We start from the raw sequence: 54,091 nt of genomic DNA, 5'->3' as shown, positions 1-54,091 counted from the left end.
CAGGGGCGAGGCGGTCAGCACCCCGCCGATGGTCGCCGCATCGCCGGTGACGACGCTGAGCGCGCCCTTGGGCACGCCGGCCTGATAGGCCAGCTCGACCAGAGCCAGGGCGGTGAAGGGGGTCTGGGACGCCGGTTTGACCACGGCGGTGCATCCGGCGGCGAAGGCCGGTCCCAGCTTCCGCGTCAGCATGGCGGCGGGGAAGTTCCACGGGGTGATCAGGGCGCACGGCCCCACCGCCTGACGGAAGGTCAGGATGAGATGACCCAGCGGACTGTCCTGGGTTTCCCCGATCAGGCGCTCTGCCTGGCCTGCGAACCAGGTGACGAAGCCGTTGGCGTAGGCGACTTCGCCCTTGGCCTCCGCGAAGGGTTTGCCGTTCTCGATGGCCATCAGGGCGCCGAGCGCTTCCGTATTGTCGTCGATCAGCCGCGCCCAGTCCCGCATGATCCGCGCACGGTCATGCGGGTCGGAGCGGGACCAGTCGGGAAAGGCGTCATGGGCGGCCCGGATGGCGCGCTCGGTCTCGGCGACCCCGAGGCTGGGAACGTGGCCGATGACCTCGCCGGTGGCCGGATCGTCGACGGCGATGGTCTTATCCGCCGTCACCGCCTCGCCCGCGATCAGGGCGTGCTGGCGCAGAAGGTTCAGTCCGGCGGCGCGGGCGTCGGCCATGGGAGGCTCCATCGGGTCAGAGTCAGGCGACCGTAGCGGTCCCGTCGTCAACGCGCACCCGCCGAAACGGCTGCCGCTGCCCATAGGTGGCCCAGCGCCACAGCCATTCCGCCGGCCCGAACCGATAGCGCGCCAGCCACCATCGGCTGAAGACGATCTGCATCGCGAAGAAGACCACCGCCGCGATCAGACAGAAGGTCGGCCCGGCGTAACGCACCCAGCCCAGGCCGAAGCCGTTCAGCACGAGCATGAAGAAAACGCTCTGGATCAGATAGTTGGTCAGGGCCATCTGGCCCACGGCGCCCAGGCCCGACAGACGCCGCCGCCACCCGGGCGTCTGGCACAGCACCACCAGGCCGCACCCGTACCCCAGCGCCAGCACCAGCTGCCCGGCCGGCTTGGCCAGGACGACCAGGATCTCAAGCTCGCTGGGATAGGACAGGCGCATCAGGTCGATCAGCGGATCGACCCCCGCCAGGACCAGCCCGCCGACCAACAGTCCCGGCAGGGCCCGGCGGAACCCGGTGGCGTAACGCGCCGTGTCCTGCATCCAGCCCTGGCGATGGATCCAGGCCCCCAGCAGGAAACGGCCCAGGATGGTGACGGCGAAGACATAGCCCAGCGGCGAGCCATAGAACTCCGGTCCGGCCATGGCCCACAGCTCGCGCACATAGGCCAGATAGTCATGGCCCAGAAAGACGTCCCACCGCCGCGCCCTCCCCGCATCGGTCAGGGCGAAGACCGCCGGCTGCCGGCCCTCGGGCGTAATCAGCGACAGCCACACATCCCCCGCCAGCGCCGTGCCCAGCGACAGGATCAGGCCGACCCCCAAGAGCATGATCCCCGGCCAGCGCCGCGTCAGCATCAGCACCAGACCCATCAGGGCGTAGGCGTGCAGGATGTCCCCGGCCCACAAAAGCAGGAAATGCGCCACCCCCAGCGCCAGCAGGATCAGGATGCGCCGCCGATACAGCCGCCCGGCGTCCAGCCCGCGCGCCTCGATCCGGTCGCTCATCATGGCGAAGCCGAAGCCGAACAGCATGGAGAACAGGGCCTGGGCCTTGCCATAGGCCAGCCATTCGGTGACCCGGCCGATATGGCGGTCCAGCCCCTCGCCCCACAGATGCACGATGCGGTCGGCCGAGACGATGTAGTCGGTATAGCCGTACATGTTCACCCACAGCACGCCGAACAGGGCGAGGCCGCGGATGATGTCCAGTTCGCCGATCCGCGCGTTCGCCGCGATCGGGGCCAGTGGTGCGTCGGCCATGATGTCTTCCCCCGACCGGCACGGTTTCACGAACGGCGTTCCGTGTCGATCAGGTCTCGATGGCGTCCAGGTCGCGATGCCGCGTCTCGGGCAGCCACAACAGGCTGACGATCACCGCGATGGCGGTGAAGACGATCGAATACCACAGGCCGAAATAGATGTTCCCCGACCAGGCCACCAGGGCGAAGCTGGCGGCCGGCAACAGGCCGCCGATCCAGCCGGTGCCGATGTTGTAGGGCAGGCTCATGGCCGTATAGCGCACCCGCGTGGGAAACAGCTCGACCAGGGCCGCCGCCTGGGGTCCGTAAAGGGCGGTGGCCGCGACGATGAAGATCATCAGTATGGCGAAGGTCAGCGGGAAGTTCAGCCGCGCCGGATCGGCCCGTTCGGGATAGCCCGCCTGGTCCAGGGCCGCCTTGACCCGCGCCTCGACATCGGCCCGCGCGGCCTTCAGCCCGGCCGTGTCCAGCCCCGCCCCCTCGACCGAGGCGACCGGAGCCCCGCCGACATGGACCATCGCCAGGGCGCCCGGCGCCGCCGCGACATTGGCATAGCCGACGCCGGCGTTGGACAGGACGCTCTTGGCGATGTCGCATGAACTGGCGAACGCCGCCTTGCCGATGGGGTCGAACTGGACCGAACAGGTCGCCGGATCGGCCGCCACCGTCACCGGCGCCCGCGCCTGGGCTTCGGCCAGGGCCGGATTGGCGGCGCGGGTCAGGGCGTGGAAGCCGGGGAAGAAGGCGACCAGCGCCAGGATCATGCCGAACAGCATCACCGGCTTGCGCCCCACCTTGTCCGATAGCCAGCCGAAGAAGACATACAGCCCCGCCGAGGCCACGGTGATGGCCAGGACCAGTTGGTCGACCGTGGCCACATCCACCTTCAGAACCCGCTCCATGAAGAAGCGGGTGTAGAAATAGCCGCAGTACCAGACCGCGCCCTGGGCGATCATGATCCCGAACAGAGCCAAGAGGACGAACCGTCCGTTGCGCCAGGTCAGGAAGGCTTCGCGATAGGGCGCGCGTCGTTCGCCGCCCTCGGCCTCCATCCGCTTGTAGGCCGGGCTTTCGTTCAGCTTCAGCCGGATCCACAGCGAGATGGCCAGCAGCAGGGCCGACAGCAGGAAGGGGATGCGCCAGCCCCATTCATCGAACGCCTCGACTCCCACGATCCAGCGGGTGACCAGAATGACCGACAGGGCGCCGATCAGGCCCAGGGCCGCCGTGGTCTGGATCCAGCCGGTCAGAAAGCCGCGCTTCTTCACCGGCGCATGCTCGGCGACATAGATGGCCGCCCCGCCGTATTCGCCGCCCAGGGCGAACCCCTGCAGCACCCGCATCAGCAGCAGCAGAACCGGCGCCGCCATGCCGATCTGGCCATAGTCGGGCAACAGGCCGATGGCCACGGTGGCCACCCCCATCAGGGTGATGGTGACCAGAAAGGTCGTCTTGCGCCCGGTCCGGTCCCCGAACCAGCCGAACACCAGGGCGCCCAGGGGCCGCACCACGAAGCCGACGCCGAATGTCAGCAGCGCCAGGATATAGGCCGTGGCCTCGCCCACATCGGCGTAGAAATGCCGCGCGATGATGGTGGTCAGCGACCCGAAGATGAAGAAGTCGTACCACTCGAACGCAGTGCCGGCCGCCGAAGCGCCCACCACCGTTTTCAGACCGGGGCCGTCCCGGCCCTCGGTCGTCGTCCCCGTCTCGGCCATGTCGCCTCCCCGCGATGCCGTTCGCCGCGCCTCTTAGCGGGCGTGGTCGGGCGGGAGACTAGACCATTTTCGGTTCAGTCGGAATCGACTGAACCCAGAACAATGGTCCAGCATAATTCTGGAGCGAATATCTGGGTTCAGTTGGACCTGCGTCCAACTGAACCGTTTTTCGCTCTAGCAGGACTGCGCCCTGCGAAAAGCCCCGCCGGCGGAACCGGCGGGGCCTGGATCATCGACCGTGTTGGACGATCAGGTCTTGGCGTCTTCGGCGGCGCCGGTCACGGCGTTGCCGGCGGCCGAGGCGTCGCGGCCGACGCCGGAAATGGTGTTGCAGGCGGCCGTCGTCAGGGCGGCGGCGGCGGCGAACAGAACGAACAGCTTGCGCATCTTGAACCTCCTTGCGGCCGCCTTGGAAGGGAGGGAAGGGCGGCGGGTCGCAGGAACAACGGCGTCGCGCGGTTCAGGTTCCGGCCTCGCGGCGGATGATGTCGGCCGGGTCGTCGGGAATGACGGCCTCGGGCGTGGCGAAGGTCATTCGGGCGATGCTGCCGCCCTCGGAGCCGGGAACCAGTTCGGCCTCGCCGCGCAACTGTTTGGCGAAGGCGTTCATCAGGGTGCGGCCGACGCCGCGGGCCTGGGCGTCGGTCACGCCGGGGCCGTCGTCCTGGACCTCCAGCACGCTGGTGTCGCCCTGGACGCGGAACCGCACCTTCAGATCGCCGCCGCGCCCGGCGAAGGCGTGCTTCTGGGCGTTCGACACCGCCTCGACCAGCCACAGGGCCAGGGGCGCCAGCTTGTCCGGGTCGATCACCAGGCTGTCGGCGTCGACCGAACTGGTCACCATGGGCCCACGCAGGGCCTCGCCGGCCACCAGCTGTCCGACCAGATCGCCCAGGAAGACCTTGGCGTCGGCATAGCGCAGGTCGGCGCTCTGATAGAGGGTGCGATAGATCAGGGCCAGGGCCGCGATCCGCTGGCGCGTGTCGCCCACCGCCGCCTTGGCCGCCGGATCCGTCAGGGCGCGCTGCTGCATCGACAGAAGGGACGAGATGATCTGAAGATTGTTCTTCACCCGGTGATGGATCTCGCGCATCAGCGCGTCCTTTTCGGACAGGGAGTCCAGCAGGGCGCGGTCGCGGGTGGTGATGGTTTCGGCCAGGTCGTCCAGGGTGCGGGCCAGGACGCGGATTTCGGTCGGGGCGTGGGCGGCCTGGATCGGGCGCACGCTGAACCGGCCGCGCGCATAGATGGCGGCGATCCGCTCCAGATAGTCCAGCCAGCGCACCACGATCCGCTCGGACACCAGCATCACCGCCGCGAAGGCCGTCAGCCAGGCGCCCAGCGGCAGCAGCAGATTGCCGATGGGGTTCAGCACCGCCCAGGACCACAGGTCGGGCGCCGGCGCCGACAGCACGACATAGACGTCGCGCCCCGCCAGGGCCGCCCCGCTGAAGACCCGATGGCCGCGCGCGGCGGTGTCGCCCTCGAACAGCGACGATCCGCCCGCCGTGTCGCGGGCGCGGTCGACCCAGCCTTTCAGGCCGCGCCCCTTCAGATCGAAGGCGGCCGGATCGGTCGAGATCAGCACATTGCCCTGGGCGTCCGTCAGGGCGGCCTGCGAGCCTGCGGGCAGGTCGGGATCGGTGACGTCGGGTTGCAGCGCCTCCAGCGGGATCACCGCCGTCATGGCCCCGTCGAACCGGCCCATCGGCCGCTCGGAACGCACGGCCACGATGACGGAAGGCCCGTCGGCGACCCGTCCGTTCGCGCGCATGACGACGGCGTGTTCGCCGCTGCGCAGACGTTGGAACCAGGGCCGGCCGCGCACGACCTCGGGCGTGGAGGTGGCCATCGCCGGACGGGAGCCGCACACGATGTCGCCGGTGGGGGACATGCGGTACAGCGCCTGATAGCCCTCCAGCCGCTGGACCAGCGACGACAGCCGCGGCCCGCAATAGGCGCCCAGGGTTTCCGGCGACAGGGCGTCCAGCAGCACGACCGTGCTGTCCAGCCGCGCCTTGGCCGACAGGGACGCCCGCGTGGCCGCCAGTTGCAGCGCCTGGGCGCGGTCGGCCTCCTGCACGCGGAAATCCGCCTGCATCTGAACGATCGACAGGATGATCACCGGCAGAAGGGCGAAGGCCATGGCCACGCCCAGCCGGAATCGGATGCCCTGGAACCGAGGCGGCGCCAGGCCGCGCCCCCAGGATCGACCGATAGACCGGCCCAGCGACCGGCCCAGCCGCAGCACCGCCTCAGCCCTGACGCTGACCGCTCAGGCGGTCGGCTTCGCCCAGGATGGCCCGCATGGCGTCGCCGGCGGCCTGGCCGTCGCGGGCGTAGCCGCCGCGCTCCAGCGTCGCCTGCAGCGCCTTGCGGGCGCGGCTGACGCGGCTTTTGACCGTGCCGACGGCGCAGTTGCAGATGGCGGCGGCTTCTTCGTAGGCGAAGCCGCCGGCGCCGACCAGGATCAGGGCCTCGCGCTGTTCCTCGGGCAGGGTCTTCAGCGCCTGGCGCAGCTCGTCCAGGGCCACCGGCGCCTCGGGGTCGTCGACGGCCACCAGGGTGCGTTCGGCCGCCTCCTGGTCCAGTTGCGACTGGCGCCACGAGCGGCGCTTCTCGGAATAGAATTGATTGCGCAGGATCATGAAGGTCCAGGCCTTCATATTGGTGCCCATCTGATAGCTGGCGCGGGCGTCCCACGCCTTCATCATGGCGTCCTGGGCCAGGTCGTCGGCCGCCGTCGGATCGCCGGTCAGGGTGCGCGCAAAGGCCCGCAGGTGCGGGATCAGCACCACCAGTTCGCGCTTGAACCGCTCATCGTCGCTGGAGGGCGGCTTGGCCGCGCCGCGCGCGCTCATGCGCCGTCTCCGCGCCGGTCGTCGGCGCGGCGCAGGATGTCCAGGAATTCGTCGGGAACCGGTTCGTTGACCACTTCGTCGAACAGGTGGCGCAGCTTGACCCCGATGGCCTGTTGCCTCAGCCGCGCCTCTTCCAGCGCAGGCCCTTCGTCCGGCTTGCGCCGCATCTCTTTATCCTTGGCCATCAGTTGGTCGTCGCGCCCCGAAACGCCCTAGCGGGCTTTACTCTGGAAGCGGCAACGCGATGGGCGGCGTGCGGTTCCTGAACGGCAAGAAAAATATGCTGAAGCTTGTCGATTGCGGGAACCCGTCCGTTGGCGGTGCGTTCGGCTTGACTGTAGGGGCGCGTCGTTCGGCGGGCCCGTCATCGAGTCGGGGACTGTAGAACAATGAGCCTTCTGGCCAGACTTGCGCCGCACCTGCCCTATGTCCGTCGTTACGCCCGCGCCCTGACCGGCGATCAGACGACCGGCGACAACTATGTGCGCGTGGCGCTGGAGGCCCTGGCCGCCGGCGAGCGCCAGCTGTCGCCGGACATGACGCCGCGCGTGGCCCTGTATCATGTGTTCCACGCCATCTGGGCCTCGACCGGCGCCCAGCTGGAGGACACCAGCGGCCTGGAGGCCCAGGACGACGCCTCGCGCCGCCTGATGCGCATCGCCCCGCGTTCGCGCCAGGCCTTTCTGCTGACGGCGCTGGAGGGCTTCACCCCGTCTGAAGCCGCCCAGATCCTGGACGCCGATCCGTCCGAGGTCGAACGCCTGATCGGCGAGGCCCAGTCGGACATCGACGCCGAACTGGCCACCGAGGTCCTGATCATCGAGGACGAGGCCATTATCTCGGCCGATATCGAAAGCCTGGTGCGCGAGCTGGGCCATACGGTCACCGCCACCGCCACCACCCACGACGAGGCCGTCGATGCGGTGGCGCGCCAGCGGCCGGGCCTGGTTCTGGCCGACATCCAGCTGGCCGATGGCTCGTCCGGCATCGATGCGGTGAAGGATATCCTGAAGCGGTTCGACGTGCCGGTGATCTTCATCACCGCCTTCCCCGAGCGTCTGCTGACCGGCGAACGGCCCGAGCCGACCTTCCTGATCACCAAGCCGTTCCAGCCGGAAACGGTGAAGGCGGCGATCAGCCAGGCCCTGTTCTTCCATCCGACGCGCCGTCGCCAGGCGGCCTGACGCCTTCAGCGACCCGAAACGAAAAGGCCCCGGTTTCGCGACCGGGGCCTTGTCTTTCCGCCATCAGCCGACCGGCGGGGGCGCTGGTGCGGGCGCGCTGTCCTTGAAGGCGGCGACATCGACGGCCTGGTCGCCCTTGTTGGCGTTGGTCGCGGCGAAACCGCCCTGGCTGACGAACCACAGGCCCAGCAACAGCACCGCCGCCGCCCCGGCCGACACGATCAGCAGGGTCAGGATGCGGACCCCGCCGCGGCCCTGGCGTACATATTGCGCTTCGACCGGCCGGCCCTGGTGCACGGCGTCGGCGGCGCGGTCGTGGGGATTGTCAGGGGTCATGGCGGCCTCCAGCGGAAGGTGAACGGATCAGCCCGATCAACGCCGCCCCGGCTTGGCCGTTCCGTACGTCGCGCCGCCAGCGGGTGTGCGAGAAATAATTCGTCCGGGCCGGGAACCGGCGTTCGCCTGTCGGGTTATCAGGTGTGCGGAGGCGGCGACGCCCCCCCGACTTGAGACCGGCCACAGCCGGTCAGTCGCCTCCGCGCCTCATTCTCGATGATGCCACTTGCCAGAGCGGGTTCTTCGGAACCCGCTCTTTTCTTTTGGCCGCGCCCCGATCAGGCGCCGCCGAAATCCAGATCCTTGCGGGCCGAGATGATGGTGACGATGAACCCGGCCAGCACGTCCAGCATGACCATGGTCACGATCAGGAAGAAGGTCGAGGTGGCGAAGCCGCGGATCAGCAGGAACTCGACCAGGCAGACCACGAACAGGATCATCGAAAGGGCGTGATTGACGATGGCCACCTTCTGGCTGGACGTCGATTTCAGAAGTTCGAAGAACAGCAGGATCAGCGCCAGGAACAGGATCAGGTCGCCCGGCCCGACGTTCCAGCTGGCGCCCGAGGCCATGGGGATGGCGAACATGGGTTCGCGCAGGGCCGCATCGGCCCCGGCCATGCTGGCCCCCGTCAGGCCGTTGGCGAACACCACCAGATTGTACAGGACCACCGGGATCAGCAGCAGCGGCACGGCGATCAGCATGGCGTCATCCTTCGCGCGAGGGGCGGCCCGTCAACGGCCGCGCTTGTTAACGATGAATACGCCCGTTCGCTCCATCCCGCCACCGCTTGCGCGCCTCAGGCGAGAGCGGATCAGAACTCGGTCACGGCCCCCGGCCGCCGTGCGCGGGATTTCAGCCACATGACCCCCATCAGGTCCGACAGCGACGCCCGCAACCGGCCCCAGTTGGTGTATTTCGACCGGCCCGTCTCGCGGTGGCGGTGGTCCACGTCCAGATAGCGGTTCTCATACCCCTCGCGGATCGTCAGGGCCGGCAGATAGCGGTGGACGTGATCGAAATAGGGCAGGCGCAGAAAGACGTCGCGCCGGAACGCCTTCAGCCCGCAGCCGGTGTCGTCGGCGTCATCCTTCAAAAGGCGTTTGCGGATGCCGTTGGCCCAGCGCGAGGCCCAGCGTTTGGCGGCCGTGTCCTGGCGCTTGGCGCGCCGACCGCCCACCAGGGCCACATTCGGCGGGGCGGCCATCAGGGCGTCGGCCAGCTTCGGCGCCTCGGCCGGCGGGTTCTGGCCATCGCCGTCCAGGGTCACCACAATGGCCCCGCGCGCCGCCAGCACCCCGGTGCGCACCGCCCGGCTCTGGCCCGCATTGGTGGCGTGGCTGAGCACCCGCAGCGCCGGCAGCTCGGCCATCAGGGCGCGCAATTCGGCCAGGGTCGTATCCCGGGACGCATCGTCCACGAAGATCATTTCATACGACCGGCCCATAAAGGCGGCGGCGATTTCGCGCGCCAGGGGGCCGGCGGCCCCGGCCTCGTCATGGACGGGAACGACGACGGAGATGTCGGGCGTGTCGGATGCGGTCATGCGTCTCCCTCTAGCAGCGGCTGACGTCCGCGAAAACGGCGTGATAGAAAGCCGCCATGAACCGACCGAACCTTGACCGGCATATCCAGGGCTGGCGCGGCCCCCTGATGGCGGCGCTGCTGGCGCTGATCGCGGGCCTGCCGGGCCTGCTGCTGCTGCCGCCGCTGGACCGCGACGAAAGCCGCTACGCCCAGGCCACGGCCCAGATGCTGGAGACCGGCGATTTCGTGGACATCCGTTTCCAGGACGATCCGCGCTGGAAGAAGCCGGTGGGAATCTATTGGCTGCAGGCGGCGACGGTGGCGGCGACCTCCAGCGTCGAGGACCGGATCATCGCCCCCTATCGCATCCCGTCCCTGCTGGCGGCCATGATCGCGGCGGCGGCCTGCGCCTGGGCGGGGGCGGCCCTGTTCGGAACGCGGGCGGGCTTCCTGGCCGGGGCCATCCTAGGGACCTGTTTCCTGCTGTCGACCGAGGCGGGCATCGCCAAGACCGACGCGGCCCTGTGCGCCGCCGTGACCGTGGCCATGGCCGCCCTGGCGCGCCTTTACATGGCCGCCCGCGCCGGAGAGCCGGGGCGAAGACCGCACAAGGCCCTGTTTTGGGCCGCCCTGGGCGCCTCGGTGCTGATCAAGGGGCCGATCGGCCTGCTGGTCGTGGTCCTGGCGGTGATCACCCTGTCGGCCTGGGACCGCAAATGGCGCTGGCTGGGCGGCCTGGGCTGGGGCTGGGGCCTGCCGCTGATGGCGCTGATCGTCGGGCCGTGGGCCATCGCCGTGACCATCGCCACCGACGGCGGCTTCTGGCGCGAGGCGATCATGGGCGATCTGGCGCCCAAGGTGGCCGGCGGCCACGAAAGCCATGGCGCCCCGCCCGGATATTACATCCTGGCCGCGCCCCTGCTGCTGTTTCCCGCCACCCTGATGCTGCCGGCCGCCCTGTCGACGGCGTGGAGCCGCCGGGCCGAGCCGGCGGTGCGGTTCCTGATCTGCTGGCTGGTTCCGGCCTGGCTGATGTTCGAGCTGACGCCAACCAAGCTGATCCACTACACCCTGCCCACCTTCGGCGCGCTGGCCCTGCTGGCCGCGGCCGCCCTGACGCGGCCCATCGGCACGGTCTCGCGGCGCGTGGGCGCCCTTTTGGGCCTGTTCGCAGCGGGGCTGATCTGTCTGATCGTGCTTTACGGCCTGACCGAGTTCGGGCGCTCGACGGCCCAGACCTGGGCGGCGGTGACCATGCTGACGGCGGTGGGGGCGGCGCTGATCGGCGGCTTCCTGCTGCTGAACCGGGCGGCGGTGACGGGGCTGCTGATCGCCCTGGCCTTTGGGGTGGTGTCGCATGCGGCCCTGGCCGGAACCATCCGCCAGCTTCGGCCCCTGGCCGTGTCGGTCCAGCTGGAGAAGACCCTGCGCGAGGCGCGGCTGCATCCCGACCAGGGGCGCACCCCCGGCCCGGTGGCCATCACCCGTTTTCATGAACCCAGCTTCGTCTTTCTGACCGGCACGCGAACCCAGCTGACCGACGCCGCCGGCGCCGCCCGCGCTCTGGCCGAAGGCCGCCCGGCCATCGTCGAGGCGGCCGACGCCGAAGCCTTCCGTCAGGCCGCCGCCGGCCTGGGCGTCACCGGTCGGTCGGTCGGGGTGGTGCGGGGCCACAACTATTCCACCGGCGACGATGTGGCCCTGACGGTCTATGCGCCGCCCGGAGCGGCCCGATGAGCCGCTTCATCCAGATCGTCGAGGTCGGCCCCCGCGACGGCCTGCAGAACGAAAAGGCGGTGCTGGACCCCGCCGTCCGCGTCGATTTCGTGCGCCGGCTGCAGGCCGCGGGCGCCCGCCGGATCGAGGCGGTCAGCTTCGTCCATCCCAAATATGTGCCCCAGATGGCTGGCGCCGAAGCGGTGATGGCCGACCTGGCGCCGGAACAGGGGCGCAGCCGCATCGGCCTGGTCCTGAACGGCAAGGGGTACGACCGCGCCCTGGGCACGGCGGTGGACGAGGTCAATGTGGCCATGAGCGCCACCGACGGCTTCGGCCTGAAGAACCAGGGCCTGAGCGTCGATCAGCAGGTGCAGATGCTGGCCGACATCGTCGCCGGGCGCGCCAATGCGGGCGCCGAGACGGGCGGGGCGCCGCAACTGTCGGCCACCCTGTCCTGCGTCTGGGGCTGTCCGTTCGACGGCGAGGTGGGGGTGGATCAGGTCGCCGATCTGGTCGGCCGCATCGCCGAACTGGGGGTGCAGGAAATCGCCCTGGCCGACACCATCGGCGCCGGCGACCCCTGGGCGGTGACGCAAAAGGTCCGGGCGGCGAAGGCGGCGGCGCCGGACGCAAGCCTGCGCCTGCATTTCCACGACACCCGCAACACCGGCCTGGCCAACGCCTATGCGGGGATCGAGGCGGGGGTGACGGTGTTGGACGCCTCGGTCGGCGGCATCGGCGGCTGTCCGTTCGCGCCGGGCGCCACGGGCAACATCGCCACCGAGGATCTGGTCTATATGCTGGAGCGCGCGGGGTTTCAGACCGGCTATGACCTGGACGCCCTGATCGAAACCGCCCGCTGGATCGGCGACAAGATCGGCCGCCCGGCCCCCAGCGCCCTCAGCCGCGCAGGCGGATGGCCGAGGGGCTAGGCGCGGCATTGGCCTGACCGCACCCGCCTGCTAGACCGGCCGCCTCCCCCAGCCGCCCCCTTTACGAGATCGTGTCATGACCGTTCGCAAGACGCTGGCCCGCGCCTTCCGCAGGCTGACGGGAACCCGGCCGCAGCCTGTGGCGACGACAGGTGGGACACCCATTGCGCGGGATCGGTACTTCTACCTTGGGCCGGACCAGGCGCTGGTGAAGCTGGACAACGGCCTGTTCCTGTACGTCGATCCGCAGGACGATCACATGAGCGCCCGGATCATCGCCGACGGCCATTGGGAAAGCTGGGTGCATGCCTGTGTCCTGGGCCTGCTGAAGTCGGGCGACCGCGTGATCGAAGTCGGCGCCAACCTGGGCTACTACGCCGTGGCCATGGCTCAGAAGGTCGGCCCCGGGGGCTTCCTGACCTCGTTCGAGGCCAATCCCCGTATTGCTGCCCTGACGCAGAAATCCTTGGCCTTCAACGGCTTCGCAGCGCGCAGTCGAGTCATTCCTCAGGCCGCCCTGAACGAGCCGGGAGAGATCAGCTTTGTGGTGTCTCGACGCAACTCTGGCGGCGGTTTTGTCACCTACTGGGAGGGACAGCCGTACGAGGACGGGGTGGTTCTGAAAGTTCCGGCCGTCCGTCTCGATGACACGGTGAGCGGACCCATCGACATGATCCGTATCGACGCCGAAGGGTCGGAGCCGTTCATTTTGCGGGGCGCCGAGGCGATTCTGAAGGCCAATCGCGACATTGTCCTGTGTCTGGAATGGAGCGTGGAGCAAATGGGGTCGCGCACCTCGGTTTCGGAGTTTGTCGACTGGTTGTCGGACATGGGTTTCGGTTTCTGGCGCATGGGTTTCGATTCCAGCCTGCAGCCGGTTGCACCCGCCGACATGGCGGGACTGGACCTGTGCGACGTCGTGATGTCGCGGCGCGACCTGACCCCGCCCAAGGCTTGAGATATCTTCGGGTTGGTCAGGCCAGGCGGCGTTTCAGCCAGCGGAAGAGCCGTCGCGCGAAGCGACCACCGGGGGCTTGTTGCTCGGCCAGGGTGCGCCGGTACCGAGCGTTGTCCGGCTCCAGGGCGACGGCGCGTTCCAGGGCCGGGATGGCGTCTGGCGTGCGGCCGGCGCGCAGGCGGATCGTAGCCAGCCAATAGTGCAGGTGCGGCGCGGAGGGGTATTGCTCGACCGCCTCCACGGCCAGGGCTTCGGCGTCCTCCAGCCGCCCCGCTGCCGCAAGCGCTTGCGAATAGGGCGCCAGATAGCTGATCCCCCGGCCGCTGAGACGGGTTGCGCGGTCATGCAGCGCCAGGGCCGCTTCATGGTCGCCGGCGCGGGTCAGTTGCTGCGCCAGGCCCGACAGGGCCATGGGCTGGTCGGGCTGAATTTCGACCGCCCGCCGCGCCAGGGCCAGGGCCAGCCGGGGGCGATGCGGCGGCTGGCGCTCAGCCATCAGGGTCAGGCAGGCCACGCTGTCGCGCCGCGCCCGACGCGCGCGCGCCGTCAGGGCGGCGGCGTCCACCGGCCCGGCCAGCAGGCCCATCACCAGCGGCGCCAGCATGCCGGCCTCCAGCAGGAAGGTCGTGGCCGGATGATGGATGTGGCCCACCCCAATTAGGTCCGCAGCGATCTCGGCGGTGATCAGGGCGACATGGCGTTGGTCATCCCCAGCGGAATCATAGACGATCAGCGGCCGGATGGCGCAGGCCAGCCGGTCCTCGATCTCTGGCTGGAAGTCGATCCGCAGGGCGTCGGCGGTCCAGCGGATCTCGAACGGCGCGCGGCGCGGGTCGATGGAATATTGGGGCGAAATGGCCAGGGCCGCGTGTGCGCCCACGGCGTCGGCGAAGCGGATCGCCGCATAGGCCCCCATGCTGGAGCCATAGGTCATCACCCGTTCGGCGCCCGCGACCGCCCCACGCACCGCGGCCAGGGCCTGGGCCATGTCGGGATATTGATACCAGTCGTCGCCACGCCCCAGCACATGGATGGCCGAGACGCCGGATCGGGCCAGGAAGTCCTGGCCAAAGCCGGGCCGGTCGAACCCCGGCCCCAGCCCATAGTTGTCGAAGGTCACGACCCAGCGGCTGACGTCCTGGGCCGGGACTTGCCGGACCACGACATTGTCGCTGCGATACAGGTCGATCACGGCGGCCGCCCGATACGCCCTACAGGTTCAGCAGCGCCGGGTCGCCGCCCTGGGCCGAGATGTTGTTGCTGATGGCCTTTTCCGCCGCATAGCGGATCAGGCTGTAGGGGCCGCCCGCCTTGGGGCCGGTGCCGGACAGGCCCTCGCCGCCGAAGGGCTGGACGCCCACCACCGCGCCGATGATCGAGCGGTTGATATAGACATTGCCCGCCGGGACCAGGCGCGCCACCTCTTCGGCGAAGGCCTCGATGCGGCTGTGAACCCCCAGGGTCAGGCCGTAACCGCGCGCCGCCAGCTTGCCGGCCACGGTCTTCAGATCCTTGGGGTGATAGCGGCAGATGTGCAGGATCGGGCCGAACACCTCGCGCTCCAGATAGTCGGGCGTCGGCACCTCGGCGATCGTGGGGGCGAAGACGTGGCCGGTGTCCGCACCGGCGGGCGGTTCGGCGCGCGCGATGATCCTGGCGTCGCCTTCCAGACGTTTCAGATGCGCCTCCAGCATGGCCTTGGCGTCGGCGTCGATGACCGGGCCGATGTCGGTCGTCGGTTCGGCCGGATCGCCCATGACCTGGGCCGCCAGGGCGCCCTTCAGCCCCTCGATCAGGGCGTCGGCCGCATCATGCGGCACATACAGCAGACGCAGGGCCGAACAGCGCTGACCCGCCGAGCCGAAGGCCGACAGGATGACGTCGTCGATCACCTGTTCCTTCAGGGCCGTGGTGTCCACGAACATCCCATTCAGCCCGCCCGTCTCGGCGATGAAGGGGATGATGGCTCCGGGCCGCGCGGCCAGGGCGCGATTGATGGCCGTGGCCGTGTCGGTGCCGCCGGTGAAGGCCACCCCGTCGACCAGCGGATGGGACGTCAGGGCCGCGCCGACCGTTTCGCCGCGCCCCGGAACCAGGGCCAGCAGGTTGGGGTCCAGCCCCGCCTTGTGGAACAGGCGCACCGCCTCGGCCGCGATCAGGGGCGTCTGCTCGGCCGGCTTGGCCAGCACCCCGTTGCCGGCGGCCAGGGCGGCGCAGATCTGGCCGGTGAAGATGGCCAGGGGGAAGTTCCACGGGCTGATGCAGGCGAAGACGCCGCGGCCGTGCAGCACCAGCTGGTTGATCTCGCCCACCGGGCCTTCCAGCGTCTTCGGCCCGCCGAAATCACGTTCCGCCAGCATGGCGTAGTAGCGGCAGAAGTCGGCCGCCTCGCGCACCTCGGCCACCCCGTCGTTCAGCGTCTTGCCCGCCTCGCGCGACAGCAGGGCGACCAGACGGTCCATGTCCGCTTCCAGGGCGTCGGCCATGGCGCGCAGGATGGGCGCGCGACCGGCGCCGCCCTTGCGGTCCCAGGCGGTCTGGGCGCGGTGCGCGGCTTCAAGCGCCGCATCGATGTCGGCCGTGGTCGCTTCGGACACATGGCCCAGAAGGCGGCCGTCCCAGGGGCTGAGCACCGGCTGGGGGTTTTCCCCGGCGCCCAGCTTGCCGCCGATCAGCGGGCCGGACGTCAGGGTCTCGGAATCCACCTTCGACAGGGCGGCGGCGTGGCGCTCGCGGTCGGCGCGTTGCGAATAATCGCGGCCCAAAGAGTTCTGGCGGTCCATGTAGATGTCCTTGGGCGTGGGGATCTTGGCGTGGCGGTCGGGGTGGGCCTCGACGGCCGAAATGGGGTCGGCGGCGACGGCGGCGGCGGGCACCCGCTCGTCCAGCAGGGCATGGACGAATGACGAGTTGGCGCCGTTCTCCAGCAGGCGGCGGACGAGGTAGGGCAGCAGATCCTCATGCCCGCCGACGGGGGCATAGGCGCGGACGGTGACCGGGCCGAAGGCGTCCTTGGCGGCGTCGTACAGGGCCTCGCCCATGCCGTGCAGGCGCTGGAACTCGATCTTCACCCCCGCATCCGTCGCCATCTTGTGCACGGCGGCCAGCGAATGGGCGTTGTGGGTGGCGAACTGGGCGTACAGGTGCGGCGCCGCCGCGATCATGGCTCGGGCGCAGACCAGATAGTTCAGGTCCGTCGCCGCCTTGGTCGTGAAGACCGGATAGTCGGTGCGCCCGCCGACCTGTGCGCGCTTGATCTCGGTGTCCCAATAGGCGCCCTTGACCAGACGCACCATCAGGCGGCGGCCCGAGATGCGGGCCAGGTCGGCGACGCGGGCGATGACCTCTGGTCCCCGCTTCTGATAGGCCTGAACCGCCAGGCCCAGCCCCTTCCAGTCGCCCAGCTCCGGGTCGTGCGCCAGGGCGTCCAGCAACTTCAGCGACAGGGCCAGCCGGTCGGCTTCCTCGGCGTCGATGGTGAAGTTGATGTCGTGCCGGGCCGCGATCAGGGCCAGGCGGCGGGTGCGGGGGTAAAGCTCGGCCCAGACCCGGCCTTCCTGCACCGCCTCATAGCGCGGCGACAGGGCCGACAGCTTGACCGAGACGCCATGGCCGGCCTCGGGGCCCTGGCCCTGTGCCGTGCGGCCCACCGCCTCGATGGCCTCGGCGTAGATGTGCTCATAGCGTTCGGCGTCGTGGGCGGTGCGGGCGCCTTCGCCCAGCATGTCGAAACTGCACAGCCAGCCCTCGCGGTCGGCGCGCTTCAGGGCGGCCTGGATGGTGCGGCCGACCACGAACTGTTCGCCCATGATCTTGACCGCCGTGGCCACCGCCTGGCGGATGACCGGTTCGCCCAGCCGCCCGGCGATGCGCTTCAGAAAGCCGGGCAGGTCGCTCTTGGCCTGGTCGTCGGCGTCCACCAGCTTGCCCGTCAGCATCAGGCCCCAGGTCGAGGCGTTGACGAACAGACTGTCCGACTGGCCCAGGTGCGAGGCCCAGTCGGCCGAGCCGATCTTCTCGGCGATCAGCCGGTCGCGCGTGTCTTCGTCCGGCGTGCGCAGCAGGGCCTCGGCCAGACACATCAGGGCCAGACCCTCGCGGGTGCCCAGAGAAAACTCCTGCAGGAAGCTTTCGACCACGCCCTGTTTCTTGACGCTGGCGCGCGCGCGCTGGACCAGATCGATCGCCTGGTTCAGCACCGCCTGGCGGCCGGCGCCGTCCAGAGGAACCCGGCCCAGAAGGCCACGCACCACGGCGGTCTCGTCGGCGAATTTGTCGTGATCCAGCGTGTCCCAATCCTGGGACAGGGCGGGGGGCGGGGCGGAAGCTGCGATCATGGGGCGGCTCTTAGACCTTTCCGCGAGGGAACGGGAGGGGGATCAACACGCTCTCGCCTTCGCACGCGCAAACCGCTAGATCATCCTGCCGAACAACGGAGCCGGATACAGGCCCACATGCGTATCGTCCTGGCCACCGACGCCTGGGAGCCCCAGGTCAATGGCGTCGTCCGCACCCTGACCCGCACCATCGCGGAATGCCGCGCCATGGGCCATGAGGTCGAGGTCGTCGAACCCAGCCAGTTCAAGACCATTCCCTGCCCGACCTATCCCGAGATCCGCCTGGCCCTGGGCGCCGAAGAAGAGATTCGCGAACGGCTGCGGGCCTTTGCGCCCGAGGCGGTGCATATCGCCACCGAAGGCCCGATCGGCATCGCCACCCGGCGCATCTGCGTGGAATGGAAGCTGCCGTTCACCACCAGCTACCACACCAAATTCCCGGAATATGTCTCGGCCCGGTTCCCGATCCCGGTGGGGGTCGGCTACGCCTATATGAAGTGGTTCCACAAGCCGTCGGGCCGGCTGATGGTCGCCACCCCGACGCTGCGGGACGAACTGGTTGAGCACGGCTTCCGCAACGTCTCGCCCTGGTCGCGCGGCGTGGACACCGAACAGTTCAATCCCGAGCTGCCGCGCATCTATGACGAGATGGGGGGAAAGGACTGGCCCCGGCCCTTCTGGCTGAACGTCGGCCGGGTGGCGGTCGAAAAGAACATCGAAGCCTTTCTGGAGACCGACCTGCCGGGCACTAAGATCGTGGTCGGCGACGGCCCGGCGCGCGCGGAGCTTCAGGCCAAATACCCGGAGGCGAAATTCCTGGGCGCCCGGTTCGGCGAAGAACTGGCCCGGTGTTTCCGCGACGCCGACGTCTTCGTCTTCCCCAGCTGGACCGACACCTTCGGCCTGGTGATCCTGGAGGCCATGGCCACCGGAACGCCGGTCGCCGCCTATCCGGCGCACGGGCCGATCGACATCATTCCGGGGTCGGACGCCGGGGCCATAGACGACGACCTGAGGACCGCCTGCCTGAAGGCGCTGGAGTGCGACCGGGGCGCCGTGCGCGCCTATGCCGAGAAGTTCAGCTGGCGCGCCTCGGCCGAACAGTTCGTCGAGAACCTCCAGCCCTATCCCGAACCGGAAAGCGGCAAATTCTGGCGCCGCCTGCGCCGCATCGCCCGCCTGCGCCGTCGCGCCGCCGCCTGACTGCGGCCCTCAGCGCCGGGTCAGCACCGTGCGCATCAGGCACGAGAAGACCAGCCGCCCGGCCTCGTCCAGCAGGTCGTGCTGGGCGATCAATATGCCCTTGTCGTCGCCGACCGGATCCTTGCCCATGACGGTCAGCCGCCCGCGCAGCAGTTCGCCCGCCGGCGGATTGCGCATGAAGCGCAGGCCGTCGACCGCCAACACCTTGGTCTGGGCCCAGCCGGCGGCCTTTTCCGCCGCCAGCCGGCTCCACAGGGCATAGACCATGGCGTCCGGCGCGCCATAGGCGGCGTCCCATCCGGGCGAGAACCGCTCGACGAACAGGTCCAGCGCCGCCTGATCGACGGCGCAGGCGCCCAGGGGAATGACCTGGCCGACGCCCAGGTCCTCGAAATGGACGTTCAGGGTTCCGCTCATCGGCTCGCTCGCGTCAGGCGGGCTCTTCGGACACCCGCACCAGGAGCTTGCCGTCATGGTCGCCGGTGAACAAGCGGTTCAGCGACCCGACCGCGCCTTCCAGCCCGTCGTCGACGTGGGCCTTCCATTTGACGCGGCCGTCCGCCAGCCACGGCCCCATCTCGGCGACCATCTCGCGGGCGCGCGGGGCGTAGTCCAGAACCAGGAAGCCCTGGACGTGCAGTCGGTGGGTGATCAGCCGGGCGAAATTGGGCGATGGCGGCATCCGCGTGGCGTTATAGGCCGAGACCAGGCCGCACACGGCCATGCGCGCCCCGACATTCAGCCGGTTCCAGACGGCGATCATGATGTCGCCGCCGACGTTCTCGAAATTCAGATCGACGCCATTGGGGGCCAGGCGGTCCAGGGCGTCGCCGACATCCTCGTTCTTGTAGTCGATGGCCGCGTCGAAGCCGAGTTCGTCGGTCAGCCAGGCGCATTTCTTGGCCCCGCCGGCGATGCCGATGACGCGCGCGCCCTTCTGCTTGGCGATCTGTCCGGCGATGGAGCCGACGGCACCGGCGGCGGCCGAAACCACCAGGGTCTGGCCCGGCTGGGGCTTCAGAATGTCGGTGACGCCGAAATAGGCGGTCAGGCCGGTCATGCCCATCACCGACATATTGGCCGTCAGTGGCAGGCCCGGCGCCCGGTGCACGCGCGATACGGCGGCCTCATTGACCACGCCATAGTCGGCCCAGCCGCCGGCGGCGGTCGAGACGATGTCGCCCACGGCCCACTTCTGGGACCGGCTGTCCTCGACCACGCCCAGGGTCAGGCCGCGCATGACGTCGCCCAGACCCACCGGCGGCAGATAGCCCTCGGAATCGTTCATCCAGGTGCGGTTGGTCGGGTCCAGCGACAGATAGACGGTGCGGATCAGAACCTCGCCGTCCTTCAGGTCCGGCACGGGGGCGGAGACCAGCTCCAGGTCGCCGTCCTGGATGTCACCGCGCGGCCGTTGGCGCAGCACCCACTGACGATTCATCCGGCTCATGGCGCTCTCCATCGCGTTTTCTTTGTGGACCCATTGGGCCAAAACCCCGCCCGCCTGTCGAGGGGGCGACGAAAGAAAAGCGCCGTTCGGCCCGCAGGCCTCAGGAGAAGGCGGTGAAGATCAGGGCCACCACGGTGACGTCAAAGGCGCGGGCGGCGAAGGACAGGACGTGGGACATGGACGGATTCCGGGACGTTCCGATAGGCGACGGTTGGCCCTGCGCTCAGCAAGGCCCGTGCCGGAACGCGGGGCGCGCCTTCAGATGTCGGTCTTGGTCGTCTTGCCGGCGGCCGGACGCCGTTCCTTGGCGCCGGAATATTCGCGGCCCAGATAGGCGGCGCGGGCCGCATCCAGCACCGGCGGGCCGCCCTTCAGCCCGCGCTTCTGACCGGTCTGGCCCATCACCTGGGCGGCGAAGACCGGGTCGTGTCCGGCCGGGCGGGCGGCAGGGCTTGCCGGGCTGTCGGTCTTGGCCGGCTGCGGGTCCAGCGGAACCAGGGCGCGGCTGGATTCGCGGCGCTGGGTCCGGCGGCGGTCGCCCTGGCGCTGGTCGTCGCCGGCCATGGATCAGCCCTTGCCGGCCAGGCGGTCGATCTGGGCGCGCATCTCGTCCATCTGGCGGCGCATGGCCTCCAGAGGATCGGCGGTCGCTTCGGTCTTGGGCGCTTCGGGCTTGGACGCCGCGCCGGCCATGCCGGGCCACATGCGCATGGCCTGTTCGAACATGGCCATGTTGCGCTTGATCGCCTCGTCCATCAGACCGGCGCCGGGCGCGGCGGCGAAGGTGCGGCTCATCTGGTCGCGGAACTGTTCCTGCTGGCGGGTGAAATTCTCCAGCGACATCTCCAGATAGCTGGGCAGCACCCCCTGCACCGGATTGCCGTAGAAGCCGATCAGCTGGCGCAGGAACTGCACCGGCAGCAGGGCCTCGCCGCGGCTTTCCTCCTCGAAGATGATCTGGGTCAGGATCTGGCGGGTCAGGTCTTCGTTCGACTTGGCGTCGAACACCTGAAACTCGATCCCGTCGCGGACCATGCGGGCCAGATCGTCCAGGGTGACATAGGCGCTGGTCGCGGTGTTGTAGAGCCGCCGGTTGGCGTACTTCTTGATGATCACCACGCCGTCTTCGGCCTTGCCTTCGGGTGTTTTCTTCTCAGCCACGCCGCACGCCTTGCTGTTGCCGTCGCGTCCTTATCCCGCACTGCGCCAGATTGCGCCAGCGGTGATGTCAGACCACGGACGGCGCCAGAACCACCCCCACCAGCACGGCGGCCCAGTGGGCGCCCGCCCCGGCCACCACGAACCCGTGCCAGATGGCGCGGCGGAATTTCACCTTGGGGCTGATGAAGACGAACACACCGGCGGTGTAGATCAGCCCCCCGGCCACCAGCAGGCCCAGGGCGATGGGATGCACCGTGTCCAGCATCGGCTTCAGCGCCAGCACCGCCAGCCAGCCGAACACCGCATAGACCGCGCTCCAGAACCCGTCCGACAGGCGCGGGGCCACCATCTTGGCCGCCACCCCCGCCAGGGCGATGCTCCAGACCAGCACCGTGAAACCGATCGACCACCAGCCCTCGAACCGCTGGGTCGTGAAGGGGGTGTAGCTGCCGGCGATCATCAGGAAGATGGCCGCCTCGTCCAGCCGCCGCAGCACCGGCCGCGCCGCGCACGGCCGGGTAAGATTATAGACGGTCGAGGCCGTCAGCATGGCGATCAGACACAGGGCGTAGATGGCCGTGGCCACCGCCTCGCCCACCCCGGCATAGACCGCCGCCAGGGTCGCCAGCACGATGCCGCCGACGCCGGCCAGGATCAGGCCGATCAGATGCACCCACAGGTCCGCCTGACGCTCGGCCCGCGAGGCGTAGTGTTCGATCATGTCCAGGGCGTCGGCGACGCAGACGCGGGCGGACAGGGCTTTCAACGCGTTCAGCATGGCTTCTCCAAAACCTGAACCGGCGTGATCGTTCCCGTAAACAATGGGCAAGCTGGATGACCATCGCCTGAACATCGGGGTCGGACGGCGTTGTTCAGCGTCAGGTGCGGCGTTCAGGCCACAGTCGGGGCCGCGGGCGAGCGGGCGTGATTTGCGGCGCGGGGGCGGGGGGGCTACTCAGGCGGCCGTTCCTTCCCCGGAGTTTCAGTATTATGACCGACGTCGTCATCGTTTCCGCCGCCCGCACGCCGGTCGGTTCGTTCCTGGGCGCCCTGTCGGGCCTTTCGGCCGCCGATCTGGGGGCCGTGGCGATCAAGGCCGCCGTCGAGCGCGCCGGCGTGCGCCCGACCGAGGTGGACGAGGTCATCCTGGGCCATGTGCTGCAGGCCGCGACCGGTCAGGGGCCGGCGCGTCAGGCCTCGATCAAGGCCGGCCTGCCGGTCGAAACCCCGGCCTGGAGCCTCAACCAGATCTGCGGCTCGGGCCTGCGCGCCGTGGCCATCGCCTATCAGCAGATCGCCCTGAGCGACGCCAGGATCGTCGTCGCCGGCGGCCAGGAGAGCATGAGCCAGGCGCCCCACGCCACCCGCCTGCGCGAAGGCCAGAAGATGGGCGATGCGGCGCTGGTCGACACCATGATCAAGGACGGCCTGTGGGACGCCTTCAACGGCTATCACATGGGCCAGACGGCCGAGAACATCGCCGAGCAGAAGGCCATCAGCCGCGCCGACCAGGACGCCTTCGCCGTCGCCAGCCAGAACAAGGCCGAGGCGGCCCAGAAGGCCGGCCGGTTCGCCGAAGAGATCGCCCCGGTGACGATCACCACCCGAAAGGGCGACGTCGTGGTCGATCAGGACGAATACATCCGCCACGGCGCCACCCTGGAGGCCATGGAGAAGCTGCGCCCCGCCTTCACCAAGGACGGCACGGTCACGGCGGCCAATGCGTCCGGCCTGAACGACGGGGCCGCCGCCCTGGTGCTGATGAGCGCGGACGAAGCCAAGGCGCGGGGGCTGGAACCTCTGGCGCGGATCGTCTCCTGGGCCACGGCGGGCGTCGATCCCGCTGTGATGGGCACCGGGCCGATCCCGGCATCCAAGAAGGCGCTGGACAAGGCCGGCTGGACCGTCGCCGACCTGGACCGTGTGGAGTCGAACGAGGCCTTCGCGGCCCAGAGCCTGTGCGTGCTGCGCGAACTGGGGCTGGAGGCGGACAAGGTGAACGTCAACGGCGGCGCCATCGCCATCGGCCATCCCATCGGCGCCTCGGGCGCGCGCATCCTGACCACCCTGCTGCACGAGATGAAGCGGTCGGACGCGAAGAAGGGCCTGGCCACCCTGTGCATCGGCGGCGGCATGGGCGTGGCCCTGTGCGTCGAACGGGCCTGACCCGGCCGTGAGCGCCATCCTGTACGGCCGGCCGCCGGCGGTGTTCGATCCGCCGGCCGACGCCGTCCAGACCTCGCCCCTGATCCCCGGCTCGGCGGCGCTGGAGGATCTGGCGCCCGGCTCGATCGACAGCGCCATGATCTACGCCCCGCCAGGGGTGATCGAACGGCGCCATGTGCTGGCTCTGGCCCTGCGCGCCCTTGCGCCGGGCGGGCGGCTGGACGTCATGGCGCCCAAGGACAAGAGCGGCTCGCGGCTGAAGAAGGAGCTTCAGGACTTCGGCCTGACCTTCGAGGAAACCGCCAAGGCCCACCACCGCCGCGCCATCGCCGTTCGGCCGGAGACGGTTCGGGGGCTGGACGAGGCCCTGGCGGCGGGCGGGCCGCGTCGGCTGGAGACCCTGGACGCCTGGACCCAGCCGGGCGTCTTCGCCTGGGACCGGATCGATCCGGGCAGCGCCCTGCTGTTGCAGCACCTGCCCCCGCTTTCGGGGGCGGGCGCCGACCTGGGTTGCGGCTGGGGCGCCCTGTCGCGCGCCGTGCTGACCTCGCCCCAGGTGACTGCCCTGCGGCTGGTCGATCTGGACCGGCGGGCGATCGAGGCGGCCCGGCGCAATATCGAGGACGCCCGCGCCGTCTTCGACTGGGCCGATGTCCGGCTGCTGAGTGAAGACGCGGACCTGGACTTCGTCGTGGCCAACCCGCCCTTCCACGACGGCGGGGCCGAGGACCGGCGCCTGGGCCAGGCCTTTGTCCGCAAGGCGGCCGGGATGTTGAAGCCCGGCGGCGTCCTGTGGGTCGTGGCCAACCGCCACCTGCCCTATGAGAACGAGATCAACGCCGTCTTCAAACGCATGAAGCCCGTCGCCGACACCGGCGGTTACAAGGTGCTGGAGGCGACGCGGTGAAGACGCCGACCGCCCGCCTCGATAAATTGCTGTCCTCCCTCGGTTACGGCTCGCGCCAGGAGATCGCCCGGCTGGCCAAGGCCGGCGGCGTCGAACTGGACGGCGCCGACATCACCGACGCCGCCGCCCGCATCGCCGTGACGCCAGATCTGCCCGCGCGGATGACCATCGACGGCCGGCCGGTCGATCCGCCGCAAGGGATGCTGCTGATCCTGAACAAGCCTCTGGGCATGACCTGTTCGCACAAGGAGGACGGGGCGCTGGTCTATGACGTCCTGCCCGACCGCTGGCGGCGGCGCGATCCGGCCATATCGACCATCGGACGGCTGGACAAACAGACCACCGGCCTGCTGCTGCTGACCGATGACGGCGATCTGCTGCACCGGGTCATCAGCCCCAAACGCCATGTGACCAAGACCTATCGCGCCAGCCTGGCCCGGCCGCTGGCGGGGACGGAAGCCGCCCTGTTCGCCTCGGGCCAGATGATGCTGGAGGGTGAGGACAAGCCCCTGGCGCCCGCCGTGCTGGAGGTCGTTTCGCCGACCGAAGCGCGGCTGACGGTGGGCGAGGGCCGCTATCACCAGGTGCGCCGCATGTTCGCCGCCGCCGGCAATCACGTGGAGGCCCTGCACCGCGAAAGCATCGGCGGCCTGGCCCTGCCGCCCGACCTGGCGCCCGGCCAGTGGCGGCTGGCTACGACCCAGGAGCGCGAAGCCATCTTCGCCTGACGGAACCGGCGGGCGTCAGGGGGCTTATGGCTGCGCTTGGGAGATGCGGTCATGGACAAGGGCGCCACGCGCAAACGCGATTTGCGGACGGGACGTTCGCTGTGGGCCGACGGTCCGGGCCTGGGCGTGCCGATCAAGCCCCTGACGGCGCCGGTGGCGGTCGATGTGGCTATTGTGGGGGCAGGCATCAGCGGCGCCTTCATGGCGCGGGAACTGAGCCGCGATCATTCGGTGGTCGTTCTGGACCGCCGCCCGCCGCTGATGGGATCGACCATCGCCTCGACCGCCCTGCTGCAATGGGAGATCGACCTGCCGCTGACCGAACTGGCCAAACGGATCGGCGGCCGGGACGCGGCGCGGGCCTATCGCCGGTCGTTCGCGGCGGTGCAGGCCCTGAAGACTATCGTCGAACGCGACCGAATCGTCTGCGGCCTGAAGGATCGCCAGTCCCTGTATCTGGCCGGAAACGCCCATGGCCATCGGGCGCTGGAGGCCGAGGCGGAGGCGCGGCGCGCGGCGGGGCTGGAGGGCGATTACCTGAGCGCAGCCGCCCTGCGCGACCGGTTCGGGCTGGAACGGACCGGGGCCATTGTGTCGCCCGGCTCGGCCGTGGCCGATCCGGCGCGGCTGGCGGCGGGCCTGTTGCGGCGCGCGGCGGCGGATGGGGCCCTGATCCATTCGCCGGTCGAGGTGCTGGAAACCCTGCCCGACCCCGAGGGCGTCACCCTGGTCACCGACGCCGGTCATCCGGTGCGGGCCAAACAGGTCGTCTTCTGCTGCGGCTATGAGTTTCCCAAGGGCGTGCCGACGCCGGGCGCCAAGGTGGTCTCGACCTGGGCCATGGCGTCCCGGCCGCGCCAGCGCTGTCCCGCCTGGCTGCGCGAGACCCTGGTCTGGGAGGCGTCGGATCCGTATCTGTATCTGCGCATGGCGCGCGATGGCCGCCTGATCGTCGGCGGCGAGGACGAGCCGTCGCCGACCCTGCACGCCAGCCCCGAGCGGCTGAAGGTCAAATGCCGGACGCTGCAGAGGAAGCTGAAGACCCTGCTGCCGACGGTGGAGTTCGAGGTCGACTACGCCTGGGCCGGGGCGTTCGGCGAAAGCGCCACCGGCCTGCCCCAGATCGGGCCGATCGAGGGGATGCAGGACCGGGTGCACGCCGTCATGGGCTTCGGCGGCAACGGCATCACCTATTCGGTCATCGCCAGCCAGGTGGTGTCGGCCACCATCCGTGGACGACCCGACCCGGATGCGGACCTGTATCGGGCTTGACCCCATCGGACGCCGGGCGCACCAGCGACCCATGACCGTTCAGGCGAAAATCTGCGGGCTGAGCACGCCCGAAACCCTGGACGTCGCCCTGGACGACGGGGCCGCCTATGTCGGTCTGGTGTCCTTCCCGAAAAGCCCGCGGCATCTGTCGCTGGACGCCATGACGGCGCTGGCGGATCGGGCGCGGAGCCGGGCGAAGGTGGTGGTGGTGACGGTCGACGCCGACGACGCCCTGCTGGCGGAGATCGGCCTCAGGGTGCGGCCTGATCTGATCCAGCTGCATGGGCAGGAGACGCCGGCTCGGGCCGAGGCCGTGCGGCGCCTGACGGGGGCGGGGGTCATCAAGGCTCTGCCGGTGTCGGGGCCAGACGATTTCGCGGCCGTGGGCGATTGGGAGACGGCGGCCGATCATCTGCTGTTCGACGCGCGGCCGCCGAAAGGCTCGGTCCTGCCCGGCGGGGTCGGCGCCGTCTTCGATTGGTCGCTGATGGCCGGGCGGCGGTTCGCGCGCCCCTGGTTCCTGGCCGGCGGCCTGACGCCCGAGAATGCGGCCGAGGCCATGCGGATCACCGGGGCGCCCCTGCTGGATGTGTCCTCTGGCGTGGAAAGCGCGCCCGGTGTTAAGGACGCCGCTCGGATCGTCGCCTTTCTGCAGGCCGTGCGGCGGCCGTAATTCCGACGCCTGATCGCGTGAAAGCTGTGCCCGTGACCGCCGCCCTTCCCAACACCCCCTATGCCTGGCCCGACGACCAGGGCCGTTTCGGCCCCTATGGCGGGCGGTTCGTGGCCGAGACCCTGATGCCGCTGATCCACGAGCTGGACGCGGCCTATGCGGCGGCCAAGGCGGACCCGAGCTTCCAGGCCGAACTGGACGGCTTCCTGACCGACTATGTCGGCCGGCCCAGCCCGCTTTATCTGGCCGAGCGCCTGACCGAACACCACGGCGGGGCCGACATCTGGTTCAAGCGCGACGAGCTGAACCACACCGGTGCGCACAAGGTGAACAACTGCATGGGCCAGATCCTTCTGGCCATGCGCATGGGCAAGACCCGCATCATCGCCGAGACCGGCGCCGGCCAGCATGGGGTAGCCACCGCCACCGTCTGCGCCCGGTTCGGCCTGCCCTGCGTCGTCTATATGGGCGCGACGGACGTAGATCGGCAGCAACCCAACGTCTTTCGCATGAAGCTGCTGGGCGCCGAAGTCGTGCCGGTGACCAGCGGCCGGGCGACGCTGAAGGACGCGATGAACGAGGCCATGCGCGACTGGGTCTCGAACGTGGCCGACACCTATTATCTGATCGGCACGGCGGCCGGGCCGCATCCTTATCCGGCCATGGTGCGTGATTTCCAGGCGGTGATCGGGCGCGAGGCGCGGGCCTCCATGCTGGCGCGGCGCGAGAAACTGCCCGACGCCTGTGTGGCGGCCATCGGCGGCGGATCGAACGCCATCGGCCTGTTCCACCCCTTCATCGGCGACGCCGGAGTGCGGCTGATCGGGGTCGAGGCGGCCGGGCGCGGCCTGGACGGGCCGGATCACGCGGCGTCCATTCAGGGCGGCCGCCCGGGCGTGCTGCACGGCAACCGCACCTATCTGCTTCAGGACGACGACGGCCAGATCCTGGAAGGCCATTCGATTTCCGCCGGGCTGGACTATCCGGGCATCGGGCCGGAACACGCCTGGCTGAAAGACATCGGCCGGGCCGAATATCGCGCCGCCACCGACGCCGAGGCTCTGGAGGCCTTTCAGCTGTGCTCGAAGCTGGAAGGGATTATCCCCGCCCTGGAGCCATCGCACGCCCTGGCCCGGGTCGGCGACATCGCCCGCGAGGTGGGCAAGGGCGGCGATGTGGTGCTGAACATGTGCGGGCGGGGCGACAAGGACATCTTCGCCGTGGCGAAACATCTGGGAGTGGAACTGTGAACACCCGAACCCTTCTGATCGCGGCCTCGGCCGCCCTTCTGGCCGGAACGGCCGTGGCCCAGGATGTGGCCCAGCCCCAGCAGGCCCAGCCCCAGCAACCGCAGGGCGGCCCGTGGAACGACTCGCCCGTCCTGAACGGCGCCACGGCGGCGCCGGATTGCGGCAATCTGCACAATCTGGCGGGTCGGGCCTTCTGCGTCACCGCGCCTCTGGGCCAGATGGAGGCCCTGGCGGAAAGCTACATCACGACGCTGGCGGGTCTGGGCTGGTCGGCCGTGGACGGCGACAACAATCGCGTGGTGCTGATCAAGCGCACGGGCGAGAACCAGTGCGACGCCGTTCAGATGATCGCCTTTTACGACACGTCCAAACCGGCGGTGCCGGAATCGGCCGCCTTCCTGGGATTCGCCACCATTCCGGGCAATATCTGCGCGCCGCGTCCCGCCGCCGCGCCGGCCCAGTAAGCGCGCCGTGACCACCGCCCGCATCGACGCCCGGTTCGCGGCCTTGAAAGCCGAGGGCCGCGCCGGCTTCGTCGCCTATGTCATGGCGGGCGATCCCACGCGCGATCAGGCCCTGGCCATCCTGCGCGGCCTGCCCGGCTCGGGCGCCGACATCATCGAACTGGGCTTTCCGTTCAGCGATCCGATGGCCGAGGGGCCGCCGATCCAGCGCGCGGCCCTGCGCGGGCTGAAGGCGGGACTGACGCTGAAGGGGACGCTGGACCTGGCGCGGGATTTCCGGGCGGGAGACGCCGACACGCCGCTGATCCTGATGGGCTATCTGAACCCCATCGAGACCTATGGCCATGACGCCTTCGCCCGCGACGCGGCGGCGGCGGGTGTGGACGGGGTGATCGTGGTCGACTGCCCCCCGGAAGAGGCCGATCCCCTGACTGACGCCCTGGATGCGGCGGGGGTGTCGCTGATCCGCCTGGCCGCGCCGACGACCGACGACGACCGGCTGAAGGTCGTGGCGGCCCGCACCTCGGGCTTCGTCTATTATGTCTCGGTCGCCGGGGTGACAGGAACGAAGGAGGCCGACGCCGGCGCCGTGGCCCCGGCCGTGCAACGGGTGCGCGCCGCGGCCAACCTGCCGGTGGCGGTCGGTTTCGGGGTGAAAACGCCCGAGCGCGCGGCCCAAATCGCCCGCGTCGCCGACGCCGTGGTGGCCGGTTCGGTGCTGGTGGATGAAGTCGCCGCCGCCCTGGACCAGAACGCCGACCCGGTCTCGCGCGTTCTGGATCGCGTCAGGTCGCTTGCGGACGCCGTGCGGGGTGCGCGCGCGACAGAAAAGGTCTAAAGCGCCGCCATGGTCGACAAGAACAAGTCCCCCGAACGCCCGCGCGGAGGCTGGCTCAGCCGCTTCGCCCCCGGCGTGCGCAAGATCGTCAGCCGCCGCGACACGCCCGACAATCTGTGGGTCAAGGACCCCGATACCGGCGAGATGCTGTACCGGTCGGACCTGGAGACGTCCCTCTGGGTCACGCCGTCGGGCCGCCACATGCGCATCGGCGCGCGCGACCGGCTGCGCTTCACCTTCGACGACGGCGACTATGAGGCGATCGACACGCCCGAGGTGGCCGAAGACCCGCTGAAATTCTCGGACGGCAAGCCCTACAAGGATCGCCTGGCCGCCGCCCGCAAGGCCCAGAACGCGCGGGACGTCATGTCCATCGGCGTCGGCGCCATCGACGGGACAGAGGCGGTGGCGATCGTCCAGAACTTCGCTTTCATGGGCGGTTCGCTGGGCATGGCGGCGGGCGAAGCCTTCATCGCCGCCGCGCGCGAGGCCGTGGCCCGCGACCTGCCGCTGGTCTGTTTCACCGCCGCCGGCGGGGCGCGGATGCAGGAAGGCGCCCTGTCGCTGATGCAGATGGCGCGCACCACCCTGGCCATCCAGGAGCTGAAGGCCGCCAGACTGCCCTATGTGGTGGTGCTGACCGACCCGACTACGGGCGGGGTGACCGCCAGCTACGCCATGCTGGGCGATGTGCACTTGGCCGAGCCGGGCGCCCTGATCGGTTTCGCCGGGCCGCGGGTGATCGAGGCGACCATCCGCGAGAAGCTGCCGCCGGGGTTCCAGCGCGCCGAATATCTTCAGGAAAAGGGCATGGTCGACCGTGTGACCACCCGCGCCGAACTGCCCGGCGTTCTGGGCCGCATCCTGTCCATGCTGATGGACGGACGCCGGGTCGCGGCCTGAGCGGCACCTGACGCCCATGCGGAACCCCGCCGTTCGTTTCCTGCTGGCGGTGTTGGTGACGGCGCTGGCGGCTGTGGGCGCGACCCTGGCGCTTTACTGGATCTGGACCGAGCTGCTGGACGGCGCCCAGGTGTCGATCCACGGCTGGATCGCGCTGGGCCTGGGCCTGTTCGGAACCGGCGGCCTGGCCTGGCTGCTGATGAGCCTGGCCTTCCGGTCCAGCCGCGAAGGCTGGGACGACCGGGCGGACGACAGCCTGGGCAGGCGCGACTAGGCGTCCAGCGCCGGGGCCAGCAGCCGCTGCATCAGGGCCCGCACCACCGGCACGGCCACGGCGTCGCCCATCAGCTTCAGCGCCGCGCTTTGTGACCCCGGCAGGCGATAGTCGTCGGGAACACCCATCAGCCGCGCACACTCGCGCCCCATCAGCCGCCGCGCCCGCGCCCGGCCGTCCTGGCCCACGATCACATACTGCCGCGACGACCCGCCCGAAGGGGTGCGCAGGCATCCGGCCAGGCCGTCGAACCGCAGCTCCAGCCGCTGAACCTTGCGTCCCTGTTCGGTGCGCACCCGGCGGAAGCCGGCGGCGACGGCGCGGTCGCCCGACGCCAGGGCCGCGTCCAGCCGCGCCCGGTGCAGCGGCGCCATAAGGGCCAGAAGATCGCGCGTCTGGTCGGGCGACAGCCAGTCCACCGCCTCGTCTGGTTCCAGCACCGCCGCCAGGTCCAGGTTCCGGCGCGGCGGCGGCGGCAGGCGCCACCAGGCCCAGGCCTCGCGCACCGCCGGGGGCAGTCCCGCCTGGGCCGCGATCAGGCGCGGGGAGTGGAACGGCCCGTCCGGTCCCGAGGACGTCGGCGCCGATCCGTCCCGCAGGCCGACGATGAACAGGCGCGGCCGCGACTGGGGTAGCCAGTGGGCGGCGTCCATCTCCAGCGCCCCGACGCGATAGCCGGCCGCGACCATGGCCCCGCACACCGCCGCGAAATCGGCCCCGCCGCCCGAGGTCAGCAGGCCGACGACATTCTCGATCACCACCAGACGCGGCCCGCGCCCCTGGGCGTCCAGCCCCTGCATCAACCGCCAGAAGCCCCAGAAGGCGCCCGAACGACGCGCTGTCAGCCCGCCGCGCGCGCCCGCCAGGCTCAAGTCCTGGCACGGCGACGAGGCCCAGCACAGATCGGGCCGCCCCGGCAGGTCGTCGGGCGTCAGGGAGCCGACATCGCCGACCCGCAAGGGGACATCGGGGTGGTTGGCGGCAAAGGCCCGCGCCTTGGCCGGGTCCAGGTCGTTGGCGAAGACGGTGCGGAACCCCGGCCCGTCGCTGTCCGGGGCCAGCCCCAGCCCCGCCAGGCCGCCGCCGGCGAAGAATTCATACACGCTGGGGCAGGGCCGAATCGCCATGGGGCCAAACTAGCGCAATCCGGTCGTTTCGGCGCCGGGTCGTGCGACGCCCCTTGACCCCGCCGCCGCCGACCCGTTCCATGATCGCGAGTTTTTTCAAGGAGCCTGGTCCATGCGCGCCGCCGTCCTGCCCTGCCTGCTGCTGCTGAGCCTCGCCGCCTGTTCTGAAGGTCAGCCCACGGCCCCGGCGCCGGCCGAGCCGCCGGCCCAGCCGGCCGTGCTGGATGGGGTCGATCTGACCCAGCCCTTGCGCGTGCTGGGGACCGAGCCGTTCTGGAGCGTCGACATCGCGGGCCAGACCCTGCGCTATTCCGGCGTCGACCGGCCCGAACAGACCGCGCCCAACGCCGGCCCGGTCATGACCGGTACCGTCGCCACCTGGACCGCCCGCACGGCCCAGGGCCATGCGCTGGAGATTTCGCTGATGGCCACCGAATGTTCGGACGGCATGAGCGACCGCGTCTTCCCCCTGACGGCGCGGGTCAAGATCGGCGACGAGACGCTGCAGGGCTGCGCCGCCGCGACCGAAGCGGTGATGCGCGTGGGCGAATCCGGCGCCGTGCGCTGACCCTGCCGACGCGACAGCCTGTAAATCGCCGTCATCCTGGGCCATAAGCCGGCGATGAAATTCCTGGACCAGGCCAAGATCTACATCCGCTCGGGCAATGGCGGCGGGGGCGCCGTGTCGTTCCGGCGCGAGAAATTCATTCCCAACGGCGGCCCCGACGGCGGCGACGGCGGTCGCGGCGGCGATGTCTGGATCGAGGCGGTCGAGGGGCTGAACACCCTGATCGACTATCGCTATCAGCAGCATTTCAAGGCCGGAACGGGCCACCACGGCGCCGGCCGCAACATGCACGGGGCCAAGGGCGAGGACGTGGTGCTGAAGGTGCCGGTCGGCACCCAGGTGCTGGACGAGGACAAGGAAACCGTCCTTCTGGACATGGACGCGCCCGGCAAGGTCGAGCGCCTGCTCAGCGGCGGCAACGGCGGCTGGGGCAACGACCGGTTCAAGGGGCCGATCAACCAGGCCCCGCGCCACGCCAATCCGGGCCAGGAAGGCCAGGAACGCTGGATCTGGCTGCGGCTGAAACTGATCGCCGACATCGGCTTGGCGGGCCTGCCGAACGCCGGCAAGTCCACCTTCCTGGCGGCGGTCAGCGCCGCGCGGCCCAAGATCGCCGACTATCCCTTCACCACCCTGGCGCCGAACCTGGGGGTGGTGGACCTGTCGCCGTCGGAACGGTTCGTCATCGCCGACATCCCCGGCCTGATCGAGGGCGCCAGCGAGGGCGCGGGCCTGGGCACCCGCTTCCTGGGCCATGTCGAGCGGTCCGCCAGCCTGATCCATCTGGTCGACGGAACCCAGGAGGACGTCGCCGGCGCCTACGCCATCATTCGCGGCGAGCTGGAGGCCTATGGCGCGGGCCTGGCCGACAAGACCGAGATCGTGGCCCTGAACAAGATCGACGCCCTGACGCCCGAGGCGCGCCAGGAGAAGGCCGAGGCGCTTCAGGCCGCCTGCGGCCGGGCGCCGCTGCTGGTGTCGGGCGTGTCGGGCGAAGGGGTGACCGAACTGCTGCGCGCCGCCTGGGCCGAGGTGCGGCGCACGCGCGGCGAAACCGCTCCGCTTGAGGACGAAACCCCGGTCGAGACGCCCGGCGGCTGGACGCCCTAGTTTACCCGCACGACGCATGATAGGTCCGACTTGAGCATAAGTCCGCGCGAGCCGTCGTCCCCTTGTCCTTCTTCCACGCCGGTCCCGCGCCCAGGCGCTTCGGCCCCCGCCCCGGCGGGACGCGCGACCGGCTGGGCCTGACGCCGGGGATGCGGGTCGGCCTGTTCGGCGGCTCGTTCAATCCCGCGCATGACGGACACCGCCATGTGGCCGAAACGGCCATGCAGCGGCTGGACCTGGACCGGGTGGTCTGGCTGGTTTCCCCCCAGAATCCGCTGAAGGACGCGCGCGAGACGGCGTCGCTGGCCGACCGCATGGCCTCGGCCCAGGCCGTGGCGCACGGGCCGGGCATGGTGGTGTCCGACATCGAAAGCCGCCTGGGCGTCTGGTGGACCGTCGACACCCTGCGCGCCCTGGTCGATCGCTATCCGGGGGTGCGGTTCGTGTGGCTGATGGGGTCGGACAATCTGGCGGGCTTCCACCGCTGGCGCGGCTGGACCGACATCATGCGGCTGATGCCGGTGGCGGTGGTGGCGCGGCCCGGATCGCTGCTGGACAGCCGCACGGCCCCGGCGGCGGCGCGTTTCGCCTCGGCCCGGCTGCCGGCCGACCGGGCGCGGCTGCTGGCCGACCAGCCCGCGCCCTGCTGGACCTATCTGACCGCGCCGCTGAACCCCCAGTCCTCGACCGCCATCCGGCGCGCCCGGATCAACTGAGGGCACTGGCACAGTTTGAAATGAGGCATTGAGGGGCGTCCTAGCCCGCGACACGACCTTCGACCTAAACCGAAGGGATTGTGCCAATGCGATACAGGGTGGATGTGGTGACCGCGCCGATGGCGGGGCTGGCGGTGCGGCGCCGCTGGGTGAACGGCGCCTCGCAGTTCATCGGCGCCATAGACGGGCGCGAGTGCGTTTGCTCGCCGACGTTCGAGGGCGCTGTGCAGGCGCTGTTGCGGCGGGCCTGCCATTCAGTAGTTCACTGACGTAGTGAATCGGTAATTTCTGGGGAGAATCGCAGTTACGCCGAGTCTACTTTGACAGTTGTTAATTAGCTGGAGCCAAAATCTAGTCATGTCTATGAGCGGCGAAGTCGTTAGCATGATAGCGTAGCGCAATTCTCATCGCCAATAATTAGGATGGACTCCGCGTTAACGATCTGTATAGCGTTCCGGCAGAACGAAAACTCGCTTTCTAAGCCCGTGGACTCGTTCGCGGGAAATAGAGGCGCGACTGTGTCGTGATTGATGAAGTGGAGACCGCTTGATATGGTCGCATTGGTTGCCGGAGAAGGCAGGATGAACGAGGCGGAGCGCGCGGCGCTGGCTCGCGAACTGGACAAGCTGGTCGGCGGGGTGAACCCCGACGGGACGCCCTATGTCGATCCCGAGGAGGTCGTGGACCCTGACCTGCGCCGAAAGAATCGCCGGCCCCCGCCCTCTCGCGAGAAGATCGCCGCCGTCGTCGAAGAACTCGCCCAGGCGCGGGCGCGTCGCCGCAACGAGTCCTGACGAGAGTCAGCCGTGTCGGATCGCGACCGCTGACAGGTCATTTGCACTATCGAGCGGCCGATTGGCGGCCTTGCGCTCGGAATACCGATCGACCAGCGCGCCGGCGTGTGGCCGGGTGAGAACGGTGAAGCGCACAAGTTCTTCCATCACATCGACGATGCGGTCGTAGTAGCCGGACGGCTTCATCCGGTCCGCCTCATCGAATTCTTGGAACGCCTTGGCGACACTCGATTGGTTCGGGATGGTGATCATGCGCATCCAGCGGCCGAGCAGGCGCAGGGTATTCACCGCGTTGAAACTCTGCGAGCCGCCGGAGACCTGCATCACGGCCAGGGTGCGCCCCTGGGTCGGCCGCACGCCACCAATGCTTAGCGGCAAGTGGTCGATCTGAAGTTTCATCAGGCCAGACACCTGCCCGTGGCGCTCGGGGCTGCACCAGACCATCCCCTCGGACCAGAAGGCGTGCTCGCGCAGTTCCTTCACTGCTGGGTGCTCATCGTCGCCGGGGGAGCCGGGCAGTGGCAGGTCGGACGGATCGAAGATGCGGGTCTCGCAGCCCATCAGGCGCAGCAGGCGGGCCGCCTCCTCGACGCAGAGGCGGGAGAAGGACCGCTGACGCAAGGAGCCGTAGAGCAGCAGGATGCGGGGCGGGTGGTCGTTCGGGCCGAGGCCGACGGCCGGCGTGAGCGACAGGTAGGCGGGGTCCAGCGCGGGCAGGTAGTCCGGCTCCGGTAGGGTGCGCAAACGACTCATCAACAGACATCCTTGCCGGGGGCGGTCGCCGGGAAGAACCGCCGGCCCAGCCATAGGGCGACCGAGACCAGCAGGATCAGCACCGGCACCTCGACCAGCGGTCCGATGACGGCGGCGAAGGCCACGGGAGAGGCCAAGCCGAAGGCGGCGATCGCCACGGCGATGGCGAGTTCGAAGTTGTTCGAGGCGGCGGTGAAGGCCAGCGCCGTCGTGCGCGGGTAGTCCGCCTCTATCAAGCGGCCCATCAGGAAGCTGATCACGAACATCACGAGGAAGTAGATCGTCAGCGGAATGGCGATGCGCAGGGCGTCGAAAGGCAGGGCGACGACATCCCCGCCTTTCAGGCTGAACATGGCGACAATGGTGAACAGCAGCGCGATCAGGGTGATTGGCCCGATGCGCGGCAGGAAACGACGCTCATACCAGTCGGCGCCTTTGCGCCCGATGAGGGTGCGGCGGGTCAGAAAACCGCCGAGGAACGGCAGCCCCAAGTAGATCAGGACGGCGCCGGCAATGGTCCAGAAGCTGACATCCACGACGCTGCCTTCCAAGCCGAGCAGCGGCGGCAGGAACGACAGGAAGAACCACGCGTAGGCGCTGAAGAAGACGATCTGGAAGACCGAGTTGAAGGCCACAAGCCCGGCGACATACTGGTTGTCGCCACGCGCCAGTTGGTTCCAGACCAGCACCATGGCGATGCAGCGAGCCAGACCGATCAGGATCACCCCGGTCATGTATTCCGGCTGGTCGCGCAGGAAGATCACCGCCAACACGAACATCAGCACCGGGCCGAGAACCCAGTTTTGGAACAGCGACAGCGCCAGCACCCGCTTGTCAGCGAAGACGCGCGGCAGTTCCTCGTATTTCACCTTCGCCAAGGGCGGATACATCATCAGGATCAGCCCGATGGCGATGGGGATGTTGGTCGATCCAACCGATAAGCTGTCCAGCCACGCAGGCAGGCCGGGAACCGCCGTGCCCAGAAGCACGCCCAGCGCCATGGCGACGAAAATCCACAGGGTGAGCCAGCGGTCGAGGAAGGAGAGCCGGCGTGGCGCGTTGTCGTAGGTCACGGGGGTGTCGATCATCGGCGCACCCTGTGCCCGGACTCGTCGATGACGACTTCGCCGTCCTCCTTGACGAAGGGCTTCAGTCCTTCCGTGGGGAGCAAGTCGAGGACTGCTTCAGACGGCCGACACAGTTTTACCCCCGAAGGGGCGACGACAATTGGCCGGTTCAACAGGATCGGGTGGACTTCGATCGCGTCGAGCAGGTCGTCGTCGGTCAACGCTGGGTCGCCGAGACCGAGTTCCGCGTAGGGCGTGCCCTTCTCCCGCAGCACCTCGCGCACGGCGATCCCCATCCGAGCGATCAGTTGGCGCACCAACTCGCGGACCGGCGGCGTCTTCAGATACTCGATGACGTGCGGCTCGATTCCGGCATGGCGGATGAGGGCAAGGGTGTTGCGAGACGTCCCGCAGGCGGGGTTGTGATAGATGACGATGTCCATGGCGACCTTCAGGGGCAGCAGGGCAGGAGTTCGGCCAGCAGCGGCTCGCACTTGTCGGCCTGACCACCGCAACAGTCGGCGACGAGGAACAGAATCAAACCCCGAACACGGTCGATATTCGGCCTGAAGTAAATCTCGCGGCCTTTTCGCTCGAACGACACCAGACCGGCCTCGGTGAGTATCCGAAGGTGGGATGACATCGTGCTAGCGGGCTGGCCGAACTTATCGGCGATCTCGCCGGCTTTCAGTCCGTCGGGAGCGTTCTTGATAAGCAGCCGAAGGACATCAAGCCGCCGAGGGTGCCCAAGCGCGGAAAAGCATCTGACGGCGAGTTCGTTATCCATTCTTCGACAATCCTCGAAAAGTCGGAGGATTGCAAGGTGAGTCTTAAGCCCCCGGTGACTTTCCAGTCCGACGTGATCTTAGTTCTGGATCAGTCTAATCAAGGTCCCGTCCGGGTCTACCAGGGCACCTATCCGCAATCCCGACTCCTCGGTCTTAGGTGCGTGCAGGCGTGGTTGGCCCATGCACGTCTCGGGCAGTCCCGTCGCTTTGCAGATGGCATAGAAGGCATCAAGGTCGTCGAGGCGCAGGCAGCAACTGAAGCAACTCGTCAGCGGGTCAACTTCCGGGTGAGGGAAGAACTCCAGCGTCAGTTCGCCCCGCTTCATGATCATCCAGCCATCGTCGCGCCACCCCTGTTCGAAGCCGAATTGAGAATAGAACCGCGATGTCGTCTCGAAATCCCGCGACGGCAGATTGGGCGTAGCATGGTCGGTCACGGCGATCTCCAGATCGAAGCGGCTTGTAGCGGACACTAGCCGCAGCAACCCTTGCCATCCACCTGGATCGGCGGGCACGGCACATCGGCGTAGGAGCAGAACACGCAGCAGTCACCGGGCTCGGGTCGCAGTTTGGTGCCGCAGCCGAGGCAATCGTAGAACCAGATGCAGGCGTCGGTCGGCATCATCTCAGTCGCCATATGACCACATTGTGGGCAGGTCAGCGTCGATTCCAGCAGGATAGATGTCATCGCATCGCCGCCAATTGGGGCATGGCCCACGGTTCGATGTAGGGCTCCCAAGCTAGTGACAGCGCCACCAGGAACGAGGCGACGACTAGCAACCAAAAGGCCAGCGGCGAAGGGCGAGCACAGGCGGCGTTGCGCTTGCATAACTGAAGACGGCGCCAGTGCAGCAACCAACCCGCCGCCAAGATCACGGCGGTAAGAAGCGTCAACCAAGTCCGCGCGCCGGCGATGATCGCAGCGCCGGCGAACGAGACACCGGCTACCGACAAAGCCAGCGGCAGGACGCAGCAGGCCGCCCAAGCGAAAACGGCGGCGACTCCACTGACAGCCGCCGACGCGCCGACGGCGACCTCTGGGATACGAGGACGGTTCTGATCGGTCATCATGGTGTCTCCTGCTCAATCTCTGATACAGCCTACAACCCGTAGCCACTACGGGATCAAGAGGATGCGCAGTCAGGTTTTGACCATCGGACGCCTGGCGCGTGGTGCCGGCGTCAATTTGGAGACGGTGCGCTACTACGAGCGGATCGGGCTGATGCCAGCCCCAGCCCGGACGGAGGGCGGCCATCGAAGCTATGCGCCAAGTCATTCTCAGCGCTTAAAGTTCATCCGTCGGTCCCGCGAACTCGGCTTCGGCATCGACGCCATTCGACGGCTGATCGCGCTGAGCGAACCGGAGGTTCAGGCTTGCAGCGAGGTGCGCGACATGGCCCAGGAGCAGGTCGCCAGCATCGACGCAAAGATCGCCGACCTGCGACGCCTTCGAGCCGTCTTGCAACAAGCCGTCGCCGATTGTCGCGACGGACGGGAAATCCGCTGTCCGGTGATCCAAGAATTAGGGTTGAACTGATCAAGCTGCTACTGGCCTGCACCTTGGCAGCAAAGGTCATTCGATAATTTCGAGACCGTCGTAAGGGGTTGGCGGAGGTCCGTCGGTCCAGTGCCAAGTCTCCGGCGTGCGCTGCATGGCCTGCATCCTTTGCGAAGCGACGGCGGGGATGTTGGTCGGAACTTCAACCGACGTGCCTGACGGCGCCAAGGTGATGGTGAACTGGTGAGGCGCGCCCCCGAAGTTCACTTCGACCAGGATCGCCCGGACCGTCCCCTCTGGGATCGAAAGCTGATCGGCGAAGATGAAACCGCCCGTGGCGGCTCCGGGATCGACGGTGGTGGTCTGCAACACCGTGCGGCCCCGCTCGGCCATCGCCTGCCGCAGGCCGCGCTCAATCAGGGCGCTCGACAGATAGAATTCGCCGGAGGCCCGGCGGAACGCGATCTCCGTCCGGCGCGGATGATCGCCGGCGGCGCGATAGGCGAGATAGCCTTCGATCCCGGCACTCACCCATGCCGCCGCCATCGCCCGCTCGGCTGAATGCCTCGCCTCTTGGCGAAGGTAGTTGAAGTCTTGCAACCGCACGGGTGCCCCATCGTCGAGGTAGATGCGGACATCCTCGGTCCCCAGGTTGATGGGCTGTCCCGATGTGTTGAACGCCGCTAGTGCGAAGAACAGCTTGTTCGTCGCGTTGTAGCGGACGGGCAAGAGCATTACGGCTCCCGACGGTCCCTGCGAGACCATCGCCGCATTTCCACGAGAGAACCGAACGCCCACGCCATGGTCGCCGGTAGGGATCATCCGGTATTCGGTCGTCGGTGTTGCGCAGCCTGCGAGGCCCGCCGCGAACGCCACGGCCATCAATGCTCTTTGGTTCATCGAGAAACCCACCTACCAAGACGAGATAGGACATCTATGTCCTAGTGAGGGTTACCGTCGCGCTAACACCATCCGGAGATGGAATGGGAGAAGATCGTGGGCGCGAACGTCCGGCGCCTGCGTAAGGCCCGAGGCTTGAGTCAGGAGACGTTGGCTGGCGAGGCCGGCATCGCCATGCGCCATATCGGCCGGATTGAACGGGGTGAGGGGAACCCGACGGTCGCCGTCCTGGCTCGTCTAGCCGAAGTGCTGGGGGTTCATCCGAAAGATTTTTACGCCCACGAGGAGAATAAGGTCCGCGACTGATGAAGTTTGGTGCGACATACGACCGCACCCCTGCGGTTTTCTGGTCAGGATTACTGACACTCTATGTCGCCAATCTTGACACCGATGCCAGTAATCATGTCACCTGCCATGACATGGGCGGCATTAACTAATTAGTTACAGCGCCTTGGCGATCGGTTGTTTTATCAGGAGCGGCGGAAGAACACGCTGTGCTCGGGAGAACACATAGTTCCACATTTCTAGAAATATGGAAATGAGAACGGTTGACCCGTGTTTCCCTCTCGACGCATACGCTTGTCGATGGTCAACCGACTGAACCATGACAAGCAGGTGGCGCTCCTTCAGGACATGATGGAGCGGATGTCGATTCGCGGCCTGCACCGGACCAAGAAGGGCAATACCGGGCCGTCGGGTAGACCGAGCCGCACGACCATTCTGAAGCTGTTGGCCGAGGCGGGCGACACCGCCATCGAGTTCCTGGGCGAAAGGATGCGGGACTTGCCCTCGACGCTGGTCGAAGCGGATGAATTGCACGCCTACGTCGCTATTCGCGGGCGGACGCTGTTCCTGCGGAAGATGCGGGCGCCGCCGGGCCAAGGGGTGTTCTGGATTTGGGTGGCGATCGACGTCACCAGCAAGCTGGTGGTGGCGTGGCACATCGGTGGTCGCGGCAACAGCGACGCCAAGGTTTTCATCGACGACCTGAAGGCTCGCTGCCCCAATCGCCTGCAACTGACCACCGACTCGCATCACCCCTACATCGAAGCGGTCGAGAAGGCCTGGGGCGGCGAGATCGACTACGCCACCGTGAAGAAGCAGGACGACCAACAGCAGGAGGTGATCGAGGAATATCTAGGCGTCGATCAACCCAGGCCGAAACGGCGCCGGTCGAAGCGTGAGATGGCTCCGCCAGAGATTAGGAGCGGAAGTCCTGACCCCTCCTTGATCACGACCAACCACATCGAGTCGTTCTTCCAGAAGTTCAGGCAGAACCTCGGCCGTTTCGCGAGAAAGACGACCCTCTTTTCGAAGACGTTGATCAACCTCAAGCGCGCGGTCGCCCTCTACGTTTTCTATCACAACTTCATCCGCGTCCACATGTCCTTGGCGACCACGCCGGCCGTGGCGGCGGGCATCGACGACAGCGAATGGACTTGGGAGATGTTCATCGAACTGATTGATGGCAACCGGAAGAAGTGGGCGCTGGAGCGCGAAGCCGCCAAACAGCAAGACGCTACATCGGAGTCGGTGATCATCCTGCCGGCGCCGCGCTCGCAGGACATGCCCTTCACCGTGATGTTCAGCTTCCTTCAGAAATACGCGAAGATTCACCGCAGCGACTGCAAGCATCTGCGAGACACGCCGGAGCGAGGCAGCAAGCGGGGTGCCTCCCACAAGTTCCAGTGCGAAACGATCGAGGCGGCTCGTAACCTCGCCTACAACTTGGTTCCCGACGAAGTGGCAGAGTGCAAGGTGTGCCTCGGCTCGCCCAGCCGGCTCGACACCGGCCGAGGCAAGGGCGGCAACAACCTGAAGCACTGACCTTCAGTTCGATCAGGATCGCCGCCGGTGTCCAGCCGTTAACTAGATCAGTGTTCTCCTCTTGCGCTAGGGAGACGGCGCGAGGAAAGTCGCCGCACACGAGGGGCTACGTCAGTGCCGCGACGTATAAGGATCACCGTCAAGCCGTCGTCGGATCATCCCGACTTCCTGACCGTGCATGACGCCATGCTCCAAATCGCGGACGCCTTCGAACTCCTGCGTGGCGAGAGTGCGGTCGGGTATGACTGGAAGCTGGTTACGGCGTCGACCAACAGCCCCTTTACGGCGGTCGGTGAGATCGTGCCGCTGGGCGGGACGGGGCCTGCGATCTTCGCCGCTGCCGACCTTGCCACTTACGAAGCGTATCAAGGCCTCTCGGATGTCTTGGATGGCGACGAGGCCCCACAGCTAGACAGCAATGTGTTGAAGCGGTTCCTCGCTCGCAATCTTAACGGCGTCGGACTTACCTCCATCGAGCCCGAGGACGACGGATTCATTGCTCTTGATGTGACCCCTTCAAGCGCCCGGCTTGGGCTGGAGGCGTTGAAGGCACCAGCCCCGGCCGTATCGCCGAAGCGTTCGCGCGGAACGTTGGAGGGCTACCTTGTCGACGCCGGTCAGTTCCGCCGCCAGCCCGCCTTGAAGCTGAAGGAGCGGGTGCGGGGCCGGATCATCTGGTGCCGAATCCCTGAAGACCTTCAGAATCAGTTCGCCGCGCAGACGTCGCTGCGGGACGTCTGGCAGAACGCGCGCGTCCGAATTCGGGGTTGGATCGAATACACCTCTGGCGGAAAAATCTCGGGCATGACGGCCGAGAAGATCGTGCACGTCCGTCCCGGACCGGTGAACGACGGCGAACTGTTCGACCGTTCCTTTACCGGCGGGGACGACGCCATCAGCTACATTGATCGCTTCAGGGACGGTGACATTGTCTAATCCGCCCACCGTCTATTGGGATTCCTGCGTGTGGATCGGGCACATCGCCCAGGAACCCGACAAATTTCCCGCCACTCGATACGTCGTGCGCCTCGCCGGCGATGGCCAGCGCCAGATCATCACGTCGACGATCGCACTGGCCGAGGTGGTGAAGATGAAGTGCGGCGACGAGTGGGTCGCTATGGCCGCCAGTGATCAAGACCCGTTCGCGAACCTCCTCTCCCAAGAATGGGTGACGACCGTAGTTGCTGATTGGGATGTGGGGATGAAGGCACGAGACCTCTTCCGCCTCCACATGTCTGACGGCCTCAAGAAGCCGCAGGATGCGCTCCATCTGGCAGTGGCCGTCCTTGAGAACGTCAGCGAGATGCACACGTTCGACAACAAGGACCTATTGCGCCTGAACGGAAAGGTCCGCCGGGACGACGGCACTCTACTCACGATCTGCACGCCCCCGGTGCCGGACCTCACCGAGGGCGTCGATGCCGACCTGTTCGCTGATCAGGCTAGCGCCTGATGAAGAATGGATCAGCGTCGCCAGAACTTCTTCCGGCGCACTGCCTGTCGTAACGACGACCCCGTCTATCGAGCCGAAAAAGCGGTCGTTGGCCGCGCGTGGATCGGATGCAATCCGATATTCACTACAGCCGCGTTTCAGGACAATCTGCATAGTCGCCTCCATCGAGGCGGGGGCCACATGCCCCCGCGCAGGAGGGTCGCCGCAAGAACCTTGCTAGGTCAGAGGTCTTCGGCTGGAGCGTCCAAATTCAAACTGTGCCAGTGCCCAACTGAGGGTCTGCGTGACCTGAAGGGCCGATCGTGCTATGGGACTGCTTTAGTAAGCCTCCCGGAGCCCTACGCTGACCCCCCCGCCCGCGCCGCAAGCGCAAGATTCCGCCGCCGCCCCCGCCGTTTCGGGCCTGGAGGTCGAGGCCCCCCTGCCGACCGGCGGAACGCCGCTGGAACAGGCCGTTCTGGACAAGCTGGACGAAGACAAGGCGTCGGACATCGTCCTGATCGACCTGCGCGGAAAGTCGCCCATGTCGGACGCCATGATCGTGGCTTCGGGCCGGTCGCACCGCCATGTCGGCGCCCTGGCCGACCACCTGCTGCGCACGCTGAAGGACCATGGCCTGGGCAAGGCGCGGGTCGAGGGCCTGCCGCACTGCGACTGGGTGCTGATCGACGCCGGGGATCTGGTGATCCACCTGTTCCGCCCGGAAGTGCGCACCTTCTACAATATCGAGAAGATCTGGTCGGTCGACAGCGGCCACCGCATCGACAGCCGCGCCTGAGGCGACGGCCCCGTGCGGCTGGAGATCGTCGCCATCGGTCGGCCCGGCCGAGGGCCCGAGGCGGCCCTGGCCGACGACTACGCCCGGCGCGCCACCCTGGCGGGCAAGGCCCTGGGCCTGGGGCCGCTGGTCCTGACCGATCTTGAACCGAAGAAGCCGGGCAAGGCGCCGGAGGCCGATCTGATCCTGGCCGCCGCGTCCGGCGCCCATCTGGTCGCCTGCGATGAGCGGGGTCGCACCTTCTCCAGCCGCGCCTTCGCCGAGCATCTGGCGGTCCTGCGCGACCGGGGCGAACGCAGGCTGGTCTTCGCCATCGGCGGGGCCGACGGCCTGGACCCGCGCGTGCGCGAGGCGGCGAACGAAACCCTGGCCTTCGGACCCCAGACCTGGCCCCACGCCCTGGCGCGGGCCATGCTGGCCGAACAGCTGTATCGCGGCGTGACCATCCTGGCCGGTTCGCCCTATCATCGCGACTGATGCGCGCCGCCCCGATCCTGATGATCCTGGCCCTGGCGGCGGGACCGGCCATGGGGCGCCCGCCTCAAGACTCGCTGCGCCAGCTTGAGGCCGAATACCGGGACGAGGCCGTGCGCGCCGCGCGCCTGCGGGCCGAGGCCGCCGCCGCGGGGCGTGAGATCGCGGGGCTGGAGACGCGGCTGGCCACCCTGCGCGCCCAGGCCGGCGACGGGGACATGCGTATCGAGGCCCAGCGGTCGCGCCTGAACGAACTGACCACGCGCGAGGCGGCCCTGGCGGCCGAGATGGCCCGCGACCGGGGGCGTCAGGGGCGGCTGTTGTCGGCGTTGCAGACCCTGAGCCGCCGTCCGCCGCCGCCGCTGCTGGTTCCGGCCGACAAGGCGGTGGATACGGCGCGGGCGGCCCTGTTGATCCGGGCCATGACGCCGCAGATCCAGGCGCGGGTGCGGGCGCTGAAGGCGCGTCAGGACGAACTGGCCCGCATCCGCCGCCTGGCGGTCCTGTCCAGCGAAGCCCTGGTCACCGCCGAGAGCGAACAGGGCGACCGCCGGGCCGAGATCGAATCCCTGATGGCGCGCCGCACCGCCCTGGCGGCCGTGCTGAAGGCCGAGGCGGCCCAGGCCGAACGCGCCGCCCGCGTGCTGGAGGCCCGCATCCGCGCCCTGGGCGGCGACGCCACGGCGCCCGAGGTCGCGGTCGAAAGAACCACCCGCCTGCCTGCAGGCCGGTCGCGCCTGACCCGCCCGGTGACGGGCGCGCCGGTCCAGACCTTTGGCGGCGGCTCGGTCGGCTGGCGCTGGCGGGCCGATGCGCGCGCCGCCGCCGCCCCGGCCGCGGGCCAGGTCGCCTATGCCGGGCCGCTGGCGGGCTGGGGCCAGGTGGTGATCCTGGATCTTGGCCCCGGCTGGCGCGCCGTCATCGCCGGCCTGGATCAGGTGGATGTGGCCGTCGGCGCCCGGGTCCAGGACGGCGCCCCGGTGGGCCGCAGCGCCCCGGACGGTGAAATCTATTTCGAGCTGCGGCGCGACGAACGACCCATCGACCCTGCGCCCTGGCTGTCGTGACCGGCCCCGCGCGGGGGAATCCGCTTTCCTTCGCGACAGGACGCTGATTTTATTCACGGGACGACGAGGCCGCGATTCAGCCGCAACCCCGTTGTCTTCTGACCTGCCTATGGTCCCGCCGGACCCAAGAAAGAGATCGAATGCGCAAACTGCTTGTCGTCGGCGCCGCCGCCCTGGCGCTGGTAGGCGGCTCGGCCGTCGCGGTGGCCAGCCAGACGCCCCGCAACGAAACCTTCCGCATGCTGGAGCTGTTCGGCGACATCGTCGCCGCGGTCGAGCAGGCCTATGTGGTGCCGGTCGACAACAAGAAGCTGATCGAGTCGGCGCTGCGCGGCATGATGTCGTCGCTGGACCCGCATTCGGACTATCTGCCGCCGGACGGCTACGGTGACCTGCGCGAACGCACCGAGGGCCAGTATTCGGGCGTCGGCCTGGTCATCACCACCGAAGGCGGCCTGACCAAGGTGGTGTCGCCCATGGACGGCGGCCCGGCGGTCGCGGCCGGTATCCAGGCCGGGGATGTTATCTCCCAGGTCGATGGCCAGAACACCGCCGGCCTGACCAACAACGAGGTGTCGGAAAAGCTGCGCGGCGAGGCGGGCACCACGGTGCGTCTGACCATCCTGCGCGACGGCGAGGATTCGCGCGAGATCGAGCTGACGCGCCAGGTGATCCGCGTCGATTCCGTCACCGGACGGCTGGAAGGCGACCTGGCCTATGTCCGCATCTCCAGCTTCAACCAGAACACCACCCAGGAGCTGACCGACACCCTGGCGCGGCTGAAGCGCGAGAACCCGAACATCGCCGGCTATGTGCTGGATGTGCGCAACAATGGCGGGGGCCTGTTGAGCGCCGCCGTGGCGGTGGCCGACGCCTTCCTGGAGCGCGGCGAGATCGTCAGCCAGCGCGGGCGCAAGCCGGACCAGATCGACCGCTATTCCGCCACGCCCGGCGACCTGACGGGCGGCAAGCCGGTGGTGGTGCTGATCAACTACGGCTCGGCCTCGGCGTCCGAGATCGTGGCCGGCGCCCTGAAGGACCAGCAGCGGGCGACGGTGATCGGCCTGACGTCCTTCGGCAAGGGCTCGGTCCAGACCGTCTTCCCCCTGCGCGGAGGCCAGGACGGCGCCCTGTATATGACTACGGCGCGCTACTACACGCCGTCGGGCCGTTCGATCCAGAAGATCGGTATCGAGCCGGACCTGGAGGTGTCGCGGTCGGCCGCCGAGGCGCGGATCATCTCGCGGTCCAACTTCATCTATTCGGAGGCCGCCTACGCCACCGCCCTGGACGCCTCCATCGGCGCGGAACGGCGCGGCCCGCATGCGGCGCACGAGGCCCCGGGCGCGGACTATCCGACCGACAAGGACTATCAGCTGGAACGCGCTTTCCAGCTGTTGCGGGTCGGCGGCGACCTGTCGCGGCTGCCGGCGCCGGGCGCCGACATCATCATCGACGGCAAGACGCCCGAGGGCGAGGAACCGGCCCAGACCGAGACGCCGTAGGACTGTCGCAAACGTGGTGAACGGGCCGTTAGGGTTTCTTAACCGGCCCGGCGGCACACTGGCCTGGCAAGAGGTCCGTTCGCCGCCGCCATGTTCGCCAAACGCCAGTCCGCCCTCGCCGCCGCCGCCGGCGCGCCCCCCGCGCCGAAAGGCCCCTTCATGCCCGTGCAGGCGCTGAAATCCTGGCTGCGCAAGCCGCCGGTGATCGTGGGCGCGGCGGGCGCCCTGCTGGTGCTGGCGGTCGTTCTGTTCGTCGTGGTGCTGGGCGATCCGCGCGCCGGGGTTCCCTCGGCCCGTGTGGCGCTGAAACGGGACGCCGTCGCCCAGACGCCGCCCACGGGGCTGGAAGCCTTCTCCATGGGCGCGCTGGACCTGTATCAGGACCTGACGGGAACCGGCGACGAGGCTTTGGGCGAGGCCGCCTCGGGCGAAGCGCTGATCACCCTGCCGGACGGAGCCACCATCGCCGGCGGCGCGCCGGTCGCCGCCCCGCGCCAGGCCGCATCGCCCCTGCCCGCCGCCCCGATCGCGGGTCTCAGCCAGCCCGGGCCGAACGGCCCCCTGCCGACCATCGCGCCGGACGGCCGCACCCCCGCCGTCGCCTACGCCCGGCCGTTCCGCTCGAACGGCAAGCCGCGCGTGGCCCTGATCGTCGGTGGCCTGGGGCTGAACGCGGTCACCACCCGCGCGGCCATCGAACGCCTGCCGGCCGAGGTGACGCTGAGTTTCGTACCCTATGCCGACGGCCTGCAGGGCTGGATCGACCTGGCCAGGGCGCAGGGCCACGAGGTGCTGATCGAAATCCCGATGGAGCCGACCGGCTATCCCGACACGGTCGATCCGGGGCCGCAGACGCTGCTGGCCGCCTCCACGCCCGACGAGATCCAGGCCCGGATGGCCTGGCTGCTGGGCCGCGCCACCGGCTATTTCGGCGTGACCAACTATCTGGGCGACCGGTTCGCCCCGTCGGATGCGGGCATGAACGCCTTCCTGGCGGTGCTGCGCCAGCGCGGCCTGGCCTTCCTGGACGACGGCTCCATGCGCCGGCGGCCCGGCGCCTTCGCCCGCGCCAGCGCCGACCGCATCGTCGACGAGACCCAGACCCCGGCCGCCATCATGGGCCAGCTGAACGCCCTGGAGGCCGCCGCCAAGACCCGCGGCCAGGCCCTGGGGACCGGCTTCAGCTATCCGGTCACGGTGGAAGCCGCCGCCCGCTGGACCGCCGGGCTGGAGGCGCGCGGCCTGCAACTGGCTCCCGCATCGGCGATCACGGCCCGGCCGGGACGCTGATTGAGGGATTGGGGACTAGGGATTAGGGACTAGGATCGCCACTCGACCTTTATTCCCCAGTCCCTAATCCCTAGTCCCTTCATGTCAGACCTCTCCCGCCACCGTCCGAACGTCGGCGTCGTGCTGTTCAACCGCCAGGGCCAGGTCTGGTATGGCCGCCGCGCCGGCACGGACGGCCCGCACAACTGGCAGTTCCCGCAAGGCGGCGTCGATGACGGCGAGGACTATGAGGCCGCCGCCCGCCGCGAGCTGTTCGAGGAGACGGGGGTCCGCTCGGCCGAGCTTCTGGCCGCCACGCCCGGATGGATCGCCTATGATTTTCCGCCCGAACTGGCGGGGGCCAAGGCGGCGCGCGGCTGGGCCGGGCAGAAGCAGAAATGGTTCGCCTATGGCTTCACCGGCGACGACGCCGAGATCGACCTGGAGGCCCATGGCGAGATCGAATTCGACGCCTGGCGCTGGGGCCGGCTGGACGAGGCCTGCGACCTGATCGTGCCGTTCAAACGCCCGGCCTATGAACAGGTGGTGGCGGCCTTTTCGGGCCTGGCTCAGATGCTGGCAGGCCAATAGACGATCTTGACCGTCTGGGTGTCCGTCGCGGGCGACTGGACGATCCGCCACTCGACAAGGCCGTTGCCGTATCGCACCCCGCCATCGAGTTGCAGCCCGGCGGGATGCTCCATGTGCCGGGCGTCGGCCCACAGGTCGATGGCCTGGATCACCTCCTGCGCGCCCGCCTGGGCGCCCAGATAGGTCAGGGTGCCGGTCGGTCCCGGCCGGACCTCCAGCGCGCCCTCGTCGGTCTCGAACTCGGAAAAGTCGCCCCAGTACTCAAAACCGTGCTCGACCGAGACATCGCGGCCGGGCGCCGTGACGCACAGGACTTCCAGCGCCACCACGGTCGCCTGGCTCAGGGTCTCGGGCCGGGGCGGGGCGCAGCCGCAGCTGACCTGGGGCGCGGCGAAGGCGGCCAGGCCCAGGCCCAGCAGGGCGGCGACGATGGGAGCAAGGCTTCTCATGGCTCCAGACTGCCGCCGCCGCGCCGCGCCCGCCACGGTCGGAACCTGATGGCGATCAGTGACCGTCGCCGGACAGCTTCATCAGAACCAGGCCCGAGACGATCAGCACCGCCGCCGCCACCCGCATCACCGTCACCTGTTCGCCCAGCACCACGATGCCGACGACAAAGGCGCCCACGGCCCCGATGCCGGTCCAGATCGTATAGGCGGTGCCCAGCGGCAGGGTCTTCATCGCCACCGACAGCAGGCCGAAGCTGACGAACATGAAGGCGAAGGTGGCCACGGTCGGAACCAGTCGCGTGAAGCCATGCGACTGTTTCATCAGATAGGCCCAGACGACCTCAAACAGACCGGCGAGAACAAGAAGAATCCAGGCCATTGTCGGCCCTCCTTTGCAAAGGGCCGGGCCGTCCCGGTCTTGAACCCCGGCGCCGTCAGCGGCGGCCGGGCCGGGGACGTGGCCCCGTCAAGCAAAGATCACCGATGATGAGGAGATGGCGCACCCGAAGAGATTCGAACTCCTGACCCCCAGATTCGTAGTCTGGTGCTCTATCCAGCTGAGCTACGGGTGCGCACGCCTCGCGGCGAGGGCGGGTCTTTAGCCGCTGGCGCGCAGGCGCGCAAGACGCCGCTGGCGGATTCTGGGACCAGAACGGCGCGGGACGCGAAAATCGGGCGGTCGTGAATTCAGTCCCGGGCGCAAATGGTCTAGGTCGGAGGATCGCGACGCCCCCGCTGCGCAGATGTTCGAGGCCCTCCATGCCGTTTCGCCGCCTGACCAGCCTGATCCTGGCCGCCAGCCTGGTCGTCGCCGGCTGTGCGTCCGCGCCACAGGCGGGATCGGGCGGGGCGTCGGCGGTCGTCGCGGCGGCGCCTGCGCGCGGACCGTTCGTGGCGGCGGCCAATCCCCTGGCGGTCGAAGCGGGGATGCAGGTGCTGCGCCGGGGCGGATCGGCCGTGGACGCCGCCGTGGCCGTGCAGGCGGTGCTGGGCCTGGTGGAGCCGCAGTCCTCGGGCCTGGGGGGCGGGGCCTTCCTGATGCATTTCGACGCCGCGACGGGCGAGATCACCAGCTATGACGGGCGCGAGACGGCCCCGGCAGCCGCCACGCCGGAGCTGTTCTACGAAGACGGCCGCCCGCTGGGGTTCGGCGACGCCGTGCTGTCGGGCCGGTCGACCGGGGCGCCGGGCGTGGTGGCCATGCTGGGCCTGGCCCATGCCGAACATGGCCGCCTGGCCTGGAGCGGCCTGTTCGACGAGGGCGAGCGGCTGGCGCGCGAAGGGTTCGCGGTCAGTCCGCGCCTGGCGGGCATGATCGCCGCCACGCGGGGCCAGGCGCGCACCCGCTGGGCCGATACCTATTTCACCCGGCCGGACGGCGGCCGGTATCAGGCGGGCGACATGCTGAAGAACCCCGACTACGCCCGCACCCTGCGCGAACTGGCGGCGGGGGGACCGGACGCCTTCTATCACGGCCGCATCGCGCTGGAGATCGCCGCCGTGGTGGCCGAGGCGCCCCGGCCCGGCGCCCTGACGGCCGAGGACATCGCCGCCTATCGGCCCATCCAGCGCGGCGCCCTGTGCCGGCCGTATCGAGTCTATGTCGTCTGCGTGCCGCCGCCGCCGTCCAGCGGGGTGGCCCTGTTGCAGCTGCTGGCCATGGCCGAGGCGACGCCGGCGATCCACGGCGGGCCGGACGACGCCGACGCCTGGACCGCCTTTGGCCAGTTACAGCGGCTGATGTACGCCGACCGCGACCGCTACGTCGGCGATCCGGGTTTCGTCGGGGTGCCGGTTCAGGGGCTGCTGGACCCCGGCTATGTGACCGAACGCGCGGCCCTGGCTGCGGGACTGGCGGGGGCGGCCGAGGCGGGAACGCCGCCGGGCGGGGTCTTCATGGGGCCGGACGCGACCAACGAGCCGGCCGGCACCTCGCATTTCGTGGTGGTGGACGCCCAGGGCGACGCCGTCAGCATGACCACCACGGTGGAAAGCGTCTTCGGCTCGGGCCGTATGGCGGCGGGCTTCTTCCTGAACAACCAGCTGACGGATTTCAGCTTCACCCCCACTCGGCCGGACGGCGGCGCGGCGGCCAACGCCGTGGCGGCGGGCAAGCGGCCCCGGTCGTCGATGTCGCCGGTGATCATCCTGGACCAGCAGGGGCGGCTGGTCGGCGCCCTGGGGTCGCCCGGCGGCACGTCCATCCTGGCCTATAACGCCAAGGCGCTGATCGGGGTGCTGGACTGGAACCTGTCGATGCAGGCGGCCATCGCCCTGCCGAACCTGGTGGCCAAGGGCGACGGCTTCGGCGCCGATACGGCCATGTTCGGCCCGGATATGAAGGCGGCGCTGGCCGAACGCGGCATAAGCCTCAGCCCCAATACGTCCGAGAATTCGGGCCTGCACGGGGCGATCTGGCGGGACGGGCGCTGGGACGGCGGGGCCGATCCGCGACGCGAGGGCGTGGCGCGCGACCGCTGAGGGCGGAAATCAGCGCGGCAATCAGCGCTGGGGCTTGATCGACAGGTGGAAGGCCACCAGCCCCTCGGACACGTCATTGTCCAGGCCGCGCCCGCTGCGCAGGCCCTCGGCCTCGATCTCGCGATAGACCAGGCCGAACGACCCCTGCAGGTCGCCCCGGCGATAGGCGACACCCAGCGAGGCGTCGCCCAGGAAGGCCCCGGCGTCGTGGCTGTAGCCCGAGCGGGTGAAGTCGCCGTCGCGTGTGCGGGCGAAATTATAGCCGACCGCCCGCCCCGAACCGGCGGCATAGACATACCAGCGGGCGCGCTCGCCGAAATTCTGGCCGTCCCGAACCACGGCCGAGCCGATGCGCACCGTGGCCCCGGCCTCGGCCGAGCCGCCGTCCGAGCCCACACCGACCCCGGCGTGCGGCGTCAGGGTGACCTCCAGCCCGTTGTCCGTATAGGCCGTGGCCACCGGCCAGCCGCGCACATAGCGCAGATCGTAACGGCTGGCGTCCAGAACGGCACGGTCCATGGGCGTGACGGGCAGGGGGGCGCCGTCGGCGCGGCGCAGCTGTCCCTCGGACACCAGCGACAGCCGGTCGGTGAAGCCCGGCCCCTGGATCCACACGTCTCGGCGCGACGATCCGGCCATGGGGTCGGCGGCAGGGGCGAAATCGCTCTCGAACTCGACCGCCGGGCCAAAGGCGCGATCGGCGGCGATGTTGAAGGCGCTCTGGGCGTTCAGGCGAGCGACCTCGTCGCGCTCGTTCCCCTCGCCCCAGGCCTGGGGCCCCAGGTCATAGGCGGGCTGCAGCGTCGCGGTTCCGGCCAGAGCCTGGTCCAGGGTGCGGGGGGTCGTGGGGGCGTAGGGGGTCTGGGCCAGAGTCGGAAAGGCCATGCCTGCGATCATCGCGATCGCCGCCCCTCCGAAACCTGCACAGACCCAAGCACGCATCAACGGCCCCCTCAGTCCGTTAACGTCCGTGAAACCTGCACCAAAACAGGCGGCCCGCCAACAGACTCTTTCGTGACAAGAATTCTCCCTGCCAACGCCGCTTGGCAGGCGAGGGTTCCCTTGTCGGGACTTGAAGTGTCGGGGCGTGAAACGCCGGGCCGGCCTTACTGGCAGGCCAGGCATTCCTCATAGTCGGTCTTGCTGGCGGCGAAGAGATCCGGCTGGTTCGGATCGGGCTCGGCCTTATCCTCGGCGCCGGCGAAGGCGGCCCGCTGGACCGACTTGGAGCGCAGATAATACAGCGACTTGACCCCGCGCTCCCACGCCGACCAGTGCAGCATGTGCAGGTCCCACTTATCGACGTCGCCGGGCAGGAAGATGTTGATCGACTGGGCCTGGCAGATGTCGGCGGCGCGGTCGGCCGCCAGTTCGACGACCCAGCGCTGGTCCAGCTCGAAGGCGGTCTTGAACACCGACTTCTCGTCGTCGCTCAGGGCCTCCAGATGCTGGATCGAACCCTCGTGCTCCAGGATCGAGTTCCACACCGCGTCGGTGTTCAGGCCCTTCAGCTCCAGAAGCTCTTCCAGATAGGGGTTCTTGACCGCGAACGAGCCGGACAGGGTCTTGTGAGTATAGATGTTGGCCGGGATCGGCTCGATCCCCGCGCTGGTCCCGCCGCAGATGATGCTGATCGAGGCGGTCGGGGCGATGGCCAGCTTGTGGCTGAACCGCTCCATCACGCCGCGCTCCTTGGCGTCTTCGCAAGGGCCCTTCTCCTCGGCCAGCAGGCGGCTGGCCTTGTCCGCCTCGCGGCGCAGGTGCTTGAACAGACGCATGTTCCAGCTCTTGGCCATGGCCGATTCAAAGGCCACGCCCTGGGCCTGCAGGAAGGAATGGAAGCCCATCAGGCCCAGGCCGACCGAGCGTTCGCGACGCGCCGAATAGACGGCGGCCTTCATTTCCGGCGGCGCGCGGCGGATGAAATCCTCCAGCACATTGTCCAGGAAGCGCATCAGGTCTTCGATGAAGCGCGGCTCTTCGCGCCACTCCAGGAATTTCTCGGCGTTGACCGACGACAGGCAGCAGACGGCGGTGCGGTCGATGCCCAGGTGGTCGCGGCCGGTGTGCA

The 54,091-nt window shown here is 68.8% G+C and carries 61 protein-coding genes, 1 tRNA gene and 1 pseudogene (1 of these 63 cut by a window edge); 32 read left to right on the top strand and 31 right to left on the bottom strand.

The features are described from left to right. From Q0581_RS07355 to Q0581_RS07325, 7 genes are all read right to left on the bottom strand, one after another. Positions 1-675: the 5' end (the start) of an NAD-dependent succinate-semialdehyde dehydrogenase gene (locus Q0581_RS07355; RefSeq protein ID WP_298699004.1), read on the bottom strand. Its footprint begins 774 nt before the window's first position; the window shows 675 of its 1,449 coding nt (coding positions 1-675); its start codon is at positions 673-675; the stop codon falls past the left edge of the window. 22 nt (positions 676-697) lie between these two features. Continuing rightward, a complete protein-coding gene (locus Q0581_RS07350; RefSeq protein ID WP_298699002.1) occupies positions 698-1,945 on the bottom strand; it encodes a DUF418 domain-containing protein in 1,248 nt (415 codons plus the stop codon). 49 nt (positions 1,946-1,994) lie between these two features. Beyond that, the gene (locus Q0581_RS07345) at positions 1,995-3,662 is read right to left on the bottom strand and encodes an MFS transporter (RefSeq protein WP_298699001.1); all 1,668 of its coding nucleotides are present in this window, start codon (positions 3,660-3,662) and stop codon (positions 1,995-1,997) included. 249 nt (positions 3,663-3,911) lie between these two features. Then, the gene (locus Q0581_RS07340) at positions 3,912-4,049 is read right to left on the bottom strand and encodes an entericidin EcnA/B family protein (protein WP_298699000.1); all 138 of its coding nucleotides are present in this window, start codon (positions 4,047-4,049) and stop codon (positions 3,912-3,914) included. 73 nt (positions 4,050-4,122) lie between these two features. After that, entirely contained in the window at positions 4,123-5,808 is a 1,686-nt protein-coding gene (locus Q0581_RS07335) for a sensor histidine kinase (RefSeq protein ID WP_298698999.1), read from the bottom strand. 109 nt (positions 5,809-5,917) lie between these two features. Then, positions 5,918-6,523 carry a sigma-70 family RNA polymerase sigma factor gene (locus tag Q0581_RS07330; protein ID WP_298698998.1) on the bottom strand — a complete coding sequence of 202 codons (606 nt, stop codon included), beginning with the start codon at positions 6,521-6,523 and terminating at the stop codon, positions 5,918-5,920. Further along, positions 6,520-6,708 carry a NepR family anti-sigma factor gene (locus Q0581_RS07325; RefSeq protein ID WP_298698997.1) on the bottom strand — a complete coding sequence of 63 codons (189 nt, stop codon included), beginning with the start codon at positions 6,706-6,708 and terminating at the stop codon, positions 6,520-6,522. The genes Q0581_RS07330 and Q0581_RS07325 overlap by 4 nt, the downstream gene beginning before the upstream one ends. Positions 6,709-6,912: 204 nt before the next feature. Here Q0581_RS07325 and Q0581_RS07320 point away from each other — a divergent pair, with 204 nt between their 5' ends. Next, positions 6,913-7,707 (top strand): response regulator, encoded by a 795-nt coding sequence (locus Q0581_RS07320; protein ID WP_298698996.1) that lies wholly within the window; start codon positions 6,913-6,915, stop codon positions 7,705-7,707. A gap of 63 nt (positions 7,708-7,770) precedes the next feature. On the opposite strand, the gene Q0581_RS07315 is transcribed toward Q0581_RS07320, so the two are convergent. The 3 genes from Q0581_RS07315 to Q0581_RS07305 form a co-directional block, all read right to left on the bottom strand. After that, positions 7,771-8,043 (bottom strand): hypothetical protein, encoded by a 273-nt coding sequence (locus Q0581_RS07315; RefSeq protein WP_298698994.1) that lies wholly within the window; start codon positions 8,041-8,043, stop codon positions 7,771-7,773. A gap of 278 nt (positions 8,044-8,321) precedes the next feature. Further along, positions 8,322-8,747 carry a hypothetical protein gene (locus tag Q0581_RS07310; RefSeq protein ID WP_298698993.1) on the bottom strand — a complete coding sequence of 142 codons (426 nt, stop codon included), beginning with the start codon at positions 8,745-8,747 and terminating at the stop codon, positions 8,322-8,324. Positions 8,748-8,857: 110 nt separating this feature from the next. After that, the gene (locus Q0581_RS07305) at positions 8,858-9,589 is read right to left on the bottom strand and encodes a glycosyltransferase family 2 protein (RefSeq protein ID WP_298698991.1); all 732 of its coding nucleotides are present in this window, start codon (positions 9,587-9,589) and stop codon (positions 8,858-8,860) included. 56 nt (positions 9,590-9,645) lie between these two features. Here Q0581_RS07305 and Q0581_RS07300 point away from each other — a divergent pair, with 56 nt between their 5' ends. The 3 genes from Q0581_RS07300 to Q0581_RS07290 all read left to right on the top strand — a co-directional run bounded on the left by Q0581_RS07300 (position 9,646) and on the right by Q0581_RS07290 (position 13,179). Then, a complete protein-coding gene (locus Q0581_RS07300) occupies positions 9,646-11,307 on the top strand; it encodes a glycosyltransferase family 39 protein (RefSeq protein ID WP_298698989.1) in 1,662 nt (553 codons plus the stop codon). Next, positions 11,304-12,221 carry a hydroxymethylglutaryl-CoA lyase gene (locus tag Q0581_RS07295; protein WP_298698987.1) on the top strand — a complete coding sequence of 306 codons (918 nt, stop codon included), beginning with the start codon at positions 11,304-11,306 and terminating at the stop codon, positions 12,219-12,221. The genes Q0581_RS07300 and Q0581_RS07295 overlap by 4 nt, the downstream gene beginning before the upstream one ends. Positions 12,222-12,297: 76 nt before the next feature. Then, positions 12,298-13,179 (top strand): FkbM family methyltransferase, encoded by an 882-nt coding sequence (locus Q0581_RS07290; protein ID WP_298698986.1) that lies wholly within the window; start codon positions 12,298-12,300, stop codon positions 13,177-13,179. A 16-nt stretch (positions 13,180-13,195) separates the two neighbouring features. Here the strand turns inward: Q0581_RS07290 and Q0581_RS07285 are convergent, their stop codons facing one another. Both Q0581_RS07285 and putA read right to left on the bottom strand, forming a co-directional pair. After that, positions 13,196-14,371 carry a tetratricopeptide repeat protein gene (locus Q0581_RS07285; protein ID WP_298698984.1) on the bottom strand — a complete coding sequence of 392 codons (1,176 nt, stop codon included), beginning with the start codon at positions 14,369-14,371 and terminating at the stop codon, positions 13,196-13,198. A gap of 19 nt (positions 14,372-14,390) precedes the next feature. Further along, a complete protein-coding gene (gene putA, locus Q0581_RS07280) occupies positions 14,391-17,516 on the bottom strand; it encodes a bifunctional proline dehydrogenase/L-glutamate gamma-semialdehyde dehydrogenase PutA (protein WP_298698982.1) in 3,126 nt (1,041 codons plus the stop codon). A 117-nt stretch (positions 17,517-17,633) separates the two neighbouring features. On the opposite strand from putA, the gene Q0581_RS07275 reads away from it, so the two are divergent. Beyond that, the gene (locus Q0581_RS07275) at positions 17,634-18,719 is read left to right on the top strand and encodes a glycosyltransferase family 1 protein (protein ID WP_298698980.1); all 1,086 of its coding nucleotides are present in this window, start codon (positions 17,634-17,636) and stop codon (positions 18,717-18,719) included. 9 nt (positions 18,720-18,728) lie between these two features. Here the strand turns inward: Q0581_RS07275 and Q0581_RS07270 are convergent, their stop codons facing one another. The 5 genes from Q0581_RS07270 to Q0581_RS07250 form a co-directional block, all read right to left on the bottom strand. Next, positions 18,729-19,136 (bottom strand): acyl dehydratase, encoded by a 408-nt coding sequence (locus Q0581_RS07270; protein ID WP_298698978.1) that lies wholly within the window; start codon positions 19,134-19,136, stop codon positions 18,729-18,731. Positions 19,137-19,149: 13 nt separating this feature from the next. Further along, positions 19,150-20,169, bottom strand: coding sequence for an NADP-dependent oxidoreductase (locus Q0581_RS07265; RefSeq protein ID WP_298698976.1), 1,020 nt, complete (start codon positions 20,167-20,169; stop codon positions 19,150-19,152). A 258-nt stretch (positions 20,170-20,427) separates the two neighbouring features. Then, a complete protein-coding gene (locus Q0581_RS07260; RefSeq protein WP_298698974.1) occupies positions 20,428-20,733 on the bottom strand; it encodes a hypothetical protein in 306 nt (101 codons plus the stop codon). Positions 20,734-20,736: 3 nt separating this feature from the next. Next, complete coding sequence (gene phaR / locus Q0581_RS07255) at positions 20,737-21,330, bottom strand: polyhydroxyalkanoate synthesis repressor PhaR (protein ID WP_298698972.1); 594 nt, start codon at positions 21,328-21,330, stop codon at positions 20,737-20,739. Between the two features lie 67 nt (positions 21,331-21,397). Then, positions 21,398-22,108 (bottom strand): hemolysin III family protein, encoded by a 711-nt coding sequence (locus tag Q0581_RS07250; protein ID WP_298698970.1) that lies wholly within the window; start codon positions 22,106-22,108, stop codon positions 21,398-21,400. Between the two features lie 212 nt (positions 22,109-22,320). Here Q0581_RS07250 and Q0581_RS07245 point away from each other — a divergent pair, with 212 nt between their 5' ends. From Q0581_RS07245 to Q0581_RS07200, 10 genes are read left to right on the top strand one after another with little or no spacing between them, the layout of a single operon-like run. Continuing rightward, positions 22,321-23,496, top strand: coding sequence for an acetyl-CoA C-acetyltransferase (locus Q0581_RS07245; RefSeq protein WP_298698968.1), 1,176 nt, complete (start codon positions 22,321-22,323; stop codon positions 23,494-23,496). Positions 23,497-23,503: 7 nt separating this feature from the next. Then, positions 23,504-24,403 (top strand): methyltransferase, encoded by a 900-nt coding sequence (locus Q0581_RS07240; protein ID WP_298698966.1) that lies wholly within the window; start codon positions 23,504-23,506, stop codon positions 24,401-24,403. Beyond that, positions 24,400-25,131: a pseudouridine synthase gene (locus tag Q0581_RS07235; RefSeq protein ID WP_298698965.1), complete on the top strand. Its 732-nt coding sequence runs from the start codon at positions 24,400-24,402 to the stop codon at positions 25,129-25,131. The genes Q0581_RS07240 and Q0581_RS07235 overlap by 4 nt, the downstream gene beginning before the upstream one ends. 51 nt (positions 25,132-25,182) lie before the next feature. Continuing rightward, a complete protein-coding gene (locus Q0581_RS07230; RefSeq protein ID WP_298698963.1) occupies positions 25,183-26,403 on the top strand; it encodes an FAD-binding oxidoreductase in 1,221 nt (406 codons plus the stop codon). A gap of 31 nt (positions 26,404-26,434) precedes the next feature. After that, positions 26,435-27,076 (top strand): phosphoribosylanthranilate isomerase, encoded by a 642-nt coding sequence (locus tag Q0581_RS07225; protein WP_298698962.1) that lies wholly within the window; start codon positions 26,435-26,437, stop codon positions 27,074-27,076. Between the two features lie 32 nt (positions 27,077-27,108). After that, on the top strand, positions 27,109-28,326 hold the full coding sequence (gene trpB / locus Q0581_RS07220) for a tryptophan synthase subunit beta (RefSeq protein WP_298698960.1): 1,218 nt from the start codon (positions 27,109-27,111) through the stop codon (positions 28,324-28,326). Next, the gene (locus Q0581_RS07215) at positions 28,323-28,790 is read left to right on the top strand and encodes a hypothetical protein (protein WP_298698958.1); all 468 of its coding nucleotides are present in this window, start codon (positions 28,323-28,325) and stop codon (positions 28,788-28,790) included. Before trpB ends, Q0581_RS07215 begins: the two co-directional genes overlap by 4 nt. A 7-nt stretch (positions 28,791-28,797) precedes the next feature. Beyond that, entirely contained in the window at positions 28,798-29,628 is an 831-nt protein-coding gene (gene trpA / locus Q0581_RS07210; RefSeq protein WP_298698956.1) for a tryptophan synthase subunit alpha, read from the top strand. A 9-nt stretch (positions 29,629-29,637) separates the two neighbouring features. Beyond that, complete coding sequence (locus Q0581_RS07205; RefSeq protein WP_298698954.1) at positions 29,638-30,531, top strand: acetyl-CoA carboxylase carboxyltransferase subunit beta; 894 nt, start codon at positions 29,638-29,640, stop codon at positions 30,529-30,531. A 16-nt stretch (positions 30,532-30,547) separates the two neighbouring features. Continuing rightward, the gene (locus Q0581_RS07200; RefSeq protein WP_298698953.1) at positions 30,548-30,805 is read left to right on the top strand and encodes a hypothetical protein; all 258 of its coding nucleotides are present in this window, start codon (positions 30,548-30,550) and stop codon (positions 30,803-30,805) included. Here Q0581_RS07200 and Q0581_RS07195 read toward each other — a convergent pair. Beyond that, positions 30,802-31,932, bottom strand: coding sequence for a DNA cytosine methyltransferase (locus Q0581_RS07195; RefSeq protein ID WP_298698951.1), 1,131 nt, complete (start codon positions 31,930-31,932; stop codon positions 30,802-30,804). The genes Q0581_RS07200 and Q0581_RS07195 overlap by 4 nt on opposite strands. Before the next feature lie 112 nt (positions 31,933-32,044). Between Q0581_RS07195 and Q0581_RS07190 the strand changes: the two genes are divergently transcribed. From Q0581_RS07190 to Q0581_RS07170, 5 genes are all read left to right on the top strand, one after another. Then, on the top strand, positions 32,045-32,500 hold the full coding sequence (locus tag Q0581_RS07190; protein WP_298698949.1) for a hypothetical protein: 456 nt from the start codon (positions 32,045-32,047) through the stop codon (positions 32,498-32,500). Positions 32,501-32,554: 54 nt separating this feature from the next. Then, positions 32,555-33,610 (top strand): GTPase ObgE, encoded by a 1,056-nt coding sequence (gene obgE / locus Q0581_RS07185; RefSeq protein WP_298698947.1) that lies wholly within the window; start codon positions 32,555-32,557, stop codon positions 33,608-33,610. Positions 33,611-33,672: 62 nt separating this feature from the next. After that, positions 33,673-34,326, top strand: a complete 654-nt coding sequence (locus Q0581_RS07180) for a nicotinate-nucleotide adenylyltransferase (protein ID WP_349770617.1) — start codon at positions 33,673-33,675, stop codon at positions 34,324-34,326. Between the two features lie 86 nt (positions 34,327-34,412). Beyond that, positions 34,413-34,595, top strand: a complete 183-nt coding sequence (locus tag Q0581_RS07175) for a hypothetical protein (RefSeq protein ID WP_298698945.1) — start codon at positions 34,413-34,415, stop codon at positions 34,593-34,595. 312 nt (positions 34,596-34,907) lie between these two features. Continuing rightward, positions 34,908-35,120: a hypothetical protein gene (locus tag Q0581_RS07170; RefSeq protein ID WP_298698943.1), complete on the top strand. Its 213-nt coding sequence runs from the start codon at positions 34,908-34,910 to the stop codon at positions 35,118-35,120. Between the two features lie 6 nt (positions 35,121-35,126). Here Q0581_RS07170 and arsH read toward each other — a convergent pair whose 3' ends face one another. The 7 genes from arsH to Q0581_RS07135 all read right to left on the bottom strand — a co-directional run bounded on the left by arsH (position 35,127) and on the right by Q0581_RS07135 (position 38,796). Next, on the bottom strand, positions 35,127-35,873 hold the full coding sequence (gene arsH, locus Q0581_RS07165; RefSeq protein ID WP_298698941.1) for an arsenical resistance protein ArsH: 747 nt from the start codon (positions 35,871-35,873) through the stop codon (positions 35,127-35,129). Next, positions 35,873-36,961, bottom strand: coding sequence for an ACR3 family arsenite efflux transporter (gene arsB, locus Q0581_RS07160; RefSeq protein WP_298698939.1), 1,089 nt, complete (start codon positions 36,959-36,961; stop codon positions 35,873-35,875). Before arsB ends, arsH begins: the two co-directional genes overlap by 1 nt. Beyond that, positions 36,958-37,383, bottom strand: a complete 426-nt coding sequence (arsC, locus tag Q0581_RS07155; RefSeq protein ID WP_298698938.1) for an arsenate reductase (glutaredoxin) — start codon at positions 37,381-37,383, stop codon at positions 36,958-36,960. The genes arsB and arsC overlap by 4 nt, the downstream gene beginning before the upstream one ends. Before the next feature lie 8 nt (positions 37,384-37,391). Continuing rightward, positions 37,392-37,727 (bottom strand): metalloregulator ArsR/SmtB family transcription factor, encoded by a 336-nt coding sequence (locus tag Q0581_RS07150; RefSeq protein WP_029416419.1) that lies wholly within the window; start codon positions 37,725-37,727, stop codon positions 37,392-37,394. A gap of 78 nt (positions 37,728-37,805) precedes the next feature. Then, positions 37,806-38,165: a bleomycin resistance protein gene (locus Q0581_RS07145; RefSeq protein WP_029416418.1), complete on the bottom strand. Its 360-nt coding sequence runs from the start codon at positions 38,163-38,165 to the stop codon at positions 37,806-37,808. A 35-nt stretch (positions 38,166-38,200) separates the two neighbouring features. Continuing rightward, a complete protein-coding gene (locus Q0581_RS07140) occupies positions 38,201-38,416 on the bottom strand; it encodes a GDCCVxC domain-containing (seleno)protein (protein ID WP_029416417.1) in 216 nt (71 codons plus the stop codon). Beyond that, positions 38,413-38,796 (bottom strand): MFS transporter permease, encoded by a 384-nt coding sequence (locus Q0581_RS07135; RefSeq protein WP_245591513.1) that lies wholly within the window; start codon positions 38,794-38,796, stop codon positions 38,413-38,415. Before Q0581_RS07135 ends, Q0581_RS07140 begins: the two co-directional genes overlap by 4 nt. A 64-nt stretch (positions 38,797-38,860) precedes the next feature. On the opposite strand from Q0581_RS07135, the gene Q0581_RS07130 reads away from it, so the two are divergent. Beyond that, on the top strand, positions 38,861-39,265 hold the full coding sequence (locus Q0581_RS07130) for a helix-turn-helix domain-containing protein (protein ID WP_029416415.1): 405 nt from the start codon (positions 38,861-38,863) through the stop codon (positions 39,263-39,265). 36 nt (positions 39,266-39,301) lie between these two features. Here Q0581_RS07130 and Q0581_RS07125 read toward each other — a convergent pair whose 3' ends face one another. Next, positions 39,302-40,108 (bottom strand): hypothetical protein, encoded by an 807-nt coding sequence (locus Q0581_RS07125; RefSeq protein WP_298698930.1) that lies wholly within the window; start codon positions 40,106-40,108, stop codon positions 39,302-39,304. 96 nt (positions 40,109-40,204) lie between these two features. Between Q0581_RS07125 and Q0581_RS07120 the strand changes: the two genes are divergently transcribed. The 10 genes from Q0581_RS07120 (at position 40,205) to Q0581_RS07075 (ending at position 49,090) form a co-directional block, all read left to right on the top strand. After that, on the top strand, positions 40,205-40,432 hold the full coding sequence (locus Q0581_RS07120) for a helix-turn-helix transcriptional regulator (protein WP_298698928.1): 228 nt from the start codon (positions 40,205-40,207) through the stop codon (positions 40,430-40,432). A 273-nt stretch (positions 40,433-40,705) separates the two neighbouring features. Beyond that, entirely contained in the window at positions 40,706-41,953 is a 1,248-nt protein-coding gene (locus Q0581_RS07115; protein WP_298698927.1) for a hypothetical protein, read from the top strand. Positions 41,954-42,067: 114 nt separating this feature from the next. Beyond that, the gene (locus Q0581_RS07110; RefSeq protein WP_298698925.1) at positions 42,068-42,889 is read left to right on the top strand and encodes a hypothetical protein; all 822 of its coding nucleotides are present in this window, start codon (positions 42,068-42,070) and stop codon (positions 42,887-42,889) included. Further along, positions 42,876-43,406, top strand: a complete 531-nt coding sequence (locus Q0581_RS07105; protein ID WP_298699029.1) for a PIN domain-containing protein — start codon at positions 42,876-42,878, stop codon at positions 43,404-43,406. The genes Q0581_RS07110 and Q0581_RS07105 overlap by 14 nt, the downstream gene beginning before the upstream one ends. Before the next feature lie 403 nt (positions 43,407-43,809). After that, a complete protein-coding gene (gene rsfS, locus Q0581_RS07100) occupies positions 43,810-44,184 on the top strand; it encodes a ribosome silencing factor (protein WP_298699027.1) in 375 nt (124 codons plus the stop codon). Between the two features lie 12 nt (positions 44,185-44,196). Further along, the gene (gene rlmH, locus Q0581_RS07095; RefSeq protein WP_298698923.1) at positions 44,197-44,661 is read left to right on the top strand and encodes a 23S rRNA (pseudouridine(1915)-N(3))-methyltransferase RlmH; all 465 of its coding nucleotides are present in this window, start codon (positions 44,197-44,199) and stop codon (positions 44,659-44,661) included. Then, positions 44,661-45,725 carry a peptidoglycan DD-metalloendopeptidase family protein gene (locus Q0581_RS07090; protein WP_298698921.1) on the top strand — a complete coding sequence of 355 codons (1,065 nt, stop codon included), beginning with the start codon at positions 44,661-44,663 and terminating at the stop codon, positions 45,723-45,725. Before rlmH ends, Q0581_RS07090 begins: the two co-directional genes overlap by 1 nt. Positions 45,726-45,865: 140 nt before the next feature. Next, complete coding sequence (locus tag Q0581_RS07085; RefSeq protein WP_298698920.1) at positions 45,866-47,230, top strand: S41 family peptidase; 1,365 nt, start codon at positions 45,866-45,868, stop codon at positions 47,228-47,230. Between the two features lie 90 nt (positions 47,231-47,320). Next, positions 47,321-48,520 (top strand): divergent polysaccharide deacetylase family protein, encoded by a 1,200-nt coding sequence (locus Q0581_RS07080; RefSeq protein ID WP_298698918.1) that lies wholly within the window; start codon positions 47,321-47,323, stop codon positions 48,518-48,520. 81 nt (positions 48,521-48,601) lie between these two features. Next, a complete protein-coding gene (locus tag Q0581_RS07075; RefSeq protein ID WP_298698916.1) occupies positions 48,602-49,090 on the top strand; it encodes an RNA pyrophosphohydrolase in 489 nt (162 codons plus the stop codon). On the opposite strand, the gene Q0581_RS07070 is transcribed toward Q0581_RS07075, so the two are convergent. The 3 genes from Q0581_RS07070 to Q0581_RS07060 form a co-directional block, all read right to left on the bottom strand. Beyond that, a complete protein-coding gene (locus tag Q0581_RS07070) occupies positions 49,069-49,539 on the bottom strand; it encodes a hypothetical protein (RefSeq protein ID WP_298698915.1) in 471 nt (156 codons plus the stop codon). The genes Q0581_RS07075 and Q0581_RS07070 overlap by 22 nt on opposite strands. Positions 49,540-49,594: 55 nt before the next feature. Then, positions 49,595-49,918 carry a quaternary ammonium compound efflux SMR transporter SugE gene (gene sugE / locus Q0581_RS07065; RefSeq protein WP_298698913.1) on the bottom strand — a complete coding sequence of 108 codons (324 nt, stop codon included), beginning with the start codon at positions 49,916-49,918 and terminating at the stop codon, positions 49,595-49,597. A gap of 116 nt (positions 49,919-50,034) precedes the next feature. After that, positions 50,035-50,111, bottom strand: a tRNA-Arg gene (locus tag Q0581_RS07060). A 187-nt stretch (positions 50,112-50,298) separates the two neighbouring features. Here Q0581_RS07060 and Q0581_RS07055 point away from each other — a divergent pair. After that, positions 50,299-52,020, top strand: coding sequence for a gamma-glutamyltransferase family protein (locus Q0581_RS07055; RefSeq protein ID WP_298698911.1), 1,722 nt, complete (start codon positions 50,299-50,301; stop codon positions 52,018-52,020). 21 nt (positions 52,021-52,041) lie between these two features. On the opposite strand, the gene Q0581_RS07050 is transcribed toward Q0581_RS07055, so the two are convergent. Next, a complete protein-coding gene (locus tag Q0581_RS07050) occupies positions 52,042-52,905 on the bottom strand; it encodes a lipid A-modifier LpxR family protein (protein ID WP_298698909.1) in 864 nt (287 codons plus the stop codon). Between the two features lie 221 nt (positions 52,906-53,126). Continuing rightward, positions 53,127-54,091 (bottom strand): annotated as a pseudogene (locus Q0581_RS07045) (ribonucleotide-diphosphate reductase subunit alpha); the annotation flags it as partial.

This window comes from uncultured Brevundimonas sp. (genome assembly GCF_937863155.1).
Classification (GTDB): Bacteria; Pseudomonadota; Alphaproteobacteria; order Caulobacterales; family Caulobacteraceae; genus Brevundimonas.
The sequence above is the reverse complement of the archived record's forward strand: the minus strand, read 5'-3'. Positions and strand labels throughout refer to the sequence as shown.

What these genes read in the sequence shown, in the direction of transcription:
- Q0581_RS07350 (WP_298699002.1), bottom strand. Translation starts at nt 1,945, where the DNA reads ATGGCCGACGCACCACTGGCCCCGATCGCGGCGAACGCGCGGATCGGC.
- Q0581_RS07345 (WP_298699001.1), bottom strand. Translation starts at nt 3,662, where the DNA reads ATGGCCGAGACGGGGACGACGACCGAGGGCCGGGACGGCCCCGGTCTG.
- Q0581_RS07340 (WP_298699000.1), bottom strand. Translation starts at nt 4,049, where the DNA reads ATGCGCAAGCTGTTCGTTCTGTTCGCCGCCGCCGCCGCCCTGACGACG.
- Q0581_RS07335 (WP_298698999.1), bottom strand. Translation starts at nt 5,808, where the DNA reads ATGGCCTTCGCCCTTCTGCCGGTGATCATCCTGTCGATCGTTCAGATG.
- Q0581_RS07330 (WP_298698998.1), bottom strand. Translation starts at nt 6,523, where the DNA reads ATGAGCGCGCGCGGCGCGGCCAAGCCGCCCTCCAGCGACGATGAGCGG.
- Q0581_RS07325 (WP_298698997.1), bottom strand. Translation starts at nt 6,708, where the DNA reads ATGGCCAAGGATAAAGAGATGCGGCGCAAGCCGGACGAAGGGCCTGCG.
- Q0581_RS07320 (WP_298698996.1), top strand. Translation starts at nt 6,913, where the DNA reads ATGAGCCTTCTGGCCAGACTTGCGCCGCACCTGCCCTATGTCCGTCGT.
- Q0581_RS07315 (WP_298698994.1), bottom strand. Translation starts at nt 8,043, where the DNA reads ATGACCCCTGACAATCCCCACGACCGCGCCGCCGACGCCGTGCACCAG.
- Q0581_RS07310 (WP_298698993.1), bottom strand. Translation starts at nt 8,747, where the DNA reads ATGCTGATCGCCGTGCCGCTGCTGCTGATCCCGGTGGTCCTGTACAAT.
- Q0581_RS07305 (WP_298698991.1), bottom strand. Translation starts at nt 9,589, where the DNA reads ATGACCGCATCCGACACGCCCGACATCTCCGTCGTCGTTCCCGTCCAT.
- Q0581_RS07300 (WP_298698989.1), top strand. Translation starts at nt 9,646, where the DNA reads ATGAACCGACCGAACCTTGACCGGCATATCCAGGGCTGGCGCGGCCCC.
- Q0581_RS07295 (WP_298698987.1), top strand. Translation starts at nt 11,304, where the DNA reads ATGAGCCGCTTCATCCAGATCGTCGAGGTCGGCCCCCGCGACGGCCTG.
- Q0581_RS07290 (WP_298698986.1), top strand. Translation starts at nt 12,298, where the DNA reads ATGACCGTTCGCAAGACGCTGGCCCGCGCCTTCCGCAGGCTGACGGGA.
- putA (WP_298698982.1), bottom strand. Translation starts at nt 17,516, where the DNA reads ATGATCGCAGCTTCCGCCCCGCCCCCCGCCCTGTCCCAGGATTGGGAC.
- Q0581_RS07275 (WP_298698980.1), top strand. Translation starts at nt 17,634, where the DNA reads ATGCGTATCGTCCTGGCCACCGACGCCTGGGAGCCCCAGGTCAATGGC.
- Q0581_RS07270 (WP_298698978.1), bottom strand. Translation starts at nt 19,136, where the DNA reads ATGAGCGGAACCCTGAACGTCCATTTCGAGGACCTGGGCGTCGGCCAG.
- Q0581_RS07265 (WP_298698976.1), bottom strand. Translation starts at nt 20,169, where the DNA reads ATGAGCCGGATGAATCGTCAGTGGGTGCTGCGCCAACGGCCGCGCGGT.
- Q0581_RS07260 (WP_298698974.1), bottom strand. Translation starts at nt 20,733, where the DNA reads ATGGCCGGCGACGACCAGCGCCAGGGCGACCGCCGCCGGACCCAGCGC.
- Q0581_RS07250 (WP_298698970.1), bottom strand. Translation starts at nt 22,108, where the DNA reads ATGCTGAACGCGTTGAAAGCCCTGTCCGCCCGCGTCTGCGTCGCCGAC.
- Q0581_RS07245 (WP_298698968.1), top strand. Translation starts at nt 22,321, where the DNA reads ATGACCGACGTCGTCATCGTTTCCGCCGCCCGCACGCCGGTCGGTTCG.
- Q0581_RS07230 (WP_298698963.1), top strand. Translation starts at nt 25,183, where the DNA reads ATGGACAAGGGCGCCACGCGCAAACGCGATTTGCGGACGGGACGTTCG.
- Q0581_RS07225 (WP_298698962.1), top strand. Translation starts at nt 26,435, where the DNA reads ATGACCGTTCAGGCGAAAATCTGCGGGCTGAGCACGCCCGAAACCCTG.
- Q0581_RS07205 (WP_298698954.1), top strand. Translation starts at nt 29,638, where the DNA reads ATGGTCGACAAGAACAAGTCCCCCGAACGCCCGCGCGGAGGCTGGCTC.
- Q0581_RS07200 (WP_298698953.1), top strand. Translation starts at nt 30,548, where the DNA reads ATGCGGAACCCCGCCGTTCGTTTCCTGCTGGCGGTGTTGGTGACGGCG.
- Q0581_RS07195 (WP_298698951.1), bottom strand. Translation starts at nt 31,932, where the DNA reads ATGGCGATTCGGCCCTGCCCCAGCGTGTATGAATTCTTCGCCGGCGGC.
- Q0581_RS07190 (WP_298698949.1), top strand. Translation starts at nt 32,045, where the DNA reads ATGCGCGCCGCCGTCCTGCCCTGCCTGCTGCTGCTGAGCCTCGCCGCC.
- obgE (WP_298698947.1), top strand. Translation starts at nt 32,555, where the DNA reads ATGAAATTCCTGGACCAGGCCAAGATCTACATCCGCTCGGGCAATGGC.
- Q0581_RS07175 (WP_298698945.1), top strand. Translation starts at nt 34,413, where the DNA reads ATGCGATACAGGGTGGATGTGGTGACCGCGCCGATGGCGGGGCTGGCG.
- Q0581_RS07170 (WP_298698943.1), top strand. Translation starts at nt 34,908, where the DNA reads ATGAACGAGGCGGAGCGCGCGGCGCTGGCTCGCGAACTGGACAAGCTG.
- arsH (WP_298698941.1), bottom strand. Translation starts at nt 35,873, where the DNA reads ATGAGTCGTTTGCGCACCCTACCGGAGCCGGACTACCTGCCCGCGCTG.
- arsB (WP_298698939.1), bottom strand. Translation starts at nt 36,961, where the DNA reads ATGATCGACACCCCCGTGACCTACGACAACGCGCCACGCCGGCTCTCC.
- arsC (WP_298698938.1), bottom strand. Translation starts at nt 37,383, where the DNA reads ATGGACATCGTCATCTATCACAACCCCGCCTGCGGGACGTCTCGCAAC.
- Q0581_RS07150 (WP_029416419.1), bottom strand. Translation starts at nt 37,727, where the DNA reads ATGGATAACGAACTCGCCGTCAGATGCTTTTCCGCGCTTGGGCACCCT.
- Q0581_RS07140 (WP_029416417.1), bottom strand. Translation starts at nt 38,416, where the DNA reads ATGACATCTATCCTGCTGGAATCGACGCTGACCTGCCCACAATGTGGT.
- Q0581_RS07135 (WP_245591513.1), bottom strand. Translation starts at nt 38,796, where the DNA reads ATGACCGATCAGAACCGTCCTCGTATCCCAGAGGTCGCCGTCGGCGCG.
- Q0581_RS07130 (WP_029416415.1), top strand. Translation starts at nt 38,861, where the DNA reads ATGCGCAGTCAGGTTTTGACCATCGGACGCCTGGCGCGTGGTGCCGGC.
- Q0581_RS07125 (WP_298698930.1), bottom strand. Translation starts at nt 40,108, where the DNA reads ATGGCCGTGGCGTTCGCGGCGGGCCTCGCAGGCTGCGCAACACCGACG.
- Q0581_RS07120 (WP_298698928.1), top strand. Translation starts at nt 40,205, where the DNA reads ATGGAATGGGAGAAGATCGTGGGCGCGAACGTCCGGCGCCTGCGTAAG.
- Q0581_RS07090 (WP_298698921.1), top strand. Translation starts at nt 44,661, where the DNA reads ATGCGCGCCGCCCCGATCCTGATGATCCTGGCCCTGGCGGCGGGACCG.
- Q0581_RS07085 (WP_298698920.1), top strand. Translation starts at nt 45,866, where the DNA reads ATGCGCAAACTGCTTGTCGTCGGCGCCGCCGCCCTGGCGCTGGTAGGC.
- Q0581_RS07080 (WP_298698918.1), top strand. Translation starts at nt 47,321, where the DNA reads ATGTTCGCCAAACGCCAGTCCGCCCTCGCCGCCGCCGCCGGCGCGCCC.
- Q0581_RS07075 (WP_298698916.1), top strand. Translation starts at nt 48,602, where the DNA reads ATGTCAGACCTCTCCCGCCACCGTCCGAACGTCGGCGTCGTGCTGTTC.
- Q0581_RS07070 (WP_298698915.1), bottom strand. Translation starts at nt 49,539, where the DNA reads ATGAGAAGCCTTGCTCCCATCGTCGCCGCCCTGCTGGGCCTGGGCCTG.
- sugE (WP_298698913.1), bottom strand. Translation starts at nt 49,918, where the DNA reads ATGGCCTGGATTCTTCTTGTTCTCGCCGGTCTGTTTGAGGTCGTCTGG.
- Q0581_RS07055 (WP_298698911.1), top strand. Translation starts at nt 50,299, where the DNA reads ATGCCGTTTCGCCGCCTGACCAGCCTGATCCTGGCCGCCAGCCTGGTC.
- Q0581_RS07050 (WP_298698909.1), bottom strand. Translation starts at nt 52,905, where the DNA reads ATGGCCTTTCCGACTCTGGCCCAGACCCCCTACGCCCCCACGACCCCC.